The sequence below is a fragment of the Paenibacillus alkalitolerans genome, assembly GCF_016482785.1.
Taxonomy (GTDB): domain Bacteria; phylum Bacillota; class Bacilli; order Paenibacillales; family YIM-B00363; genus Paenibacillus_AE; species Paenibacillus_AE alkalitolerans.
This window is the reverse complement of record NZ_JAEMXM010000008.1, coordinates 136,569-194,239: the sequence shown is the minus strand read 5'-3', so window position 1 is coordinate 194,239 and position 57,671 is coordinate 136,569. Positions and strand designations below refer to the sequence as shown.

General features: G+C 53.1%; 55 protein-coding genes and 1 riboswitch (2 of these 56 cut by a window edge). Of the genes, 14 read left to right on the top strand and 41 right to left on the bottom strand.

All coding sequences use genetic code 11. The annotated features are described in order from the left end of the window. The 9 genes from JET16_RS15130 to JET16_RS15090 form a co-directional block, all read right to left on the bottom strand. Positions 1-1,059 carry the 5' portion of a CpaF family protein gene (locus tag JET16_RS15130; protein WP_199617158.1) on the bottom strand. Its footprint begins 375 nt before the window's first position, so the window shows 1,059 of its 1,434 coding nt (coding positions 1-1,059); it begins with the start codon at positions 1,057-1,059; the stop codon falls past the left edge of the window. An 18-nt stretch (positions 1,060-1,077) separates the two neighbouring features. Next, complete coding sequence (locus JET16_RS15125; protein WP_199617156.1) at positions 1,078-1,908, bottom strand: AAA family ATPase; 831 nt, start codon at positions 1,906-1,908, stop codon at positions 1,078-1,080. Positions 1,909-1,968: 60 nt separating this feature from the next. Next, the gene (cpaB, locus tag JET16_RS15120; RefSeq protein WP_199617154.1) at positions 1,969-2,661 is read right to left on the bottom strand and encodes a Flp pilus assembly protein CpaB; all 693 of its coding nucleotides are present in this window, start codon (positions 2,659-2,661) and stop codon (positions 1,969-1,971) included. A gap of 16 nt (positions 2,662-2,677) precedes the next feature. Further along, positions 2,678-3,586, bottom strand: coding sequence for a Tad domain-containing protein (locus JET16_RS15115; RefSeq protein WP_199617152.1), 909 nt, complete (start codon positions 3,584-3,586; stop codon positions 2,678-2,680). Positions 3,587-3,595: 9 nt separating this feature from the next. Beyond that, entirely contained in the window at positions 3,596-3,991 is a 396-nt protein-coding gene (locus tag JET16_RS15110) for a TadE/TadG family type IV pilus assembly protein (RefSeq protein ID WP_199617151.1), read from the bottom strand. Beyond that, positions 3,988-4,506, bottom strand: coding sequence for an A24 family peptidase (locus JET16_RS15105; RefSeq protein ID WP_199617150.1), 519 nt, complete (start codon positions 4,504-4,506; stop codon positions 3,988-3,990). The genes JET16_RS15110 and JET16_RS15105 overlap by 4 nt, the downstream gene beginning before the upstream one ends. A gap of 95 nt (positions 4,507-4,601) precedes the next feature. Continuing rightward, a complete protein-coding gene (locus JET16_RS15100; protein WP_199617149.1) occupies positions 4,602-4,805 on the bottom strand; it encodes a Flp family type IVb pilin in 204 nt (67 codons plus the stop codon). Positions 4,806-4,824: 19 nt separating this feature from the next. Beyond that, entirely contained in the window at positions 4,825-5,181 is a 357-nt protein-coding gene (locus JET16_RS15095; RefSeq protein ID WP_199617148.1) for a DUF192 domain-containing protein, read from the bottom strand. A gap of 104 nt (positions 5,182-5,285) precedes the next feature. Next, positions 5,286-5,390: riboswitch (cyclic di-GMP riboswitch) on the bottom strand. 266 nt (positions 5,391-5,656) lie between these two features. Further along, positions 5,657-6,127 (bottom strand): nucleoside deaminase, encoded by a 471-nt coding sequence (locus tag JET16_RS15090; protein WP_199617147.1) that lies wholly within the window; start codon positions 6,125-6,127, stop codon positions 5,657-5,659. A gap of 247 nt (positions 6,128-6,374) precedes the next feature. Between JET16_RS15090 and JET16_RS15085 the strand changes: the two genes are divergently transcribed. Continuing rightward, a complete protein-coding gene (locus JET16_RS15085; RefSeq protein WP_199617146.1) occupies positions 6,375-7,022 on the top strand; it encodes a DsbA family oxidoreductase in 648 nt (215 codons plus the stop codon). 120 nt (positions 7,023-7,142) lie between these two features. Here the strand turns inward: JET16_RS15085 and JET16_RS15080 are convergent, their stop codons facing one another. From JET16_RS15080 to JET16_RS15065, 4 genes are all read right to left on the bottom strand, one after another. After that, a complete protein-coding gene (locus JET16_RS15080; RefSeq protein ID WP_199617145.1) occupies positions 7,143-7,676 on the bottom strand; it encodes a DUF420 domain-containing protein in 534 nt (177 codons plus the stop codon). Positions 7,677-8,140: 464 nt separating this feature from the next. Continuing rightward, a complete protein-coding gene (locus JET16_RS15075) occupies positions 8,141-10,279 on the bottom strand; it encodes an ABC transporter ATP-binding protein (RefSeq protein WP_199617143.1) in 2,139 nt (712 codons plus the stop codon). 53 nt (positions 10,280-10,332) lie between these two features. Beyond that, positions 10,333-12,081, bottom strand: coding sequence for an ABC transporter ATP-binding protein (locus JET16_RS15070; RefSeq protein WP_199617141.1), 1,749 nt, complete (start codon positions 12,079-12,081; stop codon positions 10,333-10,335). Between the two features lie 415 nt (positions 12,082-12,496). After that, positions 12,497-13,969, bottom strand: coding sequence for a catalase (locus JET16_RS15065; protein ID WP_199617139.1), 1,473 nt, complete (start codon positions 13,967-13,969; stop codon positions 12,497-12,499). A 203-nt stretch (positions 13,970-14,172) separates the two neighbouring features. Between JET16_RS15065 and JET16_RS15060 the strand changes: the two genes are divergently transcribed. The 3 genes from JET16_RS15060 to JET16_RS15050 all read left to right on the top strand — a co-directional run bounded on the left by JET16_RS15060 (position 14,173) and on the right by JET16_RS15050 (position 17,701). Further along, complete coding sequence (locus JET16_RS15060; RefSeq protein WP_199617137.1) at positions 14,173-16,197, top strand: 5'-nucleotidase C-terminal domain-containing protein; 2,025 nt, start codon at positions 14,173-14,175, stop codon at positions 16,195-16,197. Positions 16,198-16,473: 276 nt separating this feature from the next. Continuing rightward, a complete protein-coding gene (locus JET16_RS15055; protein ID WP_199617232.1) occupies positions 16,474-17,310 on the top strand; it encodes an SPL family radical SAM protein in 837 nt (278 codons plus the stop codon). A gap of 76 nt (positions 17,311-17,386) precedes the next feature. Then, positions 17,387-17,701, top strand: coding sequence for an acetyl-CoA acetyltransferase (locus JET16_RS15050; protein ID WP_199617135.1), 315 nt, complete (start codon positions 17,387-17,389; stop codon positions 17,699-17,701). Positions 17,702-17,781: 80 nt separating this feature from the next. Here JET16_RS15050 and JET16_RS15045 read toward each other — a convergent pair whose 3' ends face one another. The 3 genes from JET16_RS15045 to JET16_RS15035 all read right to left on the bottom strand — a co-directional run bounded on the left by JET16_RS15045 (position 17,782) and on the right by JET16_RS15035 (position 19,941). Then, positions 17,782-17,877, bottom strand: coding sequence for a YjcZ family sporulation protein (locus JET16_RS15045; RefSeq protein ID WP_407673150.1), 96 nt, complete (start codon positions 17,875-17,877; stop codon positions 17,782-17,784). 98 nt (positions 17,878-17,975) lie between these two features. Next, positions 17,976-18,866, bottom strand: a complete 891-nt coding sequence (locus JET16_RS15040; protein WP_199617131.1) for a hypothetical protein — start codon at positions 18,864-18,866, stop codon at positions 17,976-17,978. 244 nt (positions 18,867-19,110) lie between these two features. Further along, positions 19,111-19,941, bottom strand: a complete 831-nt coding sequence (locus tag JET16_RS15035; RefSeq protein WP_199617129.1) for an aldo/keto reductase — start codon at positions 19,939-19,941, stop codon at positions 19,111-19,113. A 257-nt stretch (positions 19,942-20,198) separates the two neighbouring features. On the opposite strand from JET16_RS15035, the gene JET16_RS15030 reads away from it, so the two are divergent. Next, positions 20,199-22,577, top strand: coding sequence for an immune inhibitor A domain-containing protein (locus JET16_RS15030; RefSeq protein ID WP_199617128.1), 2,379 nt, complete (start codon positions 20,199-20,201; stop codon positions 22,575-22,577). Between the two features lie 207 nt (positions 22,578-22,784). Here JET16_RS15030 and JET16_RS15025 read toward each other — a convergent pair whose 3' ends face one another. From JET16_RS15025 to JET16_RS15005, 5 genes are all read right to left on the bottom strand, one after another. After that, a complete protein-coding gene (locus JET16_RS15025; protein ID WP_199617125.1) occupies positions 22,785-22,994 on the bottom strand; it encodes a CLC_0170 family protein in 210 nt (69 codons plus the stop codon). Then, entirely contained in the window at positions 22,995-24,236 is a 1,242-nt protein-coding gene (locus JET16_RS15020; RefSeq protein WP_199617123.1) for a Ger(x)C family spore germination protein, read from the bottom strand. Next, a complete protein-coding gene (locus tag JET16_RS15015) occupies positions 24,205-25,326 on the bottom strand; it encodes a GerAB/ArcD/ProY family transporter (protein WP_199617121.1) in 1,122 nt (373 codons plus the stop codon). The genes JET16_RS15020 and JET16_RS15015 overlap by 32 nt, the downstream gene beginning before the upstream one ends. Next, positions 25,274-26,980 carry a spore germination protein gene (locus JET16_RS15010; protein ID WP_407673149.1) on the bottom strand — a complete coding sequence of 569 codons (1,707 nt, stop codon included), beginning with the start codon at positions 26,978-26,980 and terminating at the stop codon, positions 25,274-25,276. Before JET16_RS15010 ends, JET16_RS15015 begins: the two co-directional genes overlap by 53 nt. A gap of 85 nt (positions 26,981-27,065) precedes the next feature. Continuing rightward, positions 27,066-28,640, bottom strand: a complete 1,575-nt coding sequence (locus JET16_RS15005; protein ID WP_199617119.1) for a DUF2339 domain-containing protein — start codon at positions 28,638-28,640, stop codon at positions 27,066-27,068. Positions 28,641-28,828: 188 nt separating this feature from the next. Between JET16_RS15005 and JET16_RS15000 the strand changes: the two genes are divergently transcribed. After that, positions 28,829-29,287, top strand: a complete 459-nt coding sequence (locus JET16_RS15000) for a DinB family protein (RefSeq protein WP_233531615.1) — start codon at positions 28,829-28,831, stop codon at positions 29,285-29,287. A gap of 187 nt (positions 29,288-29,474) precedes the next feature. On the opposite strand, the gene JET16_RS14995 is transcribed toward JET16_RS15000, so the two are convergent. Beyond that, positions 29,475-30,161: a response regulator transcription factor gene (locus tag JET16_RS14995; protein ID WP_233531614.1), complete on the bottom strand. Its 687-nt coding sequence runs from the start codon at positions 30,159-30,161 to the stop codon at positions 29,475-29,477. Continuing rightward, positions 30,130-31,560 (bottom strand): sensor histidine kinase, encoded by a 1,431-nt coding sequence (locus JET16_RS14990; RefSeq protein WP_199617117.1) that lies wholly within the window; start codon positions 31,558-31,560, stop codon positions 30,130-30,132. The genes JET16_RS14995 and JET16_RS14990 overlap by 32 nt, the downstream gene beginning before the upstream one ends. A 308-nt stretch (positions 31,561-31,868) precedes the next feature. Here JET16_RS14990 and JET16_RS14985 point away from each other — a divergent pair, with 308 nt between their 5' ends. Then, entirely contained in the window at positions 31,869-33,905 is a 2,037-nt protein-coding gene (locus JET16_RS14985) for a hypothetical protein (protein WP_199617115.1), read from the top strand. Here JET16_RS14985 and JET16_RS14980 read toward each other — a convergent pair. The 4 genes from JET16_RS14980 to JET16_RS14965 form a co-directional block, all read right to left on the bottom strand. Then, entirely contained in the window at positions 33,902-34,792 is an 891-nt protein-coding gene (locus JET16_RS14980; RefSeq protein ID WP_199617113.1) for a DUF72 domain-containing protein, read from the bottom strand. The genes JET16_RS14985 and JET16_RS14980 overlap by 4 nt on opposite strands. Before the next feature lie 288 nt (positions 34,793-35,080). Then, the gene (locus JET16_RS14975; RefSeq protein ID WP_233531612.1) at positions 35,081-35,917 is read right to left on the bottom strand and encodes a DUF817 domain-containing protein; all 837 of its coding nucleotides are present in this window, start codon (positions 35,915-35,917) and stop codon (positions 35,081-35,083) included. Between the two features lies 1 nt (position 35,918). Next, on the bottom strand, positions 35,919-36,581 hold the full coding sequence (locus JET16_RS14970) for a serine/threonine-protein kinase (RefSeq protein WP_199617111.1): 663 nt from the start codon (positions 36,579-36,581) through the stop codon (positions 35,919-35,921). Beyond that, a complete protein-coding gene (locus tag JET16_RS14965; protein ID WP_199617109.1) occupies positions 36,581-37,498 on the bottom strand; it encodes an RDD family protein in 918 nt (305 codons plus the stop codon). Before JET16_RS14965 ends, JET16_RS14970 begins: the two co-directional genes overlap by 1 nt. A 77-nt stretch (positions 37,499-37,575) precedes the next feature. On the opposite strand from JET16_RS14965, the gene JET16_RS14960 reads away from it, so the two are divergent. Next, positions 37,576-38,538: a stage II sporulation protein M gene (locus JET16_RS14960; RefSeq protein WP_199617107.1), complete on the top strand. Its 963-nt coding sequence runs from the start codon at positions 37,576-37,578 to the stop codon at positions 38,536-38,538. Here JET16_RS14960 and JET16_RS30850 read toward each other — a convergent pair. Genes JET16_RS30850 through JET16_RS14935 form a run of 5 tightly spaced genes read right to left on the bottom strand, consistent with a single transcriptional unit; the run spans position 38,521 to position 43,568 of the window. Continuing rightward, on the bottom strand, positions 38,521-39,903 hold the full coding sequence (locus JET16_RS30850; RefSeq protein WP_199617106.1) for a DUF58 domain-containing protein: 1,383 nt from the start codon (positions 39,901-39,903) through the stop codon (positions 38,521-38,523). The two genes, JET16_RS14960 and JET16_RS30850, sit on opposite strands and share 18 nt — an antisense overlap. Continuing rightward, the gene (locus tag JET16_RS14950; RefSeq protein WP_199617104.1) at positions 39,854-40,789 is read right to left on the bottom strand and encodes an AAA family ATPase; all 936 of its coding nucleotides are present in this window, start codon (positions 40,787-40,789) and stop codon (positions 39,854-39,856) included. The genes JET16_RS30850 and JET16_RS14950 overlap by 50 nt, the downstream gene beginning before the upstream one ends. Then, positions 40,790-41,935 carry a DUF4350 domain-containing protein gene (locus JET16_RS14945; RefSeq protein WP_199617102.1) on the bottom strand — a complete coding sequence of 382 codons (1,146 nt, stop codon included), beginning with the start codon at positions 41,933-41,935 and terminating at the stop codon, positions 40,790-40,792. Then, the gene (locus tag JET16_RS30845; protein ID WP_199617100.1) at positions 41,932-42,603 is read right to left on the bottom strand and encodes a DUF4129 domain-containing protein; all 672 of its coding nucleotides are present in this window, start codon (positions 42,601-42,603) and stop codon (positions 41,932-41,934) included. The genes JET16_RS14945 and JET16_RS30845 overlap by 4 nt, the downstream gene beginning before the upstream one ends. Continuing rightward, entirely contained in the window at positions 42,600-43,568 is a 969-nt protein-coding gene (locus JET16_RS14935; RefSeq protein ID WP_199617098.1) for a hypothetical protein, read from the bottom strand. The genes JET16_RS30845 and JET16_RS14935 overlap by 4 nt, the downstream gene beginning before the upstream one ends. A 337-nt stretch (positions 43,569-43,905) precedes the next feature. Here JET16_RS14935 and JET16_RS14930 point away from each other — a divergent pair, with 337 nt between their 5' ends. From JET16_RS14930 to JET16_RS14920, 3 genes are all read left to right on the top strand, one after another. Then, positions 43,906-44,970 (top strand): hypothetical protein, encoded by a 1,065-nt coding sequence (locus tag JET16_RS14930; RefSeq protein WP_199617096.1) that lies wholly within the window; start codon positions 43,906-43,908, stop codon positions 44,968-44,970. A gap of 69 nt (positions 44,971-45,039) precedes the next feature. Beyond that, entirely contained in the window at positions 45,040-45,528 is a 489-nt protein-coding gene (locus tag JET16_RS14925; protein ID WP_199617094.1) for a MerR family transcriptional regulator, read from the top strand. A gap of 3 nt (positions 45,529-45,531) precedes the next feature. Beyond that, on the top strand, positions 45,532-45,972 hold the full coding sequence (locus JET16_RS14920) for an SRPBCC family protein (protein WP_199617092.1): 441 nt from the start codon (positions 45,532-45,534) through the stop codon (positions 45,970-45,972). Between the two features lie 137 nt (positions 45,973-46,109). Here the strand turns inward: JET16_RS14920 and JET16_RS14915 are convergent, their stop codons facing one another. Then, a complete protein-coding gene (locus JET16_RS14915) occupies positions 46,110-47,426 on the bottom strand; it encodes an ammonium transporter (RefSeq protein WP_199617090.1) in 1,317 nt (438 codons plus the stop codon). A gap of 3 nt (positions 47,427-47,429) precedes the next feature. Then, positions 47,430-47,795 (bottom strand): P-II family nitrogen regulator, encoded by a 366-nt coding sequence (locus tag JET16_RS14910; RefSeq protein WP_199617088.1) that lies wholly within the window; start codon positions 47,793-47,795, stop codon positions 47,430-47,432. Between the two features lie 225 nt (positions 47,796-48,020). Here JET16_RS14910 and JET16_RS14905 point away from each other — a divergent pair, with 225 nt between their 5' ends. Next, the gene (locus tag JET16_RS14905) at positions 48,021-48,800 is read left to right on the top strand and encodes an undecaprenyl-diphosphate phosphatase (protein ID WP_199617086.1); all 780 of its coding nucleotides are present in this window, start codon (positions 48,021-48,023) and stop codon (positions 48,798-48,800) included. A gap of 8 nt (positions 48,801-48,808) precedes the next feature. Continuing rightward, on the top strand, positions 48,809-48,961 hold the full coding sequence (locus JET16_RS14900; RefSeq protein WP_199617084.1) for a hypothetical protein: 153 nt from the start codon (positions 48,809-48,811) through the stop codon (positions 48,959-48,961). A gap of 254 nt (positions 48,962-49,215) precedes the next feature. Here JET16_RS14900 and mmsB read toward each other — a convergent pair whose 3' ends face one another. The 3 genes from mmsB to chvE form a co-directional block, all read right to left on the bottom strand. Then, a complete protein-coding gene (mmsB, locus tag JET16_RS14895) occupies positions 49,216-50,379 on the bottom strand; it encodes a multiple monosaccharide ABC transporter permease (RefSeq protein WP_199617082.1) in 1,164 nt (387 codons plus the stop codon). Continuing rightward, positions 50,348-51,916 (bottom strand): multiple monosaccharide ABC transporter ATP-binding protein, encoded by a 1,569-nt coding sequence (gene mmsA, locus JET16_RS14890; RefSeq protein WP_199617081.1) that lies wholly within the window; start codon positions 51,914-51,916, stop codon positions 50,348-50,350. Before mmsA ends, mmsB begins: the two co-directional genes overlap by 32 nt. A 96-nt stretch (positions 51,917-52,012) precedes the next feature. Then, positions 52,013-53,095 carry a multiple monosaccharide ABC transporter substrate-binding protein gene (gene chvE, locus JET16_RS14885; protein WP_325176697.1) on the bottom strand — a complete coding sequence of 361 codons (1,083 nt, stop codon included), beginning with the start codon at positions 53,093-53,095 and terminating at the stop codon, positions 52,013-52,015. Between the two features lie 218 nt (positions 53,096-53,313). Here chvE and JET16_RS14880 point away from each other — a divergent pair, with 218 nt between their 5' ends. Further along, positions 53,314-54,012: a CTP synthase C-terminal region-related (seleno)protein gene (locus JET16_RS14880; protein ID WP_199617079.1), complete on the top strand. Its 699-nt coding sequence runs from the start codon at positions 53,314-53,316 to the stop codon at positions 54,010-54,012. Between the two features lie 217 nt (positions 54,013-54,229). On the opposite strand, the gene JET16_RS14875 is transcribed toward JET16_RS14880, so the two are convergent. The 4 genes from JET16_RS14875 to JET16_RS14860 all read right to left on the bottom strand — a co-directional run. Next, the gene (locus tag JET16_RS14875) at positions 54,230-55,426 is read right to left on the bottom strand and encodes an MFS transporter (protein WP_199617077.1); all 1,197 of its coding nucleotides are present in this window, start codon (positions 55,424-55,426) and stop codon (positions 54,230-54,232) included. Between the two features lie 51 nt (positions 55,427-55,477). Next, on the bottom strand, positions 55,478-56,998 hold the full coding sequence (locus JET16_RS14870) for a tripartite tricarboxylate transporter permease (RefSeq protein ID WP_199617076.1): 1,521 nt from the start codon (positions 56,996-56,998) through the stop codon (positions 55,478-55,480). A gap of 17 nt (positions 56,999-57,015) precedes the next feature. Continuing rightward, positions 57,016-57,462 (bottom strand): tripartite tricarboxylate transporter TctB family protein, encoded by a 447-nt coding sequence (locus JET16_RS14865; protein ID WP_199617074.1) that lies wholly within the window; start codon positions 57,460-57,462, stop codon positions 57,016-57,018. A 105-nt stretch (positions 57,463-57,567) separates the two neighbouring features. Then, positions 57,568-57,671: the 3' portion of a tripartite tricarboxylate transporter substrate binding protein gene (locus tag JET16_RS14860; protein ID WP_199617073.1), read on the bottom strand. Its footprint extends 922 nt past the window's final position; the window shows 104 of its 1,026 coding nt (coding positions 923-1,026); its start codon lies beyond the right edge, outside the window — the gene reads right to left on this strand; the stop codon is at positions 57,568-57,570.

Here is a 57,671-nt window from a genome sequence, read left to right as displayed (position 1 = left end):
CGCGAGCGACCCGTCATGACCCGTATTCATCGCTTGCAGCATGTCCAGCGCCTCTCCTCCGCGCACCTCCCCGATGACGACTCTTTCCGGGCGCATCCGCAAAGAGTTCCTAACCAGATCGCGAATCGTGATTGCGCCTTTACCTTCAATATTCGGAGGTCTCGATTCAAGCGAGACGACATGCTCCTGCCATAGCTTTAACTCCGCGGCATCCTCAATAGTAACGATACGTTCGTCGCTTGGAATGCAGCTGGAAAGTACGTTTAACGTCGTCGTTTTTCCCGAGCCGGTTCCGCCGCTGACAAAGATGTTTAGCCGCGCCTTTACACAGGCTTCAAGGAACGTCGCCATCTCCTCGGTAAGCGTACCGAATCGAATGAGGTCTTCTATCGTATAAGGGTCTTGAGAAAATTTCCTTATGGTGATCGTCGGGCCGTTAAGCGCAAGCGGCGGAATGATAACATTCACACGCGAGCCGTCCGGCAACCGGGCATCGACCATCGGGCTCGATTCGTCAATTCGTCTTCCGATTGGAGCCACAATACGGTCGACAACCGCCATCACATGATCGTTATCCCGAAACTGCACACCGGAAAGTTCAACCTTGCCGGCGCGTTCGACGTAAACCTGATTCGGTCCGTTGACCATCACTTCGCTCACTTCAGGATCCAACAGCAAAGGATTTATCGGACCGAAGCCCGTCAAATCGTTGACGATCTCCTCGACTACTTTCTTCCGGTCAATCGCTCCGCGGAACGTCTCGTCTTCTTTAATGATTTCGATCGCCATGGAATCGAGCTTCGGAATAATCTCCTCTACCGGAGCGTTCTGCATCTCATCCAGAATCTGTTTATGCAGCCGGTTTTTTAACTCTTGATGCTTCGTAATGCGCGGCGCTTGTTCTTTCGGTTTTGCCGGCGAATCCGGCCTTTTCAATTCTCGAAACGAAGCCATCAGATCTTTCTTCGGCGTTCGCTGCCCATCCGCAGTAACGGCGTCTTCCTTCTGTTGTTCCGTGATTTCAGGCCGTTTCGCTTGAATTCGATCCAATAAACTCATCCGGTCACCCCCTGTCGATTAGAGCACTTTCGGTTTGGAAAATAGAGTTTGCAGAAAGTTCGGCGTCTTCGGCTTAAAGAACGTGATTTCCCTTCGTGAAATCAAATGCTCGGCTATTTTGAAAACCGCCTTCGCTACGTCCGACTTCCCTTCGTTCACAACAAACGGAATCCCGACATTAAGCGACTGGGAGACGATCTGAAATTGATTCGGAATATACAAGCCTATCTCAACGCCCAGAATATCGGGAACATCGGATGCTTGAATAACGCTTTCCATATTGGACCGGTTGACGACAACCTGCACTTTGCTCTGGAATCCGAGAAGCTCCAACGTATCCAACATAAGCTTGGTGTTCTTCATCGTCGCCATTTCCAAATTGGTCAGCAAGAAGATTTGGTCCGCTTTTTCAACGATATGCAAATTTTTTTCATGAAGCCCGACACCGGTATCGACGATGACATAATCGTGCTGCGACAGCATGAGATCGCACGCTTTGGAAATGACTTCCGGTGTGACAAGATCGGCATATTCCGGCCGGTCGGGAGCGGCCAACACTTTGACGCCGCTGGGATGATGCATGAGGAATCCGGACAAACCGAATGAATCCAGCTCATCGATGGATTCTACGACGTCTTTGATGCTGAACGTGGGGTGTAGATCAAGAGCGAGGCAAATATCTCCGAACTGGAAGCTCCCGTCAATAACGCCGACTTTAACATTCTTTTTCGAAAGCGCCACAGACAAATTGGTTGTCACAACCGTACGCCCGACGCCGCCTTTGGCGCTGATTACCGCGATCATCTCGCCGCGGAATCCTTTGCTTTTTGCCGTTTCTCCTTCGCTCATTCGTTCCGACTCTCCTTTCATCAAACTGTAAATCTGAAATTACTTCGATTGAAGTTTTTCTTACTTCGTTTTCTGTGAATCCGCAGCCGGTTGTCCATTGTTTACACGGGTATGAAGCGTAAGATGGAGCGTGCCGTTCACGTATGCGTCCACGAGCTTTACCGACTGATTCCGGTCAAGCTCGAGAGTAACGTTGCTGTATTCTACATATTGCGTTTCCATATCGCTTTCGATCATCCGTCTTCCTATCGCTAATACCCGCACCTTCTCGAATAGCAGCTCGGTGTCCATTTGCTCGCTCCCGGCAACCTTTTTGCTGACAACCACATCCACATAATCTTCAGGCTCGATTAAATTCGCTACCGTCTGAACAATGTTTACCCCGATGGAGACGGCTCTGTGCCCTTCTTTAATTTTGCGGGACACGAAGAGAGCTTCTTCTTTCGCGTCGGTAAGGCGATGGGAAACAATTACCTCGCCTGCCGCAATGTCCGAGTCCGCCAGCTTCCCCTCCGCCATCGACATGTCTCGAACGGCGTTGGCGTGAACGCCCAATTCAGGCACGCGGGCTATCGCAAGCTTGGAACGGACGATTCGTTCGTTCTTCGCGATCGTCTCTTTCGCCGTCACGACTTCAACGAAAGCTTCAGTCACGGCCGATTCTTGCTGATATTTGCTCATGTACTGATAAAACAGCACTGTCGTTACGGCGCCCATGACAATCGCGAGCGCCAGCACCACTTTCGTTCTCATATGTAAGTATGCTCCCTTATTCAGTCAGTCTGATGGCGAATGCGCCGGTGCCGCCCGACGGACCCGGTTTAATGATTCCGGTACCGGCGTACTCTATGAATCTGCCTTTAACCGAGTCATCGTTATGCGCCATCGGTTTGGAAATATAGAAGAAGGCAAAGTCAAGCACTTCAACTGTATCAATATGTTTTGATCCGGAATAAGTAAGAGGTTTATAAACCGGTATAAGAAGTATTCGTTTACAGTCGCGAGCCGAAGGATCCGGGCAGTTTTGGATTCTATAATTGACGCCTTCGCGCGTCTCCCCGGCTACATTGCCGTCTCGAACGTTTATTTCGTCACCAATACTAATAGGTTTTTGAAAACCGTACATTAAATTGTATCCATACGTTTGTGCCTTCTGATCGTCTAAAGCCAATATGCCGAAATACCCTGTGTCCGAATCACCGGGTCCTACCTTCAACGTATACTCTTGATCGAATGCGAGGGGAAGCATTCTTTCATCGATGCCCACTGGCGCAACACCGACGGCTTCGCCCATTACGCCCAATTCCGCAGTGGCCTTAACTGAAACCGGGGTACTCGGAAGCCCGAACAACCCTCCAAAGCCTAACCTAATCTCACGCGTTAAACCGACGGTCACCCGGTCTCTCATGTGAATATCCAATATATCCATACTTTCGTTCTCATCATGGCTCATGAGTATATTATGAACTACCTCTTTTACGGCTGTTTCCGAGTTCAGCAATTCTTGCGCCCCTGAGAGAGCTGCGGCATTCGCTGTTTTCTGGAGCTGGGCCCTTGTTACATACATGGTGCCGCCGTCAATGACAAGTCCGGATAACCCCAATAACACGGCAATCGAAATCGATACGAGCGCTAAGACGTTGCCGCGCTGTTCTTTAATGAGTCGGAGCCGTTTCATCCTGTCACCTCATTCCACTCGAATCGTCGAATACGCGCTAATTCCGCTGACGCTTGTAAGCAGATCGTTCGCCAGCGGCGTTACAAATTGATACGGGGTCTGCAGAGTTACCGTAACGTAATCTCCCGAATCTCTCTGCGAATCGGGCGGACTTATGGTGATCGTTAACTTGGCCGGATCCGATATATTCAAATAATCCCTGGCGAACGACTCCATTTCGCTGTCCGATCTCCCTAATCCGCCAAGCCGAACCGTTTCCTGCGCGGCCATTTGCAGCTCTAAATATCCATAGCAGAAACGTCCGAAATCAATGATGCCGGAAACAAGCAGCAGCAATAAGGGCACAATGAGGGCAAATTCGGTCAGCGATTGGCCACGTTGATCTTTCCGGAATTTGCGGATCATAATGGCAAAGCTCCCCTTGCAATTAATGTCGCTACCGCGCCGCCGCCGATCGCCACACCATACGGCAGCATTGCTGCCAACGACTTTTCTTGAACGGGCCAAGGCATGCGAACTCCGCGCATCCTTGCGCATAACGCATATATTGCCCCTATGAAAAACTCTCTTGTGCTTTTTCGAAAAATAAGAAAGACAATACCCATTAATCCTCCGATGAGCCCCATATACACCGATGCAACCGCGACGAAAGCGGGGCCTTTTAACGCCCCGACCAATGCGAGCATCTTCACGTCTCCGGCGCCTATTCCACCCATCAGGTAAGGAATTAAGAGGATTCCCAATCCGGCAAATAAACCTGCAAGAGAGTATCCTAATCCTCCCCAACCGCTTACAAATCCGTGTCCGATGAAAGCTATCAGCAATCCGGGAAATACAACGGCATTATAAATCTTTCGGTTATGTAAGTCTGTGGCTACGCATATGGCAGTAATGACACAAAGCAATATATCCTCCCACACAGGTGTCACCCCTCCTCAAGGGAGAACAAGGGCCTATGCATACAAGCACCGGCCCTTGTTGGTTTTGTTCTTAAAATAATGAATGGCTGGTATTGTTATCCACCATTTACAATTTGATGTTCCGCATCGTCGCGATTTTGAATGTCTGTTACCGCTTCCTCATAGAGATTTACAATCTCATCGCGCAATAACGCAATGACACCGATAACCGCAATCGCGATGACGCCGAGAACCAAACCGTACTCCGTCAAACCTTGACCTTGCTCGTCACGTACCAAATCTTTGAATTTGCTCAACATAATTAACCAATCTCCTTTGTTATGTAGTCTGTTGTTCGACAAACGTTACCGCTTGTCCGATCCGGGTTTCCGTTGCCCGAATGCGTCCCGCCGGCAGCTCTACCACCGAGCGGGTATTCGGCACTATCGCGCCGATGCGTCCCGGCTGCATGTTCTCTTCGATTCCGACTATTACGCCGGACTCGTCCAAATAAAGAACGTCAATCGGATAATACATAAAGTAAGTGTGCACCGATCGGCAGGGTCGTATATGAAGCGCACTCTCTTGCGGCAGCTCGCGCGTCAGCATCAATCCCCGGAACCTTCGAAAGAAGGACGATGCGACTATGACGCGCCCGGCGATTTTGACACCGTTTTCGCGATTGTACAGCTCCATGATCGCTGAAGTTCACCTCCGTCTGAATAAAAATAACCCTGCCTTTCGTACCGAAAGGAGGGTTACGTCTAAGATGAATCCACGTAACAAGTTCCCCTGTCTCTTTCGGTAGCTGGCTGGCGTAGCATTCTTTCGGCCTGTGCCGATCGAACGCCTTAGCCCCTGTAGCTTTGCGCCGCTGGCTTTCGCCAGCTTTGCCTTTATCGAGATTCAGCGAAAATTGTCTGAACCTGACGACTCCAATAATAAAGGGAAAATGTTCCCTACTACCATCCGACTAATTGATTATTTTAAAATGAACTGCAACAAGAATAAAGAACTATGGAGTTTTGTCGAAAAATGCGACGATAAAGACTATTAGATATAGGATCAATGTCCCATTATTCACTCACAAAAAAGGAGCGATTTGGAAATTCGCTCCTTTTTTGCGCCCTAAGTCATAATTTCGACAAGATTTGCAGCTGCCTCCGAAGTTCTAATACTCCACTTTATCCGCGGATGACGACCATGCGTCGAACGGCGCATGATATCCGTCCGGAGTCATGCGTCTCATGGGAAGTCTCCGATGTTCGATCGGCTTGTCGATCTCCTCGTATATGAAATGATCGTCAAAACCGATGGCCGCCGCTTCTTCCTTCGTCGCCGCATAATATACCGCCTTCGGACGCGCCCAATAGATGGCTCCTATGCACATGGGGCACGGTTCGCAGCTGGTATAGATTTCACAGTCGGACAGTTGGAACGTGCCGAGCTCCTTGCAAGCGGCCCGGATCGCTTGAACTTCCGCATGCGCGGTCGGGTCGTTCGAGGTTGTCACCTGATTGACGCCGGCGGCAATAATGCGCCCGTCCTTCACTACTATAGCGCCGAAAGGACCGCCCTGTCCGTTCGCGGCATTTTCGCGAGCCAGCCGTACCGCTTCCCGCATCCACTCTTCTCTATCCATATATACATCCCCCTTGCTCGTCTTTGAACACTGCGAGCCAATCGTACGATTGGCTCCTTAACGATTCATCAAAGATGCTCCATTATTTTAGCATATTTTCATCATCGGCCGATATTAATTCATGCGTTTCGTAACTTGTTTCCTTTTTGTCACAAGATATGTACAATACAGTGAAAGGGGCTTACCCTCTAGATTCTAGAGTCAAAGAGGTTTTCTTATAATTTGAACAGACAAGGACGGTGTGAACATGATCATCGATGTGTTTTCAGATATGGTTTGTCCATGGTGCCGAATCGGCAAGAAGCATTTGAAGGACGCGCTTAAGGAATGGCAAGGCGAACCGGTGCAAGTCCGCTTCCGTGCATACATGCTCGATCCGAATGTGCCGATGGAAGGCGAAAATTTTCGCGAATGGTTTATTATTCGCAAGGGCGTGAGCGAAGCGCAGCTGGAGGCGATGATCTCCCATGTGACGGAGGCGGGGAAAGCGGCCGGGGTACGGTTCGACTTCGATCATCTTACCATCGCCCCGAATACCATGTACGCCCACCGGTTAATGGCTTTCGCTCCCGAGGATTTGCGAGAGGCGTTATTTGACGCTATAACGGAAGCTCACTTTGAACGCAACGTCAATATCGGCCTTCCGGATGAATTGGCTAAGATAGCGGTAACGGCCGGCATGCCGGATTCGGAGCGCATTGCGGACCGCCTTGCGGCAGGCGAAGGATCGGACGATGTGAAGCGCGACTTGCGAGACGCAAGGGCGATCGGTGTAACCGGGGTGCCGTTCTTCCTGATCAACAACAAGTACAGTATGTCCGGAGCGAGGCCGCCCCGCGATATGCTTCGCGCAATGGAATGGGCATTGCAGCAAGAAGGGTCAGCAACACAGTAACATCGGTCTCCCGGCATCATAGGATACCAAATGATGTCTTCTCAAGTGATTATTTAGGCGAGGATAAAAATAAAGACCGGCTTTCAGGCGCCCTGAAAAACCGGTCTTTATCGTCGTACGTTATTCGTAGTAAGGCGATATCATCAGATAGACGATTACGCCCGTAATGCTGACATATAGCCATAGCGGCATCGTCCAACGCGCGATCTTTCGGTGAAGCTCCACCTTGTTGTTCAACGCCCGGGCCGTCGTAAGCAGCGCAAGCGGAACGATCACAATCGCCAGCACGATATGCGTAATCAAGATAAAGAAGTACACGTACCGGATAATCCCTTCGCCGCCGTATGGGGTGGATTCGGTAGCGTAATGGTAGGTCACGTACGATAACAAGAATAATAAAGTTGAAGTAAATGCGGCAAAAATAAAGTTTCGGTGAACCTTAATATTTTTCTTTCTGATAAAAAAGAGCGCCATTAAGAGAAAGACGAAAGTGAAGCTGTTGAACACCGCGTTGAGCATCGGCAAGATCGTGAAGTCGATATGTTCGAGTCCCTCCGCCTCCGGCAGGAAGAAGAGAATGGCGACAATCGCATTGACCGCAATCGAGAGCGTTACGATAAGCGGCGTATAGTTGCGTTCTTTGGTCGGTGACATGTGCGAAATCCTTCCTTCTCGATACATTTATACCCTCATCATAGCGAAATTTATCCCGCGAAAGCAAACTTCGGCGCCGGGTGTCACAATAAGTTCATGAAATCATCTCCGCACTGTGCATAGGGAGCGGGATTCATACATTTCCATTGAGCACCTTTTAATCTGTACCGGTACAGACGCCATTTTTTTTGATATTATCGGATGTAATTCGCTTATCTGTACCTGTACAGATACCGATAAATATTCTCAACAGCAGCAATAAATATAATCTGTACCGGTACAGTTCATAAGGAAGCTTTGAAACAAGTCAATCTTAGGTTATGCTTTCTTCTCCCGGGGGAATCAGGAAAGGCGACTTATTGTACGGTTAGCCGGTTACGCCGGCTAACGCCGAAATCAACCTTATACTTTCTGAGATCACGAAAAAAGGCTTACTGCAAGCACTTTGCAGTAAGCCTTCGTAACTACATGCTGGGAGCGGCCGCAGGGGACGGGACGCCTTTGCCGGATTCGGTTCCGGCGGGTCTGCCCGCAGGCCCGTGCCCTTGCTGCAGCTGGTACATCTGATAGTATTTGCCGCCGACGGCCATCAGCTCGTCATGCGATCCGCGCTCCGCAATTTCCCCTCGGTCGAGGACGAGAATGAGATCGGCGCTCTTGATCGTCGACAACCGGTGCGCGATTACAAACGTCGTGCGGCCTTTCTTCACAACATCCAACGCATCTTGGATGACCGCTTCCGTCTCGGTGTCGATGTTCGATGTCGCTTCGTCCAAGATCAAAATCGCGGGATCGAACGCAAGAGCGCGCGCGAACGAGATGAGCTGGCGCTGTCCCGCGGACAGCGTGCTGCCCTTCTCAATGACGGGCTCGTCGATACCATTGGGAAGGTGCGCGAGCGACCGGTCGGCCCCTACGTCCTTAAGCGCCTTCTCGATTCGTTCTCTTGAAATCGACGGGTCGTCGAGCGACACGTTGGAAGCGATCGTTCCGGTGAACAGGAACGGATCCTGCAGCACGATGCCCATATGACCGCGAAGCGTCTGGCGCGGCAGCTCGCGAATGTCTTGCCCGTCGATCGTAATGCGTCCCGAATCGACGTCGTAGAAGCGGAAGAGCAGGTTCAGGATCGAGCTCTTGCCGGAGCCGGTATGGCCTACCAGCGCGACCGTCTGGCCCTGCTTCGCTTCGAACGAAATGCCTTTAAGCACCGGCTCTCCTTCTGTATAGGAGAACCAAACGTTGTCGAACACGACATTTCCTTTATAGCGCGCCATTTTTTCATCGGAAACGTCTTCGCCTTCTTCATCCAGCAGGACAAAGACGCGCTCCGCGCTGACGAGCGCTTGCTCCAGATTCGGGAGCTGGTTGACGATATTGACGATCGGGTGGAACATGCGGTTCAACAGATCTACGAACGCGTATAGAATACCTAACGATATGCCGCCCGCTACAGAGCCTAGAGACACGCCGCCGAAATACCAAATCATCGCGACAAAAGCGATATTCCGGATGACGCCGACGAGGTTGTGCGAAGTCAATGCGTTCAAATTCAACAGCTTGTTGCGGTAGTCGAAATAACGATTATTATACGCTTCGAATTCCTGCTCCTGCTTCTTCTCCCGGCGAAACGCCTGGATAATCGGCATCCCTTGGATCGATTCGTTGATCATCCCGTTCATCTCGGACAGCGTCGACCGGATGACTCGGTTGTAATTAGCCGCATATTTCCGGTATATGACGATCCATACCGCCAGTATCGGAATGATCAGCATACAGATGAGCGCAAGACGGGCATCCAGCAGGAACATCGCTCCGATAATCGACAAAATATAGAGCGTTCCGGAGAAGAAGTTCGCCAGCACCGTAACGTACAAATCTTTGATCGCTTCCGTGTCGTTCGTAATTCTCGATACCACTTTGCCGGCAGGCAAATTGTCGAAGTATCGGATCGGCAGACGGTTGATGTGCGCGAACACGTCGTCTCTCATCCGCCGTATGATCCGGTTCGCCGACGCCTGCAGCCAATAGCGCTGGCCGTAGCTGAAAATCGCCGACACCGCCATCAATCCCAAGTAAATCCACGACAAATCGAGAATGCCCGCAATTTCCGGCCTGTAGAATGCGAAAACTTGATCGGATGTCAATGGGTTCGCCTCGTATGTGGAGGCCGTTCCGTCTTTGGTGATCGTTAAGAAGGCGGTACCGTTGTCGTTCTTGCTGACGGTTCGTTCGCCGTCCTCCTTAATGCCTCCGGGAATAAAGAAGAACTCGCGGCCGACTTGAAGCACGCGCGCTTCTTCCCTTCTTGCCTCCTCCGGGACACGGTCGCCCCGCTTCCATAAAGCTCCTTCATACTCCACGCCGCCTGCCTTTCCCGCCTCTACCTTGTACCACGGTTTCTCGATGCCGGAGACGTGTTCGTCGATCATTCGCTTGGCGATGAACGGGCCGACCAATTCCGTCCCGATCGCAATCGCAAGCATGAGAAGCGCAAGTATAAGAGGCGTCTTGTAGAGCAGCGCGTAATTCCATAACCGCTTGCCCGGACGCGCTCTGCGCACCGCTTCGCGGTCCAGCTCAAAATCGAAATCATTGTTCATCGGTTGTTCTTCCACCTTCCCCTTTAAAACAGTTCACAGACGATACACGGAGATTACGCGCCTTCCAACGTCGCTTCCGCCTGCTGCCGCTCCCATTGCTCGCGGTACCACCCGCCTGCGGCAAGCAGCTGCTCATGAGTTCCCTCTTCCACAATGCGCCCGTCGTCGAGCACGACGATATGATCGGCGTGCTGCACGGCCGAGAGACGGTGCGTTACGATCAACGTCGTCTTTCCCGCGCGGGAGCGGCGGATGTTCGAGATGATCTCGCTTTCCGTCTTGGCGTCAACCGCGGAGAGCGCGTCGTCGAGAATCAATATTTCGGGATTGGCCAGCAAGGCGCGCGCAATGGATACGCGCTGTTTCTGACCGCCGGAGAGGGCGACGCCCTTCTCGCCGACAAGCGTCTCCAGTCCTTGCGGAAGAAACTCCAAATCTTTCTTGAAAGCGGACAACTCGATCGCTTCATTCAACCGGTCTTCCGCTTGATCTCCTTTGGCGAACAATATATTTTCACGAACGGTCCGCGAGAACAAGAACGGATTTTGCGGCACGTAACCGATCCAGCGCTTCAAATCGTCGAATGCAATGTTTTCGATCGGTTCGCCGGAGACGCAAATCGAGCCGTCCCCATTCGGATACTCGCGCAGAAGCTGCTTAATGAGCGTCGTCTTCCCGCTTCCCGTCCGCCCGACGATACCGAGCGTCTGGCCCCGTTCAAGCTTTATATTCAGGTCGCGCAAGTTGTCTCCTTCGGAAGACGGGTAACGGAACGTCACATTGCGGAACTCGATCGCCGCCGGCTCATCGACACGAACCGCGTTTGGCGATTCGTCCACATCCGCAGGATACGAGAGCGTTTCATTCACCCGATCCAACGAAGCGTTGCCGCGCTGCATGATGTTGATCAGCTCGCCGATCGCAAACATCGGCCAGATCAGCATCCCGAGGTACACGTTGAACGTGACGAGCGCGCCGACCGTCAATTCGCTGCGAAACACGAGATAAGCGCCGTATCCGAGCCCTATGAGGTAGCTCAGTCCGACAATGATCTTAATGGTCGGCTCGAACAATGAGTCGATCTTCGTCACGGCGATGTTCTTGCTAAGCACGTCGGCCGTAACGCCGCCGAACTTGCGCTCCGCCGCCCGTTCTTGAACGAATGCGCGGATCACCCGCGTCCCCGAGATCGTCTCCAGCACGCCGTCGTTCATGTCGCCGAATGCGTCCTGGGCCGCCTTGAACCGCAGGTGAATCCATTTGCCGTAAAGCTGCATGCAAATCGCCAAGATCGGCAAAGGAATAATCGCGGCCAGCGTCAATTTCCAAGAGATCATTACGCTCATGACCGCGAGCAGCGTCATCATCCAGACGGTTGAATCGATCAGCGTCAAAATCCCGAAGCCTGCCGTCATCGACACGTCCTTCAAGTCGTTCGTCGCTCGCGCCATGAGATCCCCTGTGCGGTTCTTCTCATAGAACGTTGGAGTCATCTTGAGAAAATGCCGCATCAATTTCGATCTCAAGAGTCGTTCCACCACGAATGCGCCGCCGAACAGCTGGTACATCCACACATACGTGATGAGGTAAATGACCAACGCAAGACCTCCGAGAAGCAGCAGCGTTTCCGTTACCAACGGCCACGTAAGCGTCCCTTGCTGGATGCGGTCGATCGTATCCCCAACAATTTTCGGTGGAATGACCTCAATCAACCCCGCCAAGACCAGAAGCGGAATCGCGATCGCGTACCGTTTCCATTCCAATCGGAAAAACCAACTTAATTTGCCTAAAACCGAAAGCATAAACTGATCTCTCTCCCCTCTATCTAAAAAAAGCACACCGCAAAACGTTAGCAGTGTGCTTTTCCTTTACGGAAAATAAAAAGCGCACGCCACGATCGATTCGTGACCTGCGCCTGGTTTATCGTACGTACGTCTGACGCTTAATTAAGAAAAAGCGTCAACGCGCCCGAAAACGGAAGCGAGAGGTCACATCATAATTGTCGAAATGAACACCGTTTAACGAACGACGATCGGCAGCCATTAATACCAACATGATGTGAACCCTCCTTCCATAGTAATTTTCGCCAGATGTTTACATGTCGTAAGTTAACACGCCCTCGCGCACCGTGTCAACATTTTTTTTCCAGGCGTCTCAACGCTTTATGAAAATCCGTCCCGTGCCGCTCCACGTTCGTCCTCCCATAATATATGATATTTATTCGCGCGTATGAATTTGTGAAATGTAACCCGCAATGTCCACGTTCAACCCCTGCGCCAACCGTTCGCCCAATTGCCGGTCCGCCCGGTAAAAATTGCAGATCGCCAGCAGCTTCGTGCGTTCGTGAACGGATTGCAGATCGCAGGTCAAATTCCGGATCAGATTATCTTGTTCCGTTCCGGTAAATTTGCGGTATGTTTCCCCAGCCTGGGCAAAATCGTTGGTTTTACCGATTTTTTGCCTCCCCGCGTACCCATGAACCGGAACGGTGCTGTCCCGGTACTCCGGCGCTTCTTTCGGCGCATCCTCATGGCGCGTAGGCTCGTAATTGACCGGGGAAGGCTGCTGCTTCGTCTGCATGAAGCCGTCGCGTTGGTTGTTTCGCACCGGCGCATACGGACAATTGACCGGAATTTGCAGATAGTTCGGACCGAGCCGGTGGCGCTGCGTATCCGGGTACGAGAACAGACGGCCTTGGAGAAGCTTATCCTCCGACGCTTCTATTCCCGGCACAAGCGCGCTCGGCGCAAACGCGGATTGCTCCACTTCCGCGAAGAAGTTGGCCGGATTGCGATTCAACGTCATAGTGCCGACTTTGTGCAGAGGGAACCGGTCTTCCGGCCACAGCTTCGTCGGATCGAGCGGATCGAAATCCAGATCGTCGATGTCCTCCGGCGCAAGCAGCTGCATATGCAAATCCCACTTAGGGAAGTTGCCCGCTTGAATGTTATCGAACAAATCGCGCGTCGCATGGTTGAAGTCGTTCGCTTGGACAGCCGCCGCCTCTTCTTTCGTAAAATTACGCACTCCTTGATGAGGCTTCCAGTGATATTTGACATACAAATAATTGCCTGCCGCGTTGATCCACTTGAACGCATGGACGCCAAACCCTTCCATCTCCCGGTAATTGGCCGGCGTGCCGTAATCGGAAAACACCCACAGCAGCATGTGCGTCGACTCCGGCGTCAACGTCATGAAATCCCAGTAACGGTCCGGTGTTTGGATATTTGTATCGGGGGCGGGTTTGAGCGAATGAACCATATCCGGAAATTTGATCGCGTCGCGGATAAAAAACACCGGCAGATGGTTTCCGACAATATCGTAGTTTCCTTCCTCCGTATAAAACTTTACGGCGAATCCCCGCGGATCGCGCGCCGTCTCCGGCGATCCTTGTCCGTGAATCACCGTCGAGAACCTTACGAACACCGGCGTTTCGGTTCCGGGCTCCTGAAGGAATTTCGCTTTCGTATACCGCTTCATGCTGTTTTCCAACACGAATACGCCGTGAGCTCCCGCGCCGCGCGCATGCACAACCCGTTCGGGTATGCGCTCGCGGTCGAAATGCGCCAGCTTCTCAATCAGATGATAATCCTCAAGCAAGGTGGGCCCGCGCTGCCCGGCTGTCCGCGAATTTTGATTGTCTCCTACCGGCACGCCTTGATTTGTCGTCAATATGTTGCGTTCGCTCATTTTGGCACCTCTCACGATTGGGATTTTTATTTATTTAAAATAATTCTAATTTAGTACTGAGTATAGATAAGCTGATAATGATTGTCAATGCGTAAATTTCCTCCTTGGTGCTTTTTACTCAAAATTTACAATTCGCTTAACCCTTGTTTACAATCTAGCGCTATACTAAAAACGTAAGAAATAATTGGGAGGATGGGAAAACGATGTATCAATACTCGGGGAAAAGAGTTCGCCGCATGCTTGTTGCAATGCTGCTAATCGCAACTCTATTAAGCATGCTCTCACAGCCGAACGCTAGAGCGGCTGGCGAATTCGAAGTTACGGTCATATTCACCAACGATACGCACGCTCATCTGGAGAATGTCGCCCGCCGCGCGACGGTTGTGCGGCAAATTCGCGAAGAAGCGGAAAACTCGATTTTGCTCGATGCGGGGGACGTGTTTTCCGGCACACTGTTTTTTAACCAGTATCTGGGACAAGCAGACCTCGAATTCATGAACAAAATGGGATACGACGCCATGGTGCCCGGCAACCATGAATTCGACAAAGGCCCGAAGCCGTTCGCGGAATTTGTAAAGAAGGCGGAGTTTCCGATCGTTAGCGCCAATATCGACTACAGCAAAGAACCGGAGCTAAACCCGCTTTATAAAAATGAAGTGAGCGCTTCCGCGGCGGGCGGTTCGATTTACCCGGCGACCGTACTGGAAGTCGGCGGCGAAAAAATCGCCGTGTTCGGCTTGACGACGCCCGAGACCGCGTTCCTTGCCAACCCGGGCGAGAATGTGGTTTTCAAAGATGAAATCGAGACGGCTAAAGCGGTTGTTACGGACTTGAAGGCGAAGGGGTATGACAAAATTATCGCGTTGACCCACCTCGGTTTCACTTATGACAAAGCGCTCGCGGAGGAGGTCGACGGCATCGACGTGATCGTCGGCGGCCATTCGCATACGCGGTTGGACGATCCCGTGAAGGCGGGTTCCGACGATGAACCTACGCTGATCGTTCAAGCGAACGAGTACGGTAAATATATCGGCCGTCTAGATGTAAGCTTTGACGCAGACGGGAAAGTTACGGGGTTCGAACACCAATTGGTTGATGTAGACGCGCAAAACGACAAGAAAGAATTTGTAATCGCATCGGATGAAGAGTTTGCAGCGCGGTTGGCCGAGCTGCAGAAGCCGATCGACGAGATGAAGTCGAAAATTGTGGGCAAAACCGATGTTGCGCTGGAGGGCGACCGTACGGTTATCCGCCGGGGCGAGTCGAATCTCGGCAACCTGATCGTTGACGGCATGCTCGCCAAAGCCCAGGAATCTACGAAAGCGACGATCGCTATCCAGAACGGCGGCGGCATTCGAGCTTCGATCGATGCGGGCGACATATCGCTCGGCGAAGTGTTGACAGTACTGCCGTTCGGAAACACGCTGGTAACGCTTGAGCTGACCGGCGAAGAAATCGTTGCGGCGCTTGAGAACGGCGTGTCGAAAGTGGAGGAAAACGCCGGCAGGTTCCCGCACGTCGCAGGCATGAAATATACGTACAGCATGGCGAAGCCGGCGGGCTCCCGCGTCATGGACGCAATGGTGAAAGAAGCCGACGGTTCATATGCCCCTATCGATCCTAAAGGAACATACATTGTAGCTACCAACGCCTATGTGGCGGACGGCGGCGACGACTATCAAACGTTCAAGAAAGCGAAAGACGAAGGTCGCATGACCGAATTGTTCTTTGTCGATTACGATGTCTTTACCGAATATCTCGACAAGTCCGGCACGGTTAACCCGAAAGTCGAAGGACGCATTACTCGTCATGTGTCCGACTTGCCTGCGGATGACGAAGGATTTGACGATGTTCAAGCGTTGGCGGGACTTAACGTGTTCCCGGAATTCACAGGGGATGAGTTCCGTCCGTCCGACCCGATTACGCGCCTGGATGCTGCGTTATGGGTAAGCCGCGCAATGAAATTGAAGCTTCCGGAAGCCGGCGCGGCGTTTGCCGATATTGCCGCGGATCATCCTTCCGCGAAGGAGCTGTTGGCCGTGAAGGACGCCGGCATCTTCAAGGGAATGCCGGACGGCACGTTCGGACCGGAAGCGACGCTTACCAAGCGCCAAGCCGGCCTTGTGTTCGAAAGGGCATTCGGCATAGCACCCGTGGACTCCGGCTCGAAGGAAGCGGTAACGCGCCTCGAGTTCGCGATGATGTTGAACGCGGCGTTACAGAAGTAAATGATTCTCCGCAGCAGTATGAGCCTGTTCGACCGTTACGGTCGGGCGGGCTTTTTTGAGGTAAAATAACGGAAGTACAGTCCTTTATCATGTTGATTTGAGGGGCTCCAGCGGAAATAAAGGAAGTACAGTCCCTTATTCCGAAGTTATTATGTATTTGGACGTACTTTTTAGTCAGAATAGAGGACAGTAGTTCCTCTATTTTCCGACATCGTCTGAGAAACTCGTGAAATAGAGCCCTGTACTTCCTCTAATTTCGCACTGGGGAGCGTTATGATGAAACCGAGGGTGACGGAGAAACAACCGAAGACGATGCTTACCCCGACGGGGGGATTTCTGTCGGGGTATACACATACGCTGAACCCGTACGGCGGATGTGCTTTCGCCTGCACGTACTGCTACGTGCGGCGCATGCCGGTCGCACTGTTCCGAGGCGATCCGTGGGGCGAGTGGGTCGACGCGAAGCGGTTCGACCCGGACGCTTTCCGCCGCGAGCTGAGCCGCGCCAAGCGCAAAGGGCCGGTGGCGGTGTTCATGTCGAGCGCCACCGACCCTTATCAGCCGGCGGAATACCGGCTGAAGCTGACCCGCACGCTGCTGACGATCATGGCGGAGGACCCTCCCGCGTTCCTGTTCGTGCAAACGCGCAGCCCGCTTGTGACGCGCGACGCGGATCTGTTCCTCAGCTTCCCGAAGGGGCGCATCCGCGTCAGCGTCACCGTCGAAACCGATCGCGAGGATGTACGCAAGGAGTTCGCCCCGGCCGCGCCCCCGATTCCCGCGCGGCTCAATGCATTGCGCCGCCTCGCCGAGGCGGGCGTACCCACGCAGGCGGCCGTCGCGCCGCTGCTTCCTTGCTCGGCGCATTTCGCCGCCGCGCTTGCAGGGGTGACGGAGCGCGTCACCCTCGACACCTTCGCGCTCGGAGACGGCGCCGGCGGCAAACGCACGGAGGCGCTCGGAATCAAGCGCATCCACGATTCTCTCGGCCTCTCGGAATGGTACGAAAGCGGCAAATATAAAGAGGTGTGGACGAAGCTCGGCGAACATTTTCCCCCGGATCGTCTCTTCTTAAGCCAAGCCGGATTTCATCCCGACGCAGGCACCCTTTGAGTATACAAGCACCATCGGCTGGGCTTATGCATATGCTGGCAATGGCAACAATATTATCTTGGGGGTATTCGTTTATATGTATCAAACCATTGCACAGCAGAACGTCATTTACCAAGCCGATCCCGATATGGTGCAATCACTCAGGTCGATAAGGGACAAAGTCCACGGTCTCGGAAATCTTCATCGGAACAAACATGTCCGGGTGCAGACGATCGACGGCCATGTTTACGAGGGTGTCATTCTCGGCGCCGAAGGTGGAGTCCTCCATCTGGGCATCCGGCAGCCGGCAGGATATCAGCGGTTTTTCTATCCGTACTACAATCCGTATTACAACGTCATATTGCCGCTTGTCTTGTACGACTTGCTTGCAATCACACTTCTGACCACATAACACAGCAAAAAACAAAGAACCAAGAGGCGCTCTTGCCAGGCCTATGGTTCTTTGTCGTGCTCACCGGACGGCTGCCGCCGTCATACAACCGAGAACGTTCTCAACGTGATAACCAACAAGATGTACAGGACTAAAATAACCGCGGTAGAAGTGAAGCCGTAACCTACTGCGCCCATTGTCATCCCTCCCACTGATCAACATACGATATTATACAACATACGATATTATTTAAATGCCTTCTTGTATGGTTTTGCCACCGGCTGGTGAGGTTTTCTTATTTCGCGCCAAAAGTCGGTTGCATCATGAAATAAAAACGTGGTTCATCCGCGAACCACCGTGTTTCAATGTGAAACAAGCACTCCCGTTTAACCGCCTCCTGTTTCACTTCGGCACAACGTGGTTCATCCGCGAACCACCCTGTTTCAATGTGAAACAAGCACTCCCGTTTAACCGCCTCCTGTTTCACTTCGGCACAACGTGGTTCATCCGCGAACCACCCTGTTTCAATGTGAAACAAGCACATCTGTTTAACCGCCTCCTGTTTCACTTCGGCACAACGTGGTTCATCCGCGAACCACCCTGTTTCAATGTGAAACAAGCACATCTGTTTAACCGCCTCCTGTTTCACTTCGGCACAACGTGGTTCATCCGCGAACCACCCTGTTTCAATGTGAAACAAGCACATCTGTTTAACCGCCTCCTGTTTCACTTCGGCACAACGTGGTTCATCCGCGAACCACCCTGTTTCAATGTGAAACAAGCACATCTGTTTAACCGCCTCCTGTTTCACTTCGGCACAACGTGGTTCATCCGCGAACCACCCTGTTTCAATGTGAAACAAGCACATCTGTTTAACCGCCTCCTGTTTCACTTCGGCACAACGTGGTTCATCCGCGAACCACCCTGTTTCAATGTGAAACAAGCACATCTGTTTAACCGCCTCCTGTTTCACTTCGGCACAACGTGGTTCATCCGCGAACCACCCTGTTTCAATGTGAAACAAGCACATCTGTTTAACCGCCTCCTGTTTCACTTCGGCACAACGTGGTTCATCCGCGAACCACCCTGTTTCAATGTGAAACAAGCACATCTGTTTAACCGCCTCCTGTTTCACTTCGGCACAACGTGGTTCATCCGCGAACCACCCTGTTTCAATGTGAAACAAACACTCCCGTTTCACTTCGCGCCGTGATGTTACTTCCTTTAACGGAAGCTGTAACGCCGGAATTGCTCTTCACTCGATAAGAAAAACTTCTATCGAAGTGCATTCAAGGATGAGCGACCGCGATTTGGAGGAAGTTTTTCTTGGTATAGAATTTACTCGTTTCATGTTGTGGCAGGAAACTTATAAATTCTGGCGTTAAAAAACCGCACCCTGAGGGATGCGGTTATGGCTAAGTATGTCCGTATTAAAAATTGAAATTGTCCGGATCCGGGCCGAGACGGCGATTTTTGTTCATTGCATTGATGCGGTCCATATCTTCCGGGGACAATTCGAAATCGAACACGTCCGCATTTTCCCGGATGCGCTCCGGGCGAACCGATTTCGGAATCGTTACGACTCCGTTCTGCAAATCCCAACGGAGCACGATTTGCGCGGGCGTCTTCCCATATTTATCCGCCAGTCGGACAAGCGTCTCGTCGTTGAGGTTGTTTCCCTGCATAAGCGGGCTCCAAGCCTCAAGCTGAATTCCGTTCTCTTTGCAGAACGCAAGCAAGTCGCGCTGCGACAGCAACGGATGATACTCCACTTGGTTAACGGCCGGCACGATGTCCCCGTCAGCCATAATATCTTGCAGATGGTGAATGTTGAAGTTGCTAACCCCGACTGCGCGCACGCGGCCGTCCGCGTACAGCTTGCGGAGCGCCTTCCATGTGTCGCGGTATTTGCCTTTCACCGGCCAATGCACGAGATACAGGTCGACGTAATCGAGACCGAGCCGCTTCAAGCTTTCGTCGTAAGCGCGCAGCGTGCTTTCGTAGCCTTGATCCGCATTCCACACTTTCGTTGTGACGAACAGATCTTCACGCTTCACGCGGCTTTCGCGGATCGCTTTGCCTACGCCCGTTTCATTACCGTATACCGCTGCCGTATCGATGCTCCGGTATCCGTGCGCAATCGCGGCGGAAACCGAATCCTCGACCTGCGGTCCTTCCTCGACCCGCCACACGCCGAGTCCGAGCCACGGCATCTTGACGCCGTTGTTTAACGTTACGGTATCGGTGAGTCCTGTCGGCATAACATCTCCATCCTTTCTTTTTCAAAATACACACACTATATTACCAAACTCAAAGCAATATCGAAATCTCGCGCACAGGCGCCGCTTCATACTTTGCTCCGTTACGATAAGTGTCGGATTTTTTTCTGGGTCAAAAGTAACCGCTTGTACATTGGGAAAATAATCCTATTTTTGAATCCTTGTCGTAAATGAAAAGGAAATGCCAAATATTTGTGAAATATATGTTACTTGAGTGACATTCACATAGGAGGCGGCTTATGAAAAGTAAGAAACTTCTTTCTGCAACTATGGTTCTGGCGCTAGGAATAGGCAGCATCGGTTCCGCATCTTTTTCCCCGGCTCTTGCATCGCTCCAGGGAAGCGCCCAATCGCAGTCGCCGCATTCGTACACAGACGCTTTTGATATGGGGGTGGCGAATGATGACAAGCTGATTCAGATGTTGAAGAAGAACGGGACGATTCCCCCCAACGCCTCAGCCGCAACGGCGGAAGCGGCTCTTCACTCCTTCCTTCGGGCGAAGAGCGCGGCAGCCGCGACACAAGAGAAGGGCGAGCTTCATAAGCATGAATTGAAACGGGAACAGGCGCTGAAACAAAATTTGCTGAACGACGGATTGTTCAACGGCAGCGGCAATAAGCTGGGCCAAACGAAGAAGAACGGCGTCGATCCGGCGCAGGAAGCAGCATGGACCGGCGGAAAGCGGACAGACAAGGTGCTCGTCCTCCTCATTGATTATCCGGATTTCCCGCATAATAGCATCCAACCTGACGAAACCGATATGTATTACAAAGATTACGTCAAACAACATTATGATGACATGGTGTTCGGATCGAACGGTTACACCGGTCCGAACGGCGAACGATTGGTGTCCGTCAAGCAATACTATGAGTCTCAGTCGGGGGGCAGCTATTCCATCGAAGGCCAAGTGGCGGGATGGTACATGGCCAGCAAGCCTGCGGCCGAATACGGCGCAAACGTGCCGGCTCCCGACGGCAACGACAAGGATGCCCGCGGTCTCGTTCGGGAAGCCCTGCTCGCCGCAGCGAAAGACCCGACGCTCAACCTCAATGAGTACGACAAGGAAGACCGTTACGACTTGGACGGCGACGGCAATTACCGCGAAGCGGACGGCCTGATCGATCATCTGATGATCGTTCATTCCTCTGTCGGCGAAGAAGCCGGCGGAGGCTCGCTCGGCGGCGACGCCGTCTGGTCGCACCGTTGGAACTTGGGCGGAGTCTTTACGCTGCCGGGAACGTCGGCGGACGTCGGCTATTGGAACGGAAGATTGGCCGCTTACGACTACACAATGCAGCCTGCGGACGGAGCCGCCGGGGTATTCGCTCACGAATTCGGCCACGATCTCGGTCTTCCTGACGAATACGACACGATTTACTCCGGTCAAGGCGAAGCCGTGGAGTACTGGTCCATTATGTCAAGCGGCTCCTGGGCAGGGGCGATCCCGGGAACGGAACCGACCGGCTTCAGCGCTTGGTCCAAGGAATTCTTACAGGCGAACGTCGGCGGAAATTGGCTGAGCGGAACCGCGATTCATGTGGACGATATTCCGGCGTCGGGCGTGGAAGTGTTGCTCGATCAAGCGGTAACGAAAGGGCAAAACAACGACGCGGTCCGCATCGACTTGCCGATGAAACAACTGCAAATAAACACGCCTTACAGCGGACAATTCGAATATTTCAGCGGAAAGGGCGACGAAGTCGACCATTCGATGGTTGCGACGCTCGATTTGACTTCTGCGGCGTCCGCATCGCTTTCGTTCAAGACGTGGTACCAGATCGAGCAGGATTGGGATTACGCATCGATCCAAGTGCGCGAACCCGGCGGAAGCTGGATGGCGATCCCGGGCAACTTGACGACGACGGACGATCCGTATCAGCAAAATCCGGGTCACGGCATCACGGGGCATTCCGACGGCTGGGTCGACGCTCAATTCGATTTATCCGCTTACGCCGGCAAATCGATCGAGCTGCGCTTCAATTATTGGACGGACGTTGCAGTATCTGAAGCAGGTTTCTATGTAGACGATATTTCCATTGCCGCCGACGGCAGCACGGTGCTCTTCGACAACGCCGAAGAAACTCCGAAATTCGCTTTGGAAGGCTTTACGGTCGACAAGGGGACAATTTACGCCGAGCACTACTACCTGCTTGAATGGAGAAATCATGCGGGCGTAGACGCCGGTCTCGCGCACATTCGCCGCGGCGCAAGCCTAATGTCCTACGACGCCGGTCTTCTTGTCTGGTATGTAGATAACTCTTACGACAATAATTGGACCGGCATCCATCCTGGAGAAGGCTTCCTGGGTTTGGTTGACGCCGACCAGAAAGGCGTTATGTGGAGCGACCGAATTGTGGCGTCGTCCCGTTTCCAATTGCACGATGCCGCGTTCGGCTTGGCGAAAACCGCAAAGATGGATATCGATTACACTGCGCTGTACGGTGCGACGATCAAAGACAACAGCACTGCAATGAATCCGATACTCGATGACAGCCAATCTTATCTCAACCCGGATTTGCCTGATGCCGGCCGCAACATTCCGCAATACGGACTGAAGATTCGCGTAATCGGAGAGGCGTCCGACCGCTCCGCCGCGAAAGTGCTGTTGCATAAGTAAGCTCAGATAAGAAAAACTTCTATCGAAGTACACTCAAGGATGAGCGACCGCGATGTAGAGGAAGTTTTTCTTGGTATAGAATTGACTCGTTTCATGTTGTAGCAGAAAACTTATAAATTCGTTCAAAAAATACCCCTTCGATTGCCGTCGGCAACCGCTCTGCGATAACATCCGCAATCGAAGGGGTGCTTTTTTTTAAACCGTATCCTATTGCATCATTCCTTGAATGATCCAATTGCCCGCCAGCATAATAGCACCCAGGATTATATTGAACCACCCCAAGATACGGGCCGTTTTCTTCTCTTTGTGCATCTTTTGTTTGTCATAGTCCTTCACGTCAAAAGCCAGCATTCCCGCTCCGGTAAGCAAAAACAGCAATATGATGTAGGTGAAATGGCCGATGTAAGTATTAATCATTTACCTGGCCTCCATGCCGACGCGCCGCACATTCATCTGAACGTTGACTTCCACGGGTATATCTTTGTACATATCCTGCCATTTTTCTTTTGTTTTGATATGTTGGTTCCAATATCCCGATTCCCTCGCCCGGACATACTCTCCAAACCCGAAAATATCCGAGCCTTTCTCTTGGGTTTTTCGAATCAAATCAATATATCCTTTTCTCGCACCCTTTCGCAGCTCTTCTTGTATTTTCAAAACCGTCGCGCTGTCAAGTATGAACCGGTCGTTGGATTTTTCGAGCAAGTTGCCCTCGACGGATATGTTTACCTCTACATGAGGGGTTCCGTTCTTAATTTTCACTTTTATCGCCGAATCCCTGCTTGTGCCTCCGAACACGACAAAATCGTTCTCCGTTCCGGGAACCTTCACATACGTCTGACCCCCGGCCGGTCTCTTGCCTGTAATGCCCATGTAAAGAGGAATATCGATCGGATCCGTAGTGCCCACCATTTTTTCGCCCCGGAACAACGCTAAACCGCTGATTTGCACGGTGTCTTGACCCTTCAGTTCGATGTATGGCAAAAATCCTTCCTGCCCTTTAGCCGAGGATGAGCTCCAGAATAAGCCGAGAAAATCGTCCGGAAACCTTCCCATCTTCACCGACTGATCCATCGAGGTCAACAAATAAAGCGTAGGGACCCTCTCCAATTGAGGGGAGGCAAGCATTACCTCCCTCGCCTTGCCTTTGGAAATAAACATCCAATTCATTCTTCTCACTTCGGGATTGCGGCGGAAATAGTCGTTCAAGTTCCCCAATCCTTCTTTTGCGACGGCCTCGGACACGACGATAATTCGCAAATGGCCGAAAAACAATCTCGCGGCAACTTTTTGCTGCATTATATTGATTGCATCCTCCATCGTATGCCCCGCAGCTTCGACTACCCAGATCGATTGCTGCCCTCCGCCCCCTCCACCTCCTCCGCCGCCTTGGCCGGGTCCGAGCGGAATGCGCCCCGGTACGGCGATTTGTGCTGTAAGACGTACCATGTCCGTATCGGGCGGCGGAAGCGCACCTCTCTTGAAGGTTATTTCCTCCTCCTTTTCTTCGGCTCCCGGGCGGGCGACATCAACGCCGATTCCGAGAATGACCGCCCGTTCTTCGATTTCTTGGCGGTCCCAACATCCAGTAAGTTGAGAAACGGCGAGAACCGCAACGATAAGCAAATTAACCCGATTGATCCGTTTGCCTCTGCGCACGATGACCCTCCCTCTTTCTGCGGATGGCGGCGATGACAAAGAGAATGAAAGGATACGCAATAGTTATCAACAGACCGATACGGCCCACGACCTCAACAATTTCATACATCTGCAGTATGTTTTGCGGCAGCATCGCCATGATAAACACGAATGGAAGCATGAACATGGAAAACATCTTGTGGTCACGCTGCCGAAACAGCTTGCTGATGGCATGGATCGTTAAATAGTAGCTGGAAAACAAAGTCGTAAATACGGCCGTCACCCACACGCCAAGGAATGCCGCATCCAGCCGTTCCAAAATATTCGCAGGCAGAGTGGTCGTCTTCGCAAGCTCAAGCGTCGGCCATAGCAGACGTTTCGTCTCCTCGGAACCGAACACTCCGACTACCGCGATCACAATTGAAAGATAAATCCCTCCGGCAATGATGAGTCCGCATACGGCCGCTTTCATCGCCCTCTCCGGTCTGCGCATGGCGGGAATGACGATGGTGAACACGAACGATCCTTGAAACAAGGCGGCAACCGTCAGTATTCCCCCCATCATTCCGCCCGGCTCGTTGCCCATGATCGGCTGCAGGTGGATCCAGTCCGCGTTTTTCAAAGACAAAGCGACGATCAACAAGACGGGAAAGACGAGAATGGGTAAGTAAAAATGGTGAATATACGCAAATGTCGTAATGTCGTTGCGCGCCGAGAAGACGGCCAACAGCAGCATGACGATGACGGTAATCTCCAGGGGCGTCTGCTTCAAGACCGATGTGATGACTACTTCCCCGAATTCCCGCGCCGCAAGAGAAGTCAGTATGGCGAAGAAGGCGATTATGAACAGACTGCCGACTGCGGCGATCCATCTGCCTAGTAAATCTTCACTGTACAAAATAATGGACTTGCTCGGGAAGTACATGCCGAGCTTCGTGATGAGCCACAAACCGATTAACGCAACCACAATGGCTAACGATGTGACAAGAGGCGCCCCCGTATCGGCGGCTTGAACGGCGAAAAGCGGCAGAGGAAGCACCCCTACCCCAATAATGGTGCTAATCAGTACGGCTGCCGCTTGAATCGCTGTGATCTGTCGAGGATACTCCATCGGATTCACCCCATTTTTCATTGCCGACTTTTAACGGGTCTAACGTATTTACAGGCGGTTGTTTAATATGTTCGACAGTGCTTTCGCTAAGACGGGTACGGTTGGGCGTATGGAGGAACGACGGCCTCTTCTTCATCCACCATAGCGGCGCGCGTATTACGGTATCCTTCATGCCCTGGAAGTTGCCCGGAACAAGCGGTGTGATATAAGGCACGCCGAACGATCTTAGCGACAGCAGATGGTTCGCGATAAGGATCAGACCGACCATCACGCCGTAGAGCCCGAACATACCGGCAAGAATAACGAGCGGGAAGCGCAATAATCGCAGAGCAAGGGCAGCATTATACGCCGGCGTTGCGAACGAGCCGATCGTCGTGAGCGCAATGACGACCACTGTGATCGGATTGACGAAGCCCGCGGACACCGCGGCTTGTCCGATTACAAGCACGCCGACGATCGACAGCGCGCCCCCGACTTGCTGCGGCAACCGGACGGTCGCTTCCCTAAGAACTTCCATCGACACCTCCATGACGAACACCTCGACCACGGACGGGAAGGGTACGCCTGCTCTGCCGCCGGCTACGGCTACCGCGAATTCCGTCGGGATCAGCTCCGGATTGAAGGAGATGACCGCCACATAAAGCGACGGAGTGATCAAGGAGAAAACCAAGGCGATAAGTCGGGCTAAACGTATGAAGCTGACAAGCAAAAACCGTTCCGTATAGTCCTCCGTCACTTGATAGAACTGGTTGAATACGGTCGGAACGATTAAGGCGAACGGAGAGCCGTCAACGAGAATGGCCACCCTGCCCTCAAGCATATTTGCGACCGCTTTGTCTGGCCGCTCGGTATTTTGCACCTGCGGAAACGGCGTTATATGATTATCCTCTATAAATTGTTCAAGCTGCCCGACATCCAAAACTCCGTCAATATCAATGGCGGACAGACGCCGCTGTACTTCCTCCACTAATGCGTCGTTCACGATCCCCTTAATATAGCAAACCGCCACTTTTGATTTTGTGATGCGGCCGATCTTCATCGTCTTCACCCTGAAATCCGTCGAAGGCAGGCGATACCGCAGCAAACCCAAGTTCGTCTGGAGTTGTTCGATAAACCCTTCGCGTGGCCCTCGAATCACTTGCTCCGTAGCAGGCTGATCGATGGCTCGCTTTTCCACTTTCCGGGTTTCTACTACAAACGCTTGATCCAGACCGTCGACGAATACGACGGTTTTTCCGCGCAATACGGCTTCGATCGCTTCATTCAGCCGGTCCTTCGCTTTCCCTTTGCTGTGGTAAAGCGCGTCTTGCAGTATTATGTCTTTTAATTGGGATAATTCTATATGCTTGTCTTCCAATTGACGGGGCAAATACATGAATGATTTCAACACTTCCGTATTAACCATCGTCTGATTGACCAAATCCGTTATATAAAGCATTGCGGCCGGAAACTTTCCGAAAATATGAAATTCGCGAACCTCGAAATCGTCGTTCTCACCTAACAGGTTATTGGCGGTAGCCAACATTTCTTGCAGGTCGCTTGTAACTTTAACGTCTTTCAACCGCTCCATCGCTTGATCCGGTATTTCTTGTTCGGTCTGTTCTACCGGATTTACCCGCATTTGATTTGTATGCCGTTTAAACCGCCGCCACATTGAGCATGCACACCTCGCCCCGTCCGAACTGGCTGAATTAAAATATTAGTTATTATTGCCATTGACGGCGAGGTTAATCACTTGGTTAATCTTTGGGAGCGGGCTTCCACTTCATATTAATCCACGTAACGGCGAAGCACAGCAGTCCGAGCACGAGCAGGACGACGATCCGGTACAGCGAGTCTTCGTCGATCATGTCGAAAAACAGCGCCTTGACCGCGACGACCGCAAGCACGGCGGAACCGAAAATCCGGAACGCGTTTTGGCGCGAGTATGCTCCCCACAGAAACAAGAGCACCGAGTAGATCCCCCAGGCTATGGAAAGCGTAAGATTCAAGCTTACTGCATGATTCAATGAATCGTACGCTTCGAACAAGTTGATCGTCTGGACGGTCAGAAGGCCGCCCACCACCATGTGGCTGAGAATGGACCAGCAAACCGCCAATACCCGGTTGTCGCGCTCATTCGTATTGGAGAACCGGACCCGCATCGAATAATAAAACCCGATTCCCGCAAGAATGATCCACGCCACAGCGCCCCAATTCAGGAACGGAATGAACGTGCCGAACCATTCTCCGATCGGCGCTTCCCATGTGGTGAAAAACCAGTATGAACCCGCGCACAACCATACAAAGACGGATAATCCTTTCAATATGTCGATTCGCTTCCACTGGCCTGCAGCGACCAAGAGAACCGCAACGAGCTCCCAGAATATGACGTCGATCAACGGCTTCGCTTCGAGCGACCCGCCGAACTGCGCCGCTGCAATAAGCAGAAGCAGCGCGCCACCCAGCAGCTTTGTCAGCACCGGTGCGGTTGCGGCGCGGCCGCTCAATCGGTACACCGCCCAACCGAGCGTTAAATAAATAACCCCCATACCGAGCAGCGGCACCGATGGTGCGGCGAAGTGTTCGAGAATAGTGACGCTCCATAATCCGAATAACACGGCGTTGGCGATCCCGAGATATAAATTCGAGCCTTCGAACTTGAGGTTGTTGCGCCACGACGATACGAAGAATGCGATGACGTAGAAGAGGAAAGCGGCGGCGGCGTAACGGAACGGCACATGCCAAATCTCGTCCAGGTCCGGCGAGAAATGAAAATAGTAGACAGCGAACATCAGCCATGTGCCTGCGAACGCCACGGACCGCAGCTCCGGCCAACGTTTATAAATGCTAAGGGCGAAAAATACCGCATTAATCACAAACAGGTATAGAAACAAGGTGAATACTTGATCGGTTTCCGGTCTCATGACGACCGGTGAAATCAACGCGCCGGCGAGTCCCACATTCATAAGCAAACGCGAATGGAACCGGTACGAATACAACCCTAAGACCGCCGTCACTCCGACCATGCACAGAAACACAGTCATCGGATTCCACAAGTCAAAATAAATGCCCGCAAACGAGAACGTCGTATACAACACCGCAAATCCGAGTCCCGAGACCATTTCGCTTAACGCGGCGAATGCGGTCTTCTGGAGCAGGGCGTATCCTCCTACGACGAGACCGCTCCCGAGAAGCAAGCCAATGCCTATCTTGATTTCATCGGTAAGCCACCCTTGCTCGGACGTGTACTGAAACAGCGTGACAAACGCGAACAAAATAAAAGTGATGCCGAGCAGCGAGGTCCAATGCTTTCTAATCTTTTGATCGGTCATGTGTCTTCCCCCATTCGGTAATTATGGCTTCATTGTAGAAGTCATGGAGGAAAAGCATAAGTTCAAACTTTTCATAGTACCGAACGTGCATTCGCGTTTTGATTGCATTCTAGATAATTGTGAATCACCGGTGTGAGGAAAATAGTGTTACAATATGGATTAAATCGTGGGAAAAGGTGGAGGTTGCATTGATTACGCAAATGAAATCCATGTTGAGCCATATGATATGGGCGGACGATCGCATTGTTCGAACATTGAGCGCGGCTGAGGCGGCTCCGCCGGAAGCGGTTCGTTGGTTCGCGCACATATTGGGGGCGGATCGCGTCTGGCTCACCCGGTTGAACGGCGAGGACAGCTCGGGTCTGCCGGTGTGGCCGGAGATGGATCTTGCGGCTTGCGTCGCATTGGCGGAAGAGAATGCGGCAGGATATGAGCGATTATTGGGGCGGCTCGATGAGGGGGCTATGCTGAAAGATGTCGTCTACCGAAACAGTGCGGGGGCTCAGTTCTCTACGTCCGTGACGGATATTTTGACCCACGTGTTTTTGCATGGAGCCTATCACCGCGGACAAATCAACGCCTCGCTCCGGGGTTCGGGATATGAGCCTGTAAATGTGGACTTTATCACGTTTGTGCGCGAGCGCTGAGCTGCAAGAACCTTAACGGAAAATCTTGTTATTAATTGGGGATCAGTCGGTACGGAGCGAACAGTTAACGGAAAATCATGTACTTAAGTCGGAGCAATCCAATAGAAAAACACAATAAGCCGCTGTTTAAGCACACAAAATTCCGTTAATGTTGCAAGAGCGGATAAAAGGAGTTGTGCTGGGAACATTATTTTCCGCTATCGTTAAACAATCCGGCATCGCCCGCCTTCTTTGCGGCTTCTTTGCTGCTGCCGGCTCCAAGCTTCTTGATGATGTGACCCACGTGAATTTTAATAGTGCGCAAGGATACGACAAACCGATTTGCAATCTCGGGCTGCGTATGCCCATCGTGGATCATCTTCAACACTTCAAGCTCGGTCGGCGTAATGCGGTCGCGAAGCTCTTTCACCTGCACGTCCCGCTCCAGCTTCTTCAAGCGCCGGAATTCCGCGCGCATCTGCTCGGCGGCATCCGCGGAAATCGCCGCACGGTTGCGGTGGGCGGCCCTCACCGCATCCGGAATGCTCTCGAAATTCGACTTGATATGATAGTCGATCGCCCCCGCGCGGAACGCATCGAAGATCGTTTCCTTATCCTCCAGCGAAGTGAGCATGATCACCTTCGCTCCGAGCGCTGAGGTCAATTCCGCCGTAAGGTCGATGCCGGCCGGCGACTCCGCCAGCATGATATCCATGAGCACGACGTCCGGATCGTGCTCCTCCGCGGCGCGGCGGGCATCCTCGGGTGTAGACGCCGACGCGGCGACGCGCAGATCCGGCTGCGCATCCAAGTATGCCTTCAGCCCCCGCAGCCAATCCGGGTCGTCCTCCACAAGCAGCACCTTAATTCGTTCCCGTTCCAACCTCTGCTCCATCCCGAAGCACCCTCCCTGCCGTCCGATCTAAAGCCGCTTTCATTTTTGCCCGTTTGCCCTTGGGGAAGTTCAATGACACGGCCGTCCCACGGCCGACCTCGCTATGCAGATCGAGAGTACCTCCGTGTTTTCGCATTACGCTGTAACAATACGCCAGCCCGAGGCCGAAATTAAGCGCTCTTCCGGCTTTCGTCGTATAGAACGGCTCAAGCACCTGGCTTATTTGCTTCCGATCGATGCCGACGCCCGTGTCCCGTATTTCAACCGACACCGTACGTTTCGTTTCGTATATTTTCACATAAAGCCGGCCGCCTTCCGGCATCGCTTCGACGGCATTGCGGACGATGTTGGTCAACACCTCCGCCGTCTGCGCTTTGTCACAGTCGACAAGCAGCTCGCCGCTCCACTCCTTCGTAACGGCGATTTCGGCGGCTCCCGCGGTTTCCGCCTCGAGCACATCTTCGCACAACCGCGTTAACGAACACGGCTCGATTCGCAGCGGCATCTCTTGCGTCTTATCGTGCACGCGGGAAATCATCTCTTGTATGTGCTCCGACGAGCCGAGCACAACCTTGATGTCCTCCGCCAATTCCTTCTGTCCGGTTTGTTCCGCGTATGCTTGAATTTTCGCGCCGAACAGACGCATTTTGCCCACATCGTTCTTAATGGCATGGTTCAGGATAGCCGTGCCGGACGTGACCGCCCGCAGCGTGGAGTCCAACCGGCGGGTTTGCACCAGAAGCTGCACGCCCATAAATCCGTATCGAAACAAGGAATATAAGAAAACAGCGAAGCCGGCGGCAACCACCCAAGTATTATGCCGCCAAGCGCCGATCATGCCCAGGGACTGCAGAATATAGTTCAGCACCATAAAGAAAGCTATTGGAGGCAGGACGGCTAAACAAGTGACGATGTGGCCGCGCCGCAATACGCGGTTCACTTCCCGCTTGCTCAGTACAAGCCCGATTCCGGCCGCAAAATAAGGAACCGCCCACGAGGCGACGACCGGGAACGCGATCGGGTACGATTCGGTGTAGCCCGGGGTAAGCGCTAGACATAAGCCGATCGGCACGAACAACAGCGCGGGAACCACCTGCGCCCATTCGCGGGGCAGCCGGACACCTCTATAATGTATAGCGAACATGAGGAAGCCGTACGGCAATCCGTAATACGACGCCAACGACGACCAGGCCTGCAGGCGGTACAACGCCGCCGTCACGCCTAACTCCGCATAATGCAACTCAACATATGGATAGATCCTGTTGTCGATGAGCGCCGCAAGCGCTCCTAACGCGCCGCATAACGACGTAAAGCTGAGCCATCTCGCCGATTTTCGCCGCGGGTCCGCGATAAACAATATGATTGCTGCCGTCAGCAGCGCCGTGAATACGAACGGCATGAGGCCTACTCTCCTATCCGACGCTACGCAAAGTCTTGATCCTGCCCCCAATTGTACATCCTGGCCGCAACGATAGGCAATTGAAAATATTAACGTGCCGCTTGTCCGCATCAGGCCCGAAAACTAGCGGAAGCACAGGGCTTTATTGACCGGTATTTTCAATACTTATTCACGCAGGGAAGGTTCATTCGAAAAACCAATTGTCCGCCGACACCTTCGGTAGATTGCGCGGCACACAGCAACCAACATCTCCTTGCTCGCGTCTTATGAGTATGTACAATCGATGCTCCATGAAAGGAGAACAATGAATGATACATCTTAAACTAATGCGCACTTTTGTCAAATGGCTCATCATCGTGACATTACTGCTTCTGGCCAGCGGATGCTGGGGGGCTTCGGATACAAAGGACGTACGCACGGTAACGGAGGGCGAGGGGATACCGCCAACCGAATCAAGGTCCAATGGCAAACCAACGCCAACTTCCGGCAATGAATCCAATGCCGCAGGTCAGCCCTCATGCGGTTCAGCCGTTACGGTTGGCGGCGAATGCGCTGCCGCCGACGCTGACCATATCGAAATTCCGGCGACGGACGGATTGCGTCTGACAGGTATAGATACCGTTGAAAGAGAATCGGAGCTGCGAGAATACCCGATGGCGGGTCCTTTCTTTTTCAGCCAAGCAAGGACCGATCTTTTGTTTAATTTTTCGGTACCGGACAAATTGCTTCGGGAAAACTTCCGCATTGACGAACTGTACGATGGCGCGGAAGCGTACGCGCTCCTGCCGGACGGCGCCAAACAGACACTTGCCGTACAGCGCAACAACAACGATGCAGGGACCGTGCAGCAAATCCGTCTCATGTTCCAAAATGCACCCAAGCAGGACATCCTTGTTCAGCTAACCGGCAACGGCGACGACAAGGGCCTCCGAACGATTGAACTTGTGTTACGATATACGGAACCTTTCACATACGGGATTTATTTCGGCGGTCAGAACATAAGCGCTCCGGAGGTAGAAGACGGAATTATCGACTGGCGAAGACACTTTGTAGAAGCCGGGACGGAAGCGACCTATCGGCTTGAGTTCAGCAAAGCCGTCGACCGGAATTCCGTTCGCCGTCTGTTGACGGAAAGACTTCCCTACGAGCAGTGGAAAGAGAACTGGCTGGACGAGAATTCGCTGGATTTGACGTTCATGCTGGATCCGGAACGCGGCAACTATTCGTTCCACTTGTTTCTTGACGGCATCGTTGACCGGGACGGTTACGTGCTGGCAGGATCGCGATCGTTACACATCCAGCCGTCTCCCAGAAAAACTTTTTATGCCGTGAATACGGTTACGGGAGAGAAGCGCCAACTTTTCGATACCGTTAATGACTACTTGAAGATGAATTTTTCTCCGAACAGCAAATGGGTGATCGTACAGGAGAGCAGGATGACGGAGGAATCCCCGTCTGTATTTTCAATAAGGGAAGCATACGGCAGGCACGAAACGGTGAAACGGTTCGATCCGAACCGTGCCGAACATTTGCAGTGGTTGCCCGGCGGCGATCGCTTCGTATATGTTGATCAGCAACAGCGGTTGATCGTACACGATCTGACGGACGGATCGGAGAAGCTTGTGTGGGAAACCCCGGTAACCAAGGGGGAAAACCTGAATCAAGAGGGCGGCGGATGGCTCTGGATCGTACCCTATGTAGACGCCGACGGACGAATCGACATATTGGCGATGCGGACCGGGCCAAATCCGGGGTATTCGTTCGAGTTCACTGCCGATTTATATTCGCTTGACGGAGCCGAAGACAGGACGCCGCGCCGTCTGAGCGGTTTCCAGCACGGAATATGCGAACTGATGCGTTGTTCGCTGAATTACACTGTCATCGACGGAAATTATTCGGTTTATATACAAACAATGAAGCAAACGGACAACGGCGCAATCCCGCTTTATCATTTGTTGGATCGCCGCACAATGAAGCTGTCTCCTCTTAGCGGCATTCAAGGGCGGTTCATCGGGGCCGCTCCGGACGGCCGGTTATTGTTCGCCGAAGAGATGCCGTCAATCGGTACGGCCGAATTTAGGTACGAATATGTGCTCTACGACCCGTACACGTCACGCAGCGAAAAGTTTGTCGAAACGGAGAAGACATGGTTCGGCACAACCGATTACGGAGCAAGCAAAAATCTGTATGCGCGCGGACGAAATCAAATATATCTATACGACGGCGGCGAGTCTTGGAAGCTTGCGCATTTGAATCATAAAACGTTCATTGACAGCGATGAATTTCCGGTGGACCAAAAGGGTGCAGTTCTCTACCTATATACAATAAACAAGTCACAGCGCTAGTTTCCGTCGTCCGAAAACAAATCCAGCTGCTCCGGCACCGGCTCGCCGCGCTCAAGCCCGAGCATGCGCATCAACCGTTTGGCGTTGCCCGCTCCGTGACCTCCGGAGTTGTTGTTGAAGATAACGCATATCTCCTTCGTGCCGGCAAGCATGCCCTGCAGCACCCCGAGCCATTCGGTCAGCTCTTCGTTGCTGTAATCGTATAAATAACGCACATTGCGCCAATTCGGGCTGCCGCTGGAGTACCATCCTTCGGCGTTGCGCCCGTGGAAGCGGACGACCGTACGCTCCGGATGGGTCGGAACGGGCACCGTCGGAACGGACCCGCTGCCTGCCTGCGGCTCGTCGCACACGCTGTGCATCCATCCTTCACGCTCCATGAATGACAGCGTGCGCTCGCGCATGCCGGGAGCGAACCAGCTTTGGTGGCGGAACTCCAATGCGACCGGCCACCCGTCCATCAGCTCCTTCGCGCGCCGGAGCGTACCGACATTGTCGCGGGTGCAATCGAACCATGGAGGATACTGAAACAATACCGTCTTGAGCTTCCCCGAAGCGAGCATCGGTTCGAACGCTTCCCGGAAGGCGCGGAACACGGCTGCGTCATCCTTGTCGGCCGCCGGATCGGCTGCCGGACCAGGCGGTTTCGTCCGCCCCCGCTCATGCCCCGTCATCGCCTGGTTCGCCTTAACCACGAAGCCGAAGTCATCTGCGGTCTCGTCCACCCATTTCCGCACCGTCTCCGCCGCAGGAATCGCATAGAACGAGTTGTCCACCTCCACAACGGGAAATTGCCGCGAATATAACGCCAGCTTCCTTCCCGCAGCCGTTCCCGGCGGATACACGGACGGATGATCGCCCCACCCGGCAAGTCCGATTTGTATCATTGAAAGCTCACCCCCGCCTTCCCATGATGGCAAAACTTTGTTTATATAGTGTCGTCAGATTGCTCAACTTCCCGGCTATGTGCCATTAGCTGTATCCGGCATGGCAAAAGTGTGTTCATAATCGGTTGTCCGGGCAACACGTTATGAACAGCAGATTGCCATATTTGAATGACTGGGCTATTTTTTGCTGGATTTTTAGCAACGAGACAACAATTAACGCGCAATCAATTGCCTATTTACCGCCTTGGCGTGCCTCAATCGGCAACATCCATATCACTGCGAAGCGAATCACCGGCCAATATCCATATTGCCGCTTACAGACTTTTCATCTCGCGACAAACGACCCTTGACAAGCTTCAACTGCGCTACGATCAAAAAGCTGACGATAACCAACAAGAGCCACGAGCTGACTTTGCCCAGATGCACAAGCTCCCAAGCCCGCGCCTGATTCGGATATTGCCATGCCCCGAAGTAGGTGCCGATATTTTCCCCGATCCATATGAAGAAACCGATCAATACGAAAGACATCGCCAACGGCATCCGGTACCGCGAGCTCCCTACCGTAAATTCCACCGAAGTCCGCCAAAAGAGCACAATAACCGCAGCCGACAACCACCAACGAATGTCGATCCAATAATGGTGGGTGAAGAAGTTCAAGTAAATCGCCGCCGCAAGCGGCGCAACGAGCCCCATGCGCGGCCAACGGATCAGCCCCAAATCGAGTCGGCGCCAAGCCTGGCACATGTAGCTCGCGATGCTCGCATACATAAATCCGCTGAACAGCGGTACCCCGAACACTTTAAAGATGCCCGCGTCCGGATATGACCACGATCCCATATTCACCTTGAAGACTTCCAGAGCCAATCCGATCACGTGAAACACGGTAATCACTTTCAGTTCGTCGCGCGTCTCCAAGCCCGAGCGCACCATCCACCACTGCATGCCGATACAAACCAACAGCAGCCAGTCATACCGCGCCAACCATGGGAGATCCACGACCTTAGTGACCGCCAACGCAGCAAAAATAACCCCCGGAAACAAACAAGCGAGCGCTTGCTGCACTCCGAATCGAACCGTCTGATTGAAAACATGCCTTATTCCGAGAGACATTTTCACAGGCTGCATGCTACGAATCACTCCCCAACAAATCTTTGCCCCGGCGCAGCCAGCGATACCCCTTGCGAACCCCGTTCAACAACGCGTCGGGTACGGCAACCGGCTGATCGTGCATGTACGGCAAGTACACTTTATAATACGCCTTCCTTAAATCCCGCCACATGTTGCACGGATCCGTCTTCAGAAAGTCCGACACGTCGACGACGGCGCCGCGGCCGTTCTCGCTTACCATGACGTTCTTTCCGTGCACGTCATGCGGATTCAATCCGCGTTCCCTGGCGTATTCAAGCGCTTCGTCGATATCGTTGACGGCCTGCTCCGGAATGCGAATGCCGCGTCTCATGCAATCGTAAAGAGTGACTCCGTATAATCGGCGCAGCACCAAATAACGAAGTTCCCTGTTGGAGTGAAAGCATTCGGCGTATGCGGGATGATTGCCGAGACGCCGGTACACTTCGACCTCGTCTTCCCAGCCTTCCCTTCCGGGCGCGTACAATTTCAATACCCGGTCGGGGTATTCGGGATGCGACACGACCGCCGCATAGTTGCCCGCCCCAAGCACCTTCCACGGTTCAGGCAGATAACGGACCGTAATAGGCTCGAGCGGGTTCGTGCTCTCAATATCCAGCAGCGGCAGCAATTGCGATTGTATCAAGCTCAGATAACGGTGCATCACCGGTTCTCTCCGATCTGCGCCAGCTCCCAATCATCCCTTAATGCCGCATATATGGCGAGCGCCCAAAGAACGGCTTGTTCATCCAGCAGCCTCTGTTCCTGCACTGCCGTATGCGGCTGTGCCGAGCCGAAAGTTGCGGAAGTTCCCTCTTCGGACGGTTCCCTCAGCTCTCTCCAGCGCTCCTCCAATTCCAGCTTCGGCGCAAGCAGTCCGACGATTCCTTCGGCCAATTGATCCGCCCGTTTCGGGGCAAGCGTCCGGAGCCGTTCGACGAATCCGGACAGTAAGGACCACTCTTGTTCGGTTACTCGTTCTCTTACCCATGGTTCGAATGCAAACTGCGGGAGCTGCGCCTGCTTATCCTTCAGCAGCTTCTCGATCCGTTTCCGCTGCCGTTTCCCGCCGCTGCGCTCAAACACGACGACCGTTGCCGCCGCCCAATCGCCGATCCTCTTGTCCTTGGGATGAAAGAAACTGAATAATATTCCGGCAAAATACAGCGATGGCAGCATATCGATCAGACGGAACAGGTTGCGTATGACGGCGGAGAGAAAGCTTAACGTCCGTCCGTTCTCTTGAATGACGCGGATGCCCATCGCCCGCTTCCCGATCGTCCGGCCGCCCGTCGTATATTCCGCAACAATAAAATATAACGCGTTGAATGCGGCGTAGAAAATAATCATCGCCGCAGCCCCGTATTCCTCCAGCCAATCCGGCATCGCGCCGCCGATCGCTTCGGAAACGGCCCAGCCGGCAAACGCAATCCCGGCATTCACCGCAAGTATGATCAATCCGTCGATCAATTGCGCGCCGGCGCGGCTGCCGATGCCTGCCGTCTCGAAACGCAGCTCCACCTGCTCGGGCGTCATAACCGTCAGCCGGCGCTCCGGGTTTCGCTCGTGTACAGCTTGCATATCGGTCTTCCTCTCCCCCATCATTCAATGTTAGTATTGGTGTTATATTACTTGCAAAAGGAGTGTCCCCGCCCCTAATGGAATTAACGTCGTTCATCAAGAGGCACAAACCGCTCTGGTCGGAGCTCGAACGGTTGACGGACGCTCTGTCCCGGAGAGACCCGCGTCCGTCCGCAGAGACGGTCGAACGGTTCACCGCGCTGCACAAACAAGCTTCGGCCCATTTGTCATATATGAATTCGAACTATCCGGGTCATGATGTAACCTTCCATCTCAACAAGCTCGTGTCCCGCTCCCATAATGTGCTGTACCGCGATTCGTGGAGCAGCACGGAGACGTTCATCCGGTTTTTCCAAACCGGCTTCGTATCGCTCTTGCGTGAACGATCCCGGTTTATCGTTATCGCCGGCCTGCTGATGCTCGCGGGCTTCGTATCGGGCTTCGCCGTCGTCATGAACGATCCGCAGCACTTGACCGCCATAGTGCCTGCGGAATTTGCGGACATCGATCCGTCCAAGATTACGGAGGACCGGGGCGACTTGCACTCGTCGGTCGATTCCGCGGCCATTATGACCAACAATATCCGCGTCGCCGTGCTTTGCTTCGTCAGCGGAATAACGCTGGGAATCGGCACGGTGTACTTGCTGGCATACAACGGCGTGTTGATCGGCGCGCTCGCGGCCGTGTTTTACCGCGCGGGCGAAAGCTACGCGTTCTGGGCGTATATTTTGCCGCACGGAGTCATCGAGCTGGCCGCGATATTCATTGCAGGCGGCGCCGGATTGTATATGGGATACGTTATGATGGTGCCTGGACCCTTTTCGCGGAAATACCGCTTCTTCGTCTCCGTCCGCGAGTCGGTACTGCTGCTGCTCGGCACCGTGCCGCTGTTCGTCATTGCGGGCACGATCGAAGGCTATATCACGCCGACAACGATTTCGTTGGAAGCGAAATACGGCGTCGCGGCCCTCACACTTGCGCTTCTCGCGCTATATTGCCTGTACGGCATCCAACGGCTGCGGCTACAGCGCGTCTCGTGATTTCAAATCCAAATACGTATTCACGGCCGCCAGCGCCAGTTCGTCCGAAGGCACGTCGAGCACTTCGATTCCGAGCGCCGACATCCGGGCGGCATACCGCCGGCGGTCTTCTTGTAATTTATGCGCCGTGCTCTTGATGTAGGCGTCCTTCCCCCCGCGGACGGCGATGCCCGCCCATTCGTGCAGCAGCGGATCTTCCAGCGACAACAGCAGCAGCAGATGCGTTCTCCTTAAACGGAGAAGGTAAGGAGCCAATTCTCCCTCGAACAAATAACTCTCCATATCCGAAAAGAGCACCATAAAGCTTCTCTTCTTCTGAACCCTTGCCAGATGCGTAAGCGCCAAGCCGTAATTCGATTCAGACATGTCGCTCTTCAAATCGTACAGCGCGTCGATAATCGTCTGCACATGCTCCATCCCTTTGGCCGGGGGAACGTAAGCTTTCAGCCCGCCGGAGAAGGCGAGCGCCGCCACCTGGTCGCCGCGCTGGAGCGCAACGGCCGCCAACGTCAGCGCCGCTTCAAGCGTCCGGTCCAGCTTCGTCTTGCCGTCCAGCTCCGTGCCCATCATGCGGCCGGAATCGATCAGCAGCGTGACGATTTTGCCGCGCTCCGGCTGGAACACGTTCACTTTCGGCTGCATCGTGCGGGCGGTGGCGGACCAATTGATCGCCCGCGGATCGTCATCCGGAGTGTACTCGCGGATGCTTTGGAAATCCGTGCCGGACCGCGCCTTCTTAAATACGCGCTTGCCGTCGAGTATGAGGCTGCGCTGCATCGAAGCGAGCGTGCCGCGCACGCCGCTCAAATCCGGGAGCACGCGGATTTCATGCGTGCAAGGGATGTGCGTTTGGCGGCGCCACAAGCCGAGCGCGCCTCCATACCGTACGAAGACGGTATGGAGCACGTACCGGCCGCGCTCCGTCGGCCGGGTTTCGTACGCGGCCTCCGCAGCGCGGCCGCGAAAGCGCAGCGCGGGCCACTCGTCGGGGCCCGCAAACGTATCCGGCAGGCCGTCTATAGCCTGCCCGGACAGCGGCTGCCTGCCGCCGGCCACCCGTATCGCGAGGCGCACATTCACCGGCCGGCCGAGGTCGACCCGGTCCGGCGCCTCGCGATCGGCGGTGAGCCGCCCCGGCCCCGGCAGCAGCGCCAATTCCGCTGCGCTCAGCACCGCGAGCGTTCCGTTCCACGCCCAGAATACGAGGGCTCCCAAATCCGGGCTAGCCGCATAAGCGGCTGCCGTAAGAGGCGCTCCCGCAAACAGGAACGCCGCCAGCCGCTTCGTCGGCACGACGCGCAGCGCCGAAAAGATCTTATCGCGGTACGGCGACCGCGGCGAGCGTTTCTTGGACGACTGCGTCACTCGTCACACCCTCCAATTCCGCCTGCGGAGCGAGCAGCAGCCGGTGCCGCAGCGCGGGGCGCGCCACCAGCTTCACGTCGTCAGGCGTTACATAGTCCCTGCCGTCCAAATACGCCCACGCCTTGCCGGCGCTAAGCATGGCAATGCCGGCGCGCGGGCTCGCTCCGAGCTGCACTTTCTTGTTCGTCCGCGTATGTCTCGCAATCGCGGTAATATATTCGACTACGCTATCCTCAACGGTCACATTCGCAAGCGCGGCCCGGTGCCGCCGAATATCTTCCAACGCGCAAACCGGCTCAAGGGCGGCGCTCCCGGCCATTCCCGCACCGGTCCCGACACCCGCATTGTGCGCTTTGTATATTTCCGTCTCTTGCTCCTCATTCGGATAATCCAGCACGAGCTTGAACAAGAACCGGTCCAGTTGAGCTTCCGGCAGCGGATAAGTACCTTCGTACTCCACCGGGTTCTGAGTCGCAATGACGAAGAACGGATCGGCGAGCTTATGCGTCTCTCCTTGAATCGTCACTTGACGCTCCTCCATCGCTTCGAGCAGCGCCGCTTGCGTCTTTGGGCCCGTACGGTTGATTTCGTCCGCCAGCAGCAGATTGCTGAACACCGGGCCGCGAACGGTGACATACCGGTTTTCGTGCATGTTGTAAATGACATTGCCGGTAATGTCGCTCGGCATCATGTCGGGCGTAAATTGAATGCGCCGGTAATCGCCCGATATAAGCCCTGCCAGCGTCCGGGCCAGCTTCGTCTTGCCGAGCCCCGGCACGCCTTCCAGCAAAACGTGTCCGCCCGCCAGCAGCGCCGCGACGGTAAGCCTTACGTTCATCCGCTGGCCGAAAATAGTTTCATCCATTCTAGTAAGCAGCTGTTGCATCTATCCTTCCTCCTCAAGTGAGCGTACCGCTTCGTCCAGTACGGCGCTGTCCGCCAGCCATTGCTTTTCCGAATATGCCGATGCTTCCGCCCGCTCCCAGCGGTCCAGCACCCCGGCCAACGCTTCGGCCGTCTTCGGCGGAAGCACCCGCTTCGCCGACGCCAATATATCCCCTGCGTTCGCTTCATGCCGCAGTCCTGCCCCGCGCGCGGCGAGCGCCCGTTTCATATGCTCGATCCGATAGCCGAGCGACTCGCGCGTCAGCTTCCCTCTGCGGTACCAACCGGCTACCGCCAGCAAAGTTTCGTCGCTCCTGCGCACCCGAAACTCTCTCGGCGTCACCGCGGGTCCGAACCGTTTCCCCTTATACCACAACCAGAAGACGACGGCTATGGCCGTCTGCGCGAATGCGGCGATCAGCCAAGGGGGATATACTTGCGACAAACCGGGCGACACAGCGTATCCATGGTGATATTCGTCAACATAGACCGCCCGGTCCGCAACGCTTGCGCCAAGCATCCACCAGAGCAGATCAAACCGCGACCCGTCCAAAATCCCCGAGTTCTGCGTCCATTCCGGGACGACCGCCACCGTGACCGACCCTTCCCCGACGGTACGGCGAGCCGCGATCACTCCCAGTTCATCATGCAGCAGCACCTCGTTCTCCTGAACGCCGGCAAGCCGGTAATCGCTGCCGACCGCCGCCTCATACACCCATTCCCCGTCCGCGCCTACGGCCGTCACCGTTGCCGCTGCGCCCGCCGTTTCCGGAAGTTCCACTTGTTCGGCCTTCCAGTTGCCCATAGAGCCCGGAACGCTTTCCAACACAACGACATCATTGCCGTATTCCGACGCCCACCGTTCCAACTCCGAGGCCGCCGTGTTCGTCATGGCGTCAGGCTCGATCGCCAAGTACAATCCGCCGCTCTCTTCCGGCAGCCTATCGGGCGCGAACCGCCACTCCCGCACCTGCGCCCTTTCGCGTTCCAGCAGCGACCTTAGCGCCTTCGTTCCGTCCACATCCGGCGAGAACGACAAATACGGCCGGTAATCGGTTAACCCCGGACGTATAAATGCAAATCCGAGCCCGATAAAAAGAAATACGCAAACAGCCAAAGCGGCCTGAAGCCTTATTGTCCGAGTCATGCAGCTTCCCCCTTGCCGCCGGTAATCGCCAGCTCCAGGCGTTCATGCCATGCGCTGAACTCCTCCTGCGATATGCTCCGAAGCCCGTACCATACCGTATCAAACCGCAAGGCGGATTCTCTGAACGCCTCCAACCACGGAGAGCCCGCTTCGGATAATTCTTCCGCATACTCCCAATTTGTCTTCCACGAGCGGATCGCAATCTCTTCCCGCTCCTGCAGCGCAAGCAGCGAGGACAGGAACAGCAGCCTCGTCGCTTCCCGGACATCGCCCTCATCCGCCGCTTGGCGCGACAGCTCCAACAGATCCGCCGGCGGCCGTTCCATCTCCTCGCCGGTCATGGACGCACTCCGCTTCAAGCGCCGTTCCACCCACAGCAGCTGCGTCAAAAACAATAGCAGCGCCGCGAGCACCACAACGCCGATGCCAATAATGACATATGTCAGCACATCCTCGGATCCGCCTGTCATCTCCAGCTGAGGGAACAGATCCTCAAGCCAGTCGAGCAGCCGTTCCAACCAAACAAACAGCAGGTTCCGCCCTTCTTCCCCGCCGTTCGAAGCGTACGCCGTATATTCATCACCCGACAAAATGCCGCGCAGTACCTCTTTTTCCTCTTCATAGGACGACGGTACGGCACCCGCCCATCCTTTTGCCGTCCGAATCACGCTTCTCCCCTCGCCGCCGTCAACATATGCTCAATATCCTCTCCGTCGCAACGAAGCTTCTGCACGCGGTAGGCCACCGTGTAAACGACCAAGCCCGCGGGCAAGATGGCGCAAAACAAAAACAGGATCGACAGCAGCCCGGTTATTGTAACTCCGAGAGCTGCGAACACGATGACGATGGCGATCGAAAAAGCATACATCAATACGCCGAAAATAAAATATATGCCAAGCAGCGGCCAAAACGATTTTCTCGTCAGCGACCAGCTGCGGCCGATTCCGACTCCTTCGTTTTCGAACAAAACCGGGGGCAGGAACATTCCGAATCGAATGACAAAATAGTAGTACGCCAATGTACCCGCGTAAGTAAAAACGAGATACATTACGAGAAATATGACTCCCGAAACCGTAGCGGCGGCGGAAGAAGGCGACAGCGCAGCGGACGACATGACTACCGCGCCGTACAACAGCGAAAGCATTCCGTTCGCCGTCATTACTCCGACATAGATGCCGATGCAGATCAACCAAAACAACAGTCCGTTGCCGAGCACCCGCCAATATCTTTTCAGCGCTTCCCTGAATGCCGAAACAAGCCCGGTCTCTTCGCCGTCGATCGCCCGGTTCGCCAGAATGACGCCGGTTGCCAGATGGAGCGGCAGCGCGACGAACGCCAGAAGCAGAGCAAGCAGCACGGTTCCCGCGATTTTGATCCACAAGTCGATTCCACCCGAGAATAATTGCTCCGGAAACCTGCTCAGCCAGAACGATTCCAGATTCTCGAACCCGTCAAACTTCGGGAACACGGAAAGCGCTCCGATATCGATAAGCAGCAAATTGGAGATTAGATAAAACGGACTGAAAGCTAGAAGAGTTAATAGAAATAAGGGGGTAAATAACGTTCTGTACAATTGAAATGACCGGTCCAGCGTCTGGCCGACGCCCAACAACCGTATCGGCATCCGATCCATTCGTTGCGTTCCTCCACTATGAAGATTGTTTCATCTTAATCAATAACGTCACCATTGTATCACGGGTTTCGCCCGCAGAACTCAATAATTTCAAATTTTGAAACTATTTCCTTGTATCGCGCCGCTTTGGGCTGAATAATTTCATTCTTTGAAGTTATTTATCGGACTCTGCCTGCTTTTCGGCTTCTTACGCGTGAATAATTTCATTTTTTGAGGCTATTGCTTGTATTTCGCCTATTGCGCCCCGATTAGTTTCATAAAGTGAAGTTATTGTTTTACTAGGGAACATATGTTCTGTATAATAAGCTCAAAAGTAATTTAAATGAGGTGTAGCCGCATGTCCAAATTGCAATGGAATTTTATCGACGACTTACATCAGTTTGACTTGGGGAAATCCGGTGCGGAGTTAGGGGTATGGCGCGGTTGTGACGCATTGCGGTTTGAAGGCGGACATTGCTATCCCGTGCTGCTTCGCGAACCGTTAACTATGGACTGTTTTCTTCTGCGGGCAGAGATAGCCTGCACGCCTGAGAGCTTTGCCGGTCTTGTCTTTGGAGCTGCCGATTCAAACAATTTCGAATTGGTTTACGTTTCGGCGGACAATGAATGGAATTTGCCGAATGTCCAATACGATCCGGTCATGAACGGGTCCAGCACTTGGCAAATATATCACGGCCCCCGTTATCAAGCACTGGCGCCGGTACCTTCCGGAGAATGGGTCAAGCTTTCATTAAAAGTTGAGACAAACCGTGTCACTGTATACATTGGTGAAGATGCAGCACCAAAGCTTGTCATTCCCAACCTTATGCATGGAAGTGTATTGGGAGGAAAAATCGGCGTGTGGGGCAGCTCTTCGAGTTACCTTCGCAATCTGTCGGTAGAGAAAATCGAAGAACCCAATTCCCGATTATTTGAAAATGCCCCGGCACCGATGCAGCTAGCAGATGAAACACTAATAACGGAATGGATGGTATCCAAACCGTACAATATTAAAGATGGAATCGTACCCGGAGTACCGTGGATTGCAGCTCAAGTCGAGGAAAACGGAACACTCAATTTAAACAGACTCTACACTTCTGCAAAAGGCGCCGCCGTTCAAGCGAAATGTTCGTTTTACCTTTCGGAAGAAAAAGAATCGCTGCTGAGCTTCGGTTTCAGTGACAGGCTGCGGTTGTGGGTAAACGAAACAGAGTTTTTCAAAGGGGAGTGGAAATGGCATTCTTCGGGGAAAGCAACGGATGGTCGGATTCGTTTCGACCATGTAAGCGTCCCCATACGCTGGCAGGCCGGCTTGAACACGATACGGGCGGAAATCGTCAGTGATGAGGTTATGTTCGGTTGGGGAATCAGCGTAAAAACAAGGCTGTCCGGCTTGACAAAAAACTTTATTTTGCAGGCTTGAACCTTACGTTACGTAATGTTGTAGACTGGAATTACCGGTAAACAGCTGGCGCAACGAAAGGAGATGATCATGAAATCACGGTGGAAAGTTGGAGAGCTTGCGAAGTTGACGGGATTAACGGTTCGAACATTGAGGTATTACGATCAAATCGGCCTGTTGTCCCCATCCGGCTATTCCGATTCCGGTCACAGGCTGTATAACGAATCCGACATTTCACGCCTGCAGCAAATTTTGTCACTGAAGGAATTAGGTTTATCGCTAGAGGAGGTCAGATCCGTTCTAGCATCTGATAATTACAGTCCGTTAGAGATCGTTTCGCTGCAAATTTCCCGGATTAAAGAAAACATAAGGCTCCAACAAAAGCTTCTAAAGGAATTGCAAAATGTATCGGGCCAGATGCGAAAGAAAGAACCATTGACTGTCGGAGATTTCACGAAACTGTTAGCAACGATGAGAAAGAGCCACGAAAAATATTTCACCGAACGGCGGACAAGCATGGAGCGCCATCTCGACACGCTTGGCGGCATCCTTGCCAATCACCCGCCAATGGAGGATTGAATCATGAACGAAACATTCGCAACGCATGACACCTTCGTCATCGAGAAGAAGTTTGACGCTTCGCCCGCGCGAGTGTTCGCAGCCTGGGCAGACCCGGCAGCGAAGGCCCTATGGTTCCCGAAGGCCGACGAGTTCGACTTCAGAGTCGGCGGGCGGGAATTGAACCGCGGCGGACCGCCGGGAGGCCCGGTCTACACCTTCGACGCATGCTATCAGGAGATTATGCCGGACGAGCGCATCGTGTATACCTATAACTTGGACATGGGCGACACCCGGATATCGGTTTCGGTGACGACGGTGGAGTTCAAGCCTTCGGGCGGCGGAACGCTGATGATCTACACCGAGCAGGGCGCCTTCTTCGACGGCCATGACACGCCGGCGCAACGCGAGCACGGGACGACGCTCATGCTGGACAAGCTCGGCGCAGTATTGAAGAATACTTAGCATCCCAGTGTGCAGTACATTAAAATAATAAGAACCGTGCGAAATTATTTTCTGCACTGTTCATTAGAAAACAAACCGTTCGGCAAAATTTGCCCGAACGGTTTCTTTCCGCACGGTCCTTGAATACCCATATACACTTATGCCGTTCCAGTCGGTTTCGCCGTCGTGAACGGATCCGCCTGCTTAATAGTGACGCCCGTAGACATTTCGAAATCGTACAAAGCTTTCGTCGTTTCGGAGAAACGGTCCAGCTCGTTATAGGCCGGAATGCCGTGATACGCCATATCAAGCCCTTCTTCTTCCTCTTCGGCCGAAGCGCGCAATCCCACCGTCGCTTTCGCGATATATGCGATGCCGGCTCCACCGGCGAATCCCCAGATGCAGATTGCCAGCACGCCGACGGTTTGAGCAACCAACAACGAAGCTTGTCCAGTCGTTAGAAGCCCCGCCTCGGTATCGAACAAACCGACGGCGATCGTGCCGAACACTCCGTTGAAGCCGTGCACGGCGACCGCGCCGACCGGATCGTCGACTTTGATGCGGTCGACAAGGAGCGTAGCTCCGATAACGATAATCCCGGCAATAAGGCCAATGATGATCGACTGGCCCTGATTGATATATGCGCAGCCCGCGGTGACCGCAACGAGACCGGAAAGAACGCCGTTCATGACCATGCTCGGGTCGGATTTGCCGAAGCGAAACATGGTGAACAGCAGCGAAGACGTTCCGCCCGCGGCCGCGCCCAGCATCGTGTTCAGAGCGATGGTCGACAGAGCGGCATCCCCGGCGCTAAGCGTGCTGCCCGCATTGAATCCGAACCAGCCGAACCACAGAATAAACACGCCCGACGATGCCAACGGAATGTTCGACGGAGCGAAGACATTCACGCTGCCGTCCGAATAGCGGCCCTTGCGCGGGCCCAATACCCAAGCGATCGCCAGAGCGGCGGACCCGCCAAGCGCGTGAATAACGGCGGATCCGGCGAAATCCTTCATGCCCATCTGCGCCAACCAGCCGTCCGGATTCCAAACCCAGTGGCCCGAGACGGGATACAGCACCATTGCAATTAAAGCCGCTACGATGATATACGCCTTGAAATTCATACGTTCGGCAACGGCTCCCGAGACTATGGAGATGCACGCCACCGCAAATCCAAGCTGAAACAGTACGTAAGCCGCCGAAGGAAGGTCGATCGAAAGCTCGATCGCTTCCGGAGAACCGAATAAAGTGGTTCCGAAGATACCGCCGGCGTCAGCTCCGAACATAAGTCCGAAACCGATCGTCCAGAAAGCAAGCGCGCCCACCGTCAAATCTACGAATATTTTCATCGTAACGTTAACCGCGTTCTTTGTGCGCACAAGGCCGGCTTCCAGCAAGCTGAACCCGCCTTCCATAAACAGCACCATCGCCGCGGCGAGAACGACCCAAACCGTATTGATATGAATAGCTTCCATCCGTTATGCATCCTCCCGCGCAGGCTGTAACTCGTCGATCGTTTCGTCCGTCAGACCTGTTCGAATATTGATTGCTTGCTCCACTGTCGATATGAAAATTTTCCCGTCGCCCGCTTCGCCCGTCTGCGCCGACTTTACGATCGCTTCAACGGTGCGGTCGACCATATAATTGGAAATGATAATTTCCAGCTTCACTTTCGGGTGCAGGCTTACTTTGTAGTTTTGTCCGCGGTATATGCCGCTCGTATCTTTCTGCTGCCCGCGCCCGACGACTTGATTGACCGTAAATGCCGTAACGCCGATAGAATGAAGCGCCTTTATCGTGTCATGAAGCTTTGCCGGTCTTAAAATCGCTTCAATTTTCTTCACGGTTTCCCCTCCGAATTGTCAGCAATGTTTACAATTGGCCTGTAATGATGCAGACATTGCGCTCTAAACTATGTTACATAATCTCACACGCATTAAAATCCGTCAATATACTAACGTAAAAATGAGTAGGAATAAATATGGTGCAGCCGAATAGACTATGATACGATTTCATAGACCGGAATCTATCGAAACCCGCCAAATATTAACAATAATCGAGGTTGAATCATGACGTCGTTGGAAGCGTTTATACTAGGTCTCATTCAAGGACTTACCGAGTTTTTGCCGATTAGCAGTACAGGACACTTGTATTTGGGCCGGCACGCATTCGGCTTGAATGAAGCGGGGCTGTTTCTGGATACGATGCTCCATATCGGGACGCTGTTCGCCGTCTTGTTTTATTACCGCGAAGAGCTGGTGCGGATCATTCGCAATCCGTTCAGCAAATTAACCGGACTTCTGGTTGTCGGCACGATACCGGCCGTAGTTGTCGGAGTCTCGCTGGAAGATTTGTTTGAAAATATTTCGAATACAGGAGTGACCGTCGGTTGGGAGTTTTTGGTGACGGGGACATTTCTGTGGTTTTCGGACAGCATCAAGAACGGCCGGAAGAAGATGGCCGACATTTCATACACCGATGCGCTTGTGATCGGAGTGTTTCAGGCCGGAGCCATATTCCCGGCGATTTCCCGCTCCGGTTTGACGATCGTAGGCGCTCTTATCCGTAAGCTGGATCGGGAAACGGCGGCGTATTTCTCGTTCTTGCTTTCGATTCCGGCCATTGCGGGCGGTATCCTGTTCCAAGGCGTGAAGCTGCTTGACGGCACCGGGCCGGAAATTTCGGCGGTTTCGCTTGTCATCGGCACAATCGCTTCCGCCGTCTTCGGTTACATAGCGGTCAAGTGGATGATCGACTTCTTGAAGAGAGGCTCGCTGAAGCTGTTCGCGGTGTATGTGTGGGCGCTCGGGATTATCATTATTACAGCGCAAGCGTTAGGAAAATGGTAGAACAATGATTGGGGGTGAGCGTAATCGCGACACTGCATCTGATGGTCGGTCTCCCGTGCAGCGGCAATATCTTCCGTATCCCCGAGACTATGCTGAAAGAGTGGATAACGATATTCGAGCCGCCGGCGGAAGATGAACTGCAATATACTTGCGTGTATTGAACGGCATGTGGTCAAAAAGTGACCCTATTCATACAAATAAGGTCATTATTTGACCCTCGGACCATGCCAGCGGTGCGGTTTGTAAGGCTTAGAGCTCAAAAATTGACCCTAAGCCTTTATTTTGCCTCGAAAAGCACTTCACCGATTTGATTTAGGGTCAATTTTTTACTCTATTTCTGAGGATAAGGTCAATATTTGACCCTACGGCCGGAGTTAGGCGGAAGCCATTTTTAAGAAGTCCTTCTTCATTCCAGCTATGCAGTCTTGTTTTTGTTGTAAATATCGAATCCGACCGCGAGAAGCAGCACAAGACCTTTAATGGCTTGCTGCCAATCGATGCCGAGGCCGACGATCGACATCCCGTTGTTCATTACACCCATAACGAGGCCGCCGATAATGGCGCCGCCCACCGTACCGACGCCTCCGTAAGCGGAAGCGCCGCCGATGAAGCAGGCCGCGATCGCGTCAAGCTCAAACAGATTGCCCGCCTTCGGAGTTGCCGCATTCAAGCGCGCCGCGAAGACGAGACCTGACAATGCGGCGAGCATGCCCATATTGACGAATACCCAAAACGTTACCTTCTTCGTCTTTACCCCTGACAAACCCGCCGCCTTCTCATTGCCCCCAAGCGCATACACATGGCGGCCCATCACCGTGCGGTTCATCACGAACGAATAAAGCAAAATCAGCGCCGCAAGAATGACCAATGTGTTCGGAATGCCTTCATATTGGGCCAATACGTAAGTAAATACGTTGATGACGACAACAATTAGCCCGATTTTGGCCGCAAACAATCCGGCAGGCGATACGTCGAAGCCGTACTTTTGCCGCGACGCTCGAACGCGCCACTCTTTCCACACATAGACGGCCGACAGTACGAGTCCGATTATTATTGTGAGCAGGTTGAGCCAACCGCCCCCGAAGAGATCGGGGATAAATCCCGAGCTTATCAGCTGAAAGCCGTTCGGGTAAGGCGAGATCGACTGGCCGTTGAGCACGACCATCGTCAAGCCGCGGAATAACAGCATCCCTGCCAAAGTAACGATAAACGACGGTATTCTGACGTAAGCTACCCAGAAGCCTTGGAAAGCTCCGATGAGCCCCCCGAGCAGCAAGCAAAGCGGAACCGCAACGACTGTCGGCATGCCGGTCTGTACCATGAAGATCGCGGATAACGCCCCGATAAAGGCCGCCACCGAACCTACCGACAAATCGATGTGTCCGGTAATGATGACCATCACCATGCCGATCGCCAGAATCAGAATATGGCTGTTCTGCAAAATCAAGTTCGTTATATTTAACGGCTGCAATAAAATACCTTCCGTTAATATTTGAAACAACACCATGATAAAAATTAACGCGATGATCATCCCGTACTGTCTGACATTATTGCGCAGCATTTTGACCATTGTGCTCATATCGTTCCGCCCCCCTGCCCTTCGTCATGCTTCGCATCAATATTTCCTGGCTTGCTTCTTCTCTGTTGAACTGCCCCGTGATCCGGCCGTGGCTCATTACATAGATCCGGTCGCACATGCCGAGAATTTCCGGCAGCTCGGAGGAAATCATAAGAATGCCTTTGCCTTCGGCCGCCAATTGATGAATGATCGTATAAATCTCATACTTAGCCCCTACATCGATGCCCCGCGTCGGCTCATCCAGGATCAGCAGGTCCGGTCCGGAAAATATCCATTTGCTGAGTACGACCTTTTGCTGGTTGCCGCCGCTTAAGTTCACCGTCTTTTGCAGGATGCTCGGCGTCTTGATTCTGAGTTTGCCGCGGAAGCGTTCCGCCTCCATGATTTCTTGATTTTCATTTACAACCGCATAGCGCGAAAGTTTGTCCAATCCCGTCAATGCAATGTTTCGCTTAATGTCGTCTATAAGAATGAGCCCGTACTGTTTCCGGTCTTCGGTAACGTATGCAAGTCCATGATCGACCGCTGCCCGAATGTTCGGAAGCTCGATTTCCTTGCCGTCTTTTATGATCGTTCCGGTGATCTTCTTCCCGTACGCTTTGCCGAAGACGCTCATTGCAAATTCCGTTCTTCCCGCCCCCATAAGGCCTGCGATGCCGACAATTTCACCCTTGCGTACGGTAAGATTCACATTATCGATCACTTTGCGTTCTTGATGAAGCGGATGGTACACGGTCCAGTTCTTCACCTCAAAGAACGTGCCTCCGATGTTCGGCTCGCGAACCGGGTACCGTTGAGTTAAATCTCGTCCGACCATACCCTTGATAATGCGGTCCTCCGTAACTTGATCGCTGCGCATGTCGAGCGTCTCGATCGTCTTGCCGTCGCGCAATACGGTAAGAGAGTCGGCCACCTTGGAAATTTCGTTTAATTTATGGGAAATGAGAATGGAGGTCATTCCTTGTTTCTTAAACTCCAACAGCAGCTGCAGCAAATTCTCGCTGTCCTCCTCGTTCAAGGCTGCCGTCGGCTCGTCCAGAATGAGCAGTTTCACTTGCTTGGACAACGCCTTGGCGATTTCAACGAGCTGCTGCTTGCCTACTCCGAGATTGGTGACAAGCGTCTCCGGCGGCTCCGATAAGCCTACTTTACGCAGCAGTTCCCCGGTTTTCACCGTCGTCTTATTCCAATCGATAACGCTCCATCTCGCCTGCTCGTTGCCAAGGAATATGTTCTCGGCTATCGACAACTGGGGAATTAACGCCAGCTCCTGATGAATAATGACGATGCCAAGGCTCTCGCTTTGCTTAATGTCTTTAAACTCACAGCGCTTCCCATTAAATAAAATATCCCCGGTATAAGAACCGTAAGGGTACACACCGCTTAGCACTTTCATCAGGGTGGACTTACCCGCCCCGTTCTCGCCGACCAATGCGTGAATTTCGCCGGCTTTAACCTTGAAGTTTACGTTTTCCAACGCGACGACTCCGGGGAAAGTCTTCGTAATATTTCGCATCTCCAGTATAATGTCCGCCATTCCCTCACCCCGTTCCGGTATGAAATGAAATGGAATGATTTAGCGGCGGAGCATCTGCCTCACTAAATCATTCCGCGTATTGCGTCTTACATTATGTTACAGCCCCAATTGTTCCTTCGTGTAATATCCGCTCTTCACAAGAACTTCTTCCACATTGCTCTTATCAACGGAAACCGGTTCGAGCAAGTAGGAAGGAACGACTTTTTCCCCGTTGTCGTAAGTTTCCGTATCGTTCACTTCGGCTTCTTTGCCTTCCAGCACCGCTTCAGCCATTTCCACCGCTTTCTTCGCCAGTTCCCGGGTGTCTTTAAACACGGTTTGAGTTTGCTCGCCGGCCAAGATCGATTTCACCGACGCCAATTCCGCATCTTGCCCGGTTACGATCGGAAGCGGTTTAACCGGCGTACCGTAACCTACACCCTTCAAGGAAGATAGAATACCGATGCTGATTCCGTCATACGGAGAAAGAACCGCATCGACTTTCGCATTCGAATAGTGGGCGCTCAACAGGTTATCCATTCTCGCTTGCGCGGTCGCTCCGTCCCATCGCAGCGTCGCCGCTTGCTCGAATTTCGTCTGACCGCTCTTCACGACCAGCTTGCCGCTGTCGATGTACGGCTGGAGCACGGACATCGCGCCGTTGAAGAAGAACCCGGCGTTGTTGTCATCCGGAGAACCGGCAAACAGCTCGATGTTAAACGGACCTTTGCCGTCTTTGAGCCCTAATTTCTCTTCGATATAAGATGCTTGCTGGACGCCGACTTTGAAATTGTCGAACGTTGCGTAATAGTCTACATAAGGAGATTTGCGGATGAGGCGGTCATAGGAAATAACCTTGATGCCCGCTTTGTTCGCCTTCTCCAACACTTTCGTCATCGATTCGCCGTCGATCGGCGCGATTACGAGCACGTTGACACCTTTTGTAATCATGTTCTCGATTTGCGAGATTTGGTTCTCTACGACGTCTTCGCCGTATTGGAGATCCGTCTTATAGCCGGCAGCTTCGAAATCCTTCACCATGTTGTCCCCGTCGTGCACCCAGCGCTCGGAAGATTTCGTAGGCATCGAAATTCCTACGTAACCTTTGCTGTCTCCTCCCGCTCCGCTGTTGCCTTGACCGCACGCCGCCAAGGCAATGACCAACACCATCGCCAATAGTAATACAATCGTCTTTCTCATTTGAGTGAGCTCCCCTTCCTTTGTACCTCAAATTGATAACAAGTTGATTATAGAAGTGGCGCTCTTGATCGGTCTTTCCAATAAATCAGCCTTTTTTATAAATTTTTAACTTGAATGGGAGAAGGGTAGCACAGCGAAATTAATTCTTGATTTGAAGTGATTGCTGCTTTAAATTTGATTTATTAAGGCTTTAACAAAAATTGGGAGGATGTCTAAATGTGTGTAACATCGGATTAATTGGCGATCACGATGAGGAAGTCGCAGCACATGCGGCTATACCTCGAGCAATTCAATTGGCGGCAGATAATATCGGTGTCCGAAGCCATTTCGAATGGGTACCAACGCCTTCGTTGGATCAAGATTTCGAACAAAAGCTCTCCAAATATCAAGCACTATGGGTGGTTCCTGCAAGTCCTTACCGCAGCATGCAGGGGGCTCTCAATGGTATCCGGTTTGCTCGCGAGCGTCGGATTCCCTTTCTAGGTACATGCGGTGGTTTTCAGCACATGATTATTGAGTTTGCAAGGAATGTCATGGGGCTTACTGAAGCGGATCACGCTGAGGAAAACCCTTCGGCTTCATTGATATTAGTTGCTCCTCTCACTTGCTCGGTCAGTGAAAAGACGCACACTTTTAAGTTAACGCCCGGATCAAAGGTAACGGATATTTACGGAACACATGAGATTAATGAACAGTATGGGGTTTGTAATTACGGTTTGAATCCTGAATTTAGCCCTATATTAGAAGAAGCAGGCTTACGCATTGCCGGAGCAGACGTTGATGGTGAAGTTCGCATTATGGAGCTTGACCAGCATCCCTTCTTTATTGGGACGTTATTTCAACCGGAACGTTCAGCATTGAAAAATATCGTTCATCCATTGATCAAAGCCTTCCTCCGTAAAGCCATCCAATCATGATAACCTGCAATAATTAGCTGACAGGCGGATAATACTTGAAGGCCGCTGCCGTGCCCTAGTCACCTTCCCGACGTTAATGGGAACGTTAAATTATAGAGTTCATTGCGAGGCAACGATTATTCCCCTGTCCCCGTTCATGGCTACACTCTTCAATCTCTCCCCGCTCGGCAGCCGCACACTCCATTCATTCCGCTCTCGTGGTGTTACACTACAAGGGCTAGAAGAGTTTTTCTTGTGTCCGCGGCCTCTCAACCTTATAGAGATATAAAGAAAGAGCCATTGTCAGCATAAATATCAACAGCGAACCCCCAACCACGCCCGTCCACCGGTAATGCTGCCAAAACCAGCCCAAGTAATAGCTTCCTAAACTTCCGCCCAAATAATAGGAAAATAAATACAAGCTTGTTGCGCTCGCCTTGGCTTGCCCGGCCCTTGCGTTCACCCAGCTTGCCGAAGCGGAATGGGAGAAGAAGGCTCCGAAGCAGGTTAACACGAGGCCGGCAAATATGAACGCCAGCAGCCCTGTTAGCGTTAATAGCAGACCTGCCGCGAAGATCGCAATGCCCGCCATGACGCAGCGCGCCTTTCCCCAACGATCGGACAGCTTCCCGGATAGGATCGAGCCCAGCGTCCCCGCCAAATAAGCAAAGAACAGCAGCCCGATCGCGCTCGCGGACAGCCGGAACGGCTCCCCGCTCAGCCAGAAGGTCAAATAGTTGAAATACCCGATAAATACAAAAAAATGCAACCCTCCGACGACCATCGCGGCGAGCAGCGGCGGGTTGCGCACATGACCGAGCAATGCGAGACCCGCCGACCGCAAAGTTACCGGCATAGGCCGGAATGCGCGGGAAGCGGGCAGCAGCCAGACAAAGAGAGCGAACAGCACGATCGCAAGCGTCCCGATGACCGCAAACGACGCCCGCCACCCGAAGTGGTCGGCGATTACCCCGCCAAGCACGCGCCCGCTCATCCCGCCGATCGTATTCGCCCCAATGTTAATGCCCATAGATACGCTCAACGCTTTTTCCGAAAATTCCTCGCCCATGTAAGCCATCGCCAGCGCAGGTATTCCTGCCAGACACAAACCTTGAACCGCTCTCAACACGATCATCAGCGAATAGTCGCCGACAAAGGCGGTGCACAGCGTTGAAACGGTCCCTCCGGCCATGCAGAGCACCATTAACGGCTTTCTGCCGAAGGCATCCGATAACGGTCCGTATACTAATAGGGCCGCACTGATACACATCATCACGACCGAAACCGATAAGCTCGCTTGCGTTTCGCTTAAAGCGAATTCTTCGGCCAGGAGCGGCAGCAGAGGCTGAGTCAAATAGACAATGGTGAAAACAAGGAAGGATCCCATGCTAAGAGCTGCTGTCGCTCTCCAATAATCGGCCGTCCCGTAATTCATGAAGCTTGTCTCCTTCCAAAGCTAAGTCGCAACGGCATTCCTCCGAACCGCTTAGCTTTCGAGAGCGGCATCGGCGCCGACCGCTTCTTTCACTTTGAGCTTGGTGCGACTGATCAGGATGAGGGAAACGACAAGCAGAATCGCAGCCAAAACCAAGATCGACAACGAGATCGGACGATTCACGAACACCGCAAAACTGCCGGAAGACATGGTCAGCGACTGTACGAACGATTGCTCCATCATCGGACCTAAAATGAAGCACAATATAAACGGAACGACCGGCCAGCGGTACTTTTGTAAAATATATCCTACAACGCCGAAGATGAGCGCTATCAACACGTCGAACAAGCTGTTTCTTATCGTATATGTGCCGATGATGCTAAGAATCAGGATAATGGGCGCCATTACGCTGTAAGGTATGCTGGTAAGCTTTGCCCACAAACCTACGAGAGGCAGGTTGAGCACAAGGAGCATGATATTGCCGACAAACATGCTTGCGATGACGGTCCAGACGAAGCCGCCGTTCTGTTCAAACAGCATGGGACCCGGCTGCAGACCGTAGATCATTAAGCCGGCAAGCAAAATCGCAAGCGGCGGCGAGCTTGGGATGCCAAGCGCAAACAATGGAATGAAGCCCGAAGAGCTTGTCGCGTTGTTGGCCGCTTCCGGAGCCGCTACCCCTTCCATTGCGCCTTTGCCGAACCGTTCCGGCGTCTTCGACATTTTCTTCTCCAGATCGTAAGCCAGGAAGGTAGAGACCGCAGTGGAGCAGCCTGGAAGCAAGCCCAGAAGAAATCCGACCAAGCCGCCGCGAACGATGGATTTGGAGCTTTGCTTCAGATCCGAGGCGCTCGGGTAAGGATTTTTGATTTTACCCACAGAGATTTTACCCGTCTTTTCCTCAAGGCCTTTGAACACTTCCGCAATGGCGAACAAACCGATGATCACGCTGATCATCTCGACGCCGGCCATCAACGATTCGTTTCCGAACGTAAACCGCATCTGTCCGCCGGAAGGCCCCATCCCGACCATAGCGAACAAGTAACCGAGCAGACCCATGATTAAGCCTTTGATGATCGAGTTTCCCGCCAAATTCACAATAACGGTGAGCGCGAGCAGCATAAGCGCGAAATATTCCGGCGGCCCGAACTTCAGCGCTTGGTCCGCCAATGCCGGCGCGAAGAACACAAGGCCGACCACGGCGATCATGCCGGCGGCAAACGATGCGATGGCGGCAATGCCGAGCGCGGCTCCTCCTCTCCCTTGCTTCGCCAGCGGATACCCGTCCAGGCACGTCGGAACCGAAGACACCTCTCCGGGTATGTTAAGAAGGATGGCGGTCGTTGAACCTCCGTACATCGCGCCGTAATATATTCCCGCCAACATAATGATACCCTGCACCGGATCGAGAACCGTCGTCAGCGGCAGCAGTATCGCGATCGCTGACGTCGGTCCGAGTCCGGGAAGCATCCCGACAAGCGTTCCGACGAGCGCCCCAAGTATAGCCATCGCTATATTCAGGGGTGTCAGCGCTTCGCCAAAGCCCGTTAACAGCATCGAAAGAGCTTCCATATATTCCACCCCGTTAATTAATAGAACATCCCTTTAGGGAATGACATACCAAGCCAATAAATAAAAATCATATAGAAGACCGAAGTCAGCAGCGCTCCGAACAAGGCCGACTTAATCAGGCGAAAGCCGCCCATCACCTTAAACAGCCCGATCGCAATCAACAATGTGCTGATAACGTAACCCAACACCGGTATAATCACCCAATATACAAAGAGCAGGCCGAAAGATAAAAGCATTGAGATCACAGTAGACTTGTCCGGAAAAGTAGCGACAAACTTCTCTCCCTTTACCGCCGCAAAGGCCAACAGAAGCCCCAACAATACGAGCAGCGCTCCGACAACTGCGGGCAGAACATGGTCCCCCGCAAAATAGTCGGTGCGGTACGGATACAGGCGTACAGCCTCCGAAATGGCGACGCTTCCAAACAAGATGCTGATAATTCCTCCGATACGGTCGGCGATCATCCGCTCTCCTCCTTTCTTCGCAAACTTTTGAGCCTCGCGATCCTTTGAAAATAGAGGGAAGAAAGGACATCGACTTCATATCCTTTCTTCCGATCCGATTCTCAATTACTTCACCAAGTTTTTCTTTTTGACAATGTCCACGAATCTTGCCACTTCTTCTTCCACGTGCTTCTTGTATTCCGCCGAGTTTTGGAAAATCCCTTGAACGT

Coding starts and splice junctions, on each gene's coding strand:
- JET16_RS15030 (WP_199617128.1), top strand. CDS start 20,199: ATGAAAAGTAAGAAACTTCTTTCTGCAACTATGGTTCTGGCGCTAGGA.
- JET16_RS14945 (WP_199617102.1), bottom strand. CDS start 41,935: ATGACTCGGACAATAAGGCTTCAGGCCGCTTTGGCTGTTTGCGTATTT.
- JET16_RS14965 (WP_199617109.1), bottom strand. CDS start 37,498: ATGCAAGCTGTACACGAGCGAAACCCGGAGCGCCGGCTGACGGTTATG.
- JET16_RS15015 (WP_199617121.1), bottom strand. CDS start 25,326: ATGGAGTATCCTCGACAGATCACAGCGATTCAAGCGGCAGCCGTACTG.
- JET16_RS14905 (WP_199617086.1), top strand. CDS start 48,021: ATGACGTCGTTGGAAGCGTTTATACTAGGTCTCATTCAAGGACTTACC.
- JET16_RS15005 (WP_199617119.1), bottom strand. CDS start 28,640: ATGACCGATCAAAAGATTAGAAAGCATTGGACCTCGCTGCTCGGCATC.
- mmsB (WP_199617082.1), bottom strand. CDS start 50,379: ATGAGCACAATGGTCAAAATGCTGCGCAATAATGTCAGACAGTACGGG.
- JET16_RS15085 (WP_199617146.1), top strand. CDS start 6,375: ATGATCATCGATGTGTTTTCAGATATGGTTTGTCCATGGTGCCGAATC.
- JET16_RS14875 (WP_199617077.1), bottom strand. CDS start 55,426: ATGAATTACGGGACGGCCGATTATTGGAGAGCGACAGCAGCTCTTAGC.
- JET16_RS15115 (WP_199617152.1), bottom strand. CDS start 3,586: ATGAAACGGCTCCGACTCATTAAAGAACAGCGCGGCAACGTCTTAGCG.
- JET16_RS15045 (WP_407673150.1), bottom strand. CDS start 17,877: ATGGGCGCAGTAGGTTACGGCTTCACTTCTACCGCGGTTATTTTAGTC.
- mmsA (WP_199617081.1), bottom strand. CDS start 51,916: ATGGCGGACATTATACTGGAGATGCGAAATATTACGAAGACTTTCCCC.
- JET16_RS15125 (WP_199617156.1), bottom strand. CDS start 1,908: ATGAGCGAAGGAGAAACGGCAAAAAGCAAAGGATTCCGCGGCGAGATG.
- JET16_RS14975 (WP_233531612.1), bottom strand. CDS start 35,917: ATGCAGCCTGTGAAAATGTCTCTCGGAATAAGGCATGTTTTCAATCAG.
- JET16_RS14920 (WP_199617092.1), top strand. CDS start 45,532: ATGAACGAAACATTCGCAACGCATGACACCTTCGTCATCGAGAAGAAG.
- JET16_RS14970 (WP_199617111.1), bottom strand. CDS start 36,581: ATGCACCGTTATCTGAGCTTGATACAATCGCAATTGCTGCCGCTGCTG.
- JET16_RS15060 (WP_199617137.1), top strand. CDS start 14,173: ATGTATCAATACTCGGGGAAAAGAGTTCGCCGCATGCTTGTTGCAATG.
- JET16_RS14870 (WP_199617076.1), bottom strand. CDS start 56,998: ATGGAAGCTCTTTCGATGCTGTTAACGGGCTTTGGCGAAGCGCTGACA.
- JET16_RS15035 (WP_199617129.1), bottom strand. CDS start 19,941: ATGCCGACAGGACTCACCGATACCGTAACGTTAAACAACGGCGTCAAG.
- JET16_RS15110 (WP_199617151.1), bottom strand. CDS start 3,991: ATGATCCGCAAATTCCGGAAAGATCAACGTGGCCAATCGCTGACCGAA.
- JET16_RS15070 (WP_199617141.1), bottom strand. CDS start 12,081: ATGCTTTCGGTTTTAGGCAAATTAAGTTGGTTTTTCCGATTGGAATGG.
- JET16_RS15055 (WP_199617232.1), top strand. CDS start 16,474: ATGAAACCGAGGGTGACGGAGAAACAACCGAAGACGATGCTTACCCCG.
- JET16_RS15100 (WP_199617149.1), bottom strand. CDS start 4,805: ATGTTGAGCAAATTCAAAGATTTGGTACGTGACGAGCAAGGTCAAGGT.
- JET16_RS15025 (WP_199617125.1), bottom strand. CDS start 22,994: ATGATTAATACTTACATCGGCCATTTCACCTACATCATATTGCTGTTT.
- JET16_RS14990 (WP_199617117.1), bottom strand. CDS start 31,560: ATGCCGTTCGTATTCACGGCGCTGCTGACGGCAGCAATCATATTGTTT.
- JET16_RS14865 (WP_199617074.1), bottom strand. CDS start 57,462: ATGATCGCCGACCGTATCGGAGGAATTATCAGCATCTTGTTTGGAAGC.
- JET16_RS15065 (WP_199617139.1), bottom strand. CDS start 13,969: ATGAGCGAACGCAACATATTGACGACAAATCAAGGCGTGCCGGTAGGA.
- JET16_RS15010 (WP_407673149.1), bottom strand. CDS start 26,980: ATGTGGCGGCGGTTTAAACGGCATACAAATCAAATGCGGGTAAATCCG.
- cpaB (WP_199617154.1), bottom strand. CDS start 2,661: ATGAGAACGAAAGTGGTGCTGGCGCTCGCGATTGTCATGGGCGCCGTA.
- JET16_RS15090 (WP_199617147.1), bottom strand. CDS start 6,127: ATGGATAGAGAAGAGTGGATGCGGGAAGCGGTACGGCTGGCTCGCGAA.
- JET16_RS15075 (WP_199617143.1), bottom strand. CDS start 10,279: ATGAACAATGATTTCGATTTTGAGCTGGACCGCGAAGCGGTGCGCAGA.
- JET16_RS14915 (WP_199617090.1), bottom strand. CDS start 47,426: ATGGAAGCTATTCATATCAATACGGTTTGGGTCGTTCTCGCCGCGGCG.
- JET16_RS15095 (WP_199617148.1), bottom strand. CDS start 5,181: ATGGAGCTGTACAATCGCGAAAACGGTGTCAAAATCGCCGGGCGCGTC.
- JET16_RS14985 (WP_199617115.1), top strand. CDS start 31,869: ATGATACATCTTAAACTAATGCGCACTTTTGTCAAATGGCTCATCATC.
- JET16_RS14980 (WP_199617113.1), bottom strand. CDS start 34,792: ATGATACAAATCGGACTTGCCGGGTGGGGCGATCATCCGTCCGTGTAT.
- chvE (WP_325176697.1), bottom strand. CDS start 53,095: ATGAGAAAGACGATTGTATTACTATTGGCGATGGTGTTGGTCATTGCC.
- JET16_RS14950 (WP_199617104.1), bottom strand. CDS start 40,789: ATGCAACAGCTGCTTACTAGAATGGATGAAACTATTTTCGGCCAGCGG.
- JET16_RS14925 (WP_199617094.1), top strand. CDS start 45,040: ATGAAATCACGGTGGAAAGTTGGAGAGCTTGCGAAGTTGACGGGATTA.
- JET16_RS14960 (WP_199617107.1), top strand. CDS start 37,576: ATGGAATTAACGTCGTTCATCAAGAGGCACAAACCGCTCTGGTCGGAG.
- JET16_RS15080 (WP_199617145.1), bottom strand. CDS start 7,676: ATGTCACCGACCAAAGAACGCAACTATACGCCGCTTATCGTAACGCTC.
- JET16_RS14930 (WP_199617096.1), top strand. CDS start 43,906: ATGTCCAAATTGCAATGGAATTTTATCGACGACTTACATCAGTTTGAC.
- JET16_RS15050 (WP_199617135.1), top strand. CDS start 17,387: ATGTATCAAACCATTGCACAGCAGAACGTCATTTACCAAGCCGATCCC.
- JET16_RS14935 (WP_199617098.1), bottom strand. CDS start 43,568: ATGGATCGGATGCCGATACGGTTGTTGGGCGTCGGCCAGACGCTGGAC.
- JET16_RS14995 (WP_233531614.1), bottom strand. CDS start 30,161: ATGGAGCAGAGGTTGGAACGGGAACGAATTAAGGTGCTGCTTGTGGAG.